This window comes from Pseudomonas sp. HR96 (assembly GCF_034059295.1).
GTDB lineage: Bacteria > Pseudomonadota > Gammaproteobacteria > Pseudomonadales > Pseudomonadaceae > Aquipseudomonas.
Window position 1 is genome coordinate 2,143,447 of record NZ_CP139141.1, and the last position, 57,671, is coordinate 2,201,117.

47 protein-coding genes and 1 pseudogene are annotated in these 57,671 nt (G+C 64.6%); 22 read left to right on the forward strand and 26 right to left on the reverse strand.

Annotated elements, in window-relative coordinates; genetic code table 11:
* Positions 1–280 precede the first annotated feature (280 nt).
* Complete coding sequence (locus SFA35_RS09990; RefSeq protein ID WP_320577786.1) at positions 281–6,175, forward strand: autotransporter domain-containing protein; 5,895 nt, start codon at positions 281–283, stop codon at positions 6,173–6,175.
* 153 nt (positions 6,176–6,328) lie between these two features.
* Here SFA35_RS09990 and SFA35_RS09995 read toward each other — a convergent pair whose 3' ends face one another.
* The gene (locus tag SFA35_RS09995; protein WP_320577788.1) at positions 6,329–6,820 is read right to left on the reverse strand and encodes an RES family NAD+ phosphorylase; all 492 of its coding nucleotides are present in this window, start codon (positions 6,818–6,820) and stop codon (positions 6,329–6,331) included.
* Positions 6,817–7,203: an antitoxin Xre/MbcA/ParS toxin-binding domain-containing protein gene (locus SFA35_RS10000; RefSeq protein ID WP_320577790.1), complete on the reverse strand. Its 387-nt coding sequence runs from the start codon at positions 7,201–7,203 to the stop codon at positions 6,817–6,819. Before SFA35_RS10000 ends, SFA35_RS09995 begins: the two co-directional genes overlap by 4 nt.
* Positions 7,204–7,822: 619 nt before the next feature.
* On the opposite strand from SFA35_RS10000, the gene SFA35_RS10005 reads away from it, so the two are divergent.
* Complete coding sequence (locus tag SFA35_RS10005) at positions 7,823–8,926, forward strand: HPP family protein (RefSeq protein ID WP_320577792.1); 1,104 nt, start codon at positions 7,823–7,825, stop codon at positions 8,924–8,926.
* 2 nt (positions 8,927–8,928) lie between these two features.
* Here SFA35_RS10005 and nirD read toward each other — a convergent pair whose 3' ends face one another.
* Together nirD and nirB are read right to left on the reverse strand one after the other, a co-directional pair.
* Positions 8,929–9,303 (reverse strand): nitrite reductase small subunit NirD, encoded by a 375-nt coding sequence (gene nirD / locus SFA35_RS10010; RefSeq protein WP_320577794.1) that lies wholly within the window; start codon positions 9,301–9,303, stop codon positions 8,929–8,931.
* Positions 9,300–11,879, reverse strand: coding sequence for a nitrite reductase large subunit NirB (gene nirB / locus SFA35_RS10015; RefSeq protein WP_320578957.1), 2,580 nt, complete (start codon positions 11,877–11,879; stop codon positions 9,300–9,302). The genes nirD and nirB overlap by 4 nt, the downstream gene beginning before the upstream one ends.
* A 551-nt stretch (positions 11,880–12,430) precedes the next feature.
* Here nirB and SFA35_RS10020 point away from each other — a divergent pair.
* From SFA35_RS10020 to SFA35_RS10040, 5 genes are all read left to right on the forward strand, one after another.
* On the forward strand, positions 12,431–16,513 hold the full coding sequence (locus SFA35_RS10020) for a bifunctional nitrate reductase/sulfite reductase flavoprotein subunit alpha (RefSeq protein WP_320577795.1): 4,083 nt from the start codon (positions 12,431–12,433) through the stop codon (positions 16,511–16,513).
* A gap of 55 nt (positions 16,514–16,568) precedes the next feature.
* A complete protein-coding gene (locus SFA35_RS10025) occupies positions 16,569–17,774 on the forward strand; it encodes a CmpA/NrtA family ABC transporter substrate-binding protein (RefSeq protein ID WP_320577796.1) in 1,206 nt (401 codons plus the stop codon).
* Positions 17,775–17,786: 12 nt separating this feature from the next.
* A complete protein-coding gene (locus SFA35_RS10030) occupies positions 17,787–18,362 on the forward strand; it encodes an ANTAR domain-containing response regulator (RefSeq protein WP_320577797.1) in 576 nt (191 codons plus the stop codon).
* A gap of 312 nt (positions 18,363–18,674) precedes the next feature.
* Positions 18,675–19,886, forward strand: coding sequence for a nitrate/nitrite transporter (locus SFA35_RS10035; protein ID WP_320577799.1), 1,212 nt, complete (start codon positions 18,675–18,677; stop codon positions 19,884–19,886).
* A 29-nt stretch (positions 19,887–19,915) separates the two neighbouring features.
* Entirely contained in the window at positions 19,916–20,257 is a 342-nt protein-coding gene (locus SFA35_RS10040) for a hypothetical protein (protein WP_320577801.1), read from the forward strand.
* Positions 20,258–20,272: 15 nt separating this feature from the next.
* Here the strand turns inward: SFA35_RS10040 and SFA35_RS10045 are convergent, their stop codons facing one another.
* A complete protein-coding gene (locus tag SFA35_RS10045) occupies positions 20,273–20,620 on the reverse strand; it encodes a hypothetical protein (RefSeq protein ID WP_320577803.1) in 348 nt (115 codons plus the stop codon).
* Between the two features lie 200 nt (positions 20,621–20,820).
* On the reverse strand, positions 20,821–21,792 hold the full coding sequence (locus tag SFA35_RS10050) for a hypothetical protein (RefSeq protein WP_320577805.1): 972 nt from the start codon (positions 21,790–21,792) through the stop codon (positions 20,821–20,823).
* Between the two features lie 479 nt (positions 21,793–22,271).
* On the opposite strand from SFA35_RS10050, the gene SFA35_RS10055 reads away from it, so the two are divergent.
* Positions 22,272–22,505 (forward strand): hypothetical protein, encoded by a 234-nt coding sequence (locus SFA35_RS10055; protein ID WP_320577807.1) that lies wholly within the window; start codon positions 22,272–22,274, stop codon positions 22,503–22,505.
* Positions 22,506–22,547: 42 nt separating this feature from the next.
* Here SFA35_RS10055 and SFA35_RS10060 read toward each other — a convergent pair whose 3' ends face one another.
* On the reverse strand, positions 22,548–24,308 hold the full coding sequence (locus SFA35_RS10060; RefSeq protein ID WP_320577809.1) for a tannase/feruloyl esterase family alpha/beta hydrolase: 1,761 nt from the start codon (positions 24,306–24,308) through the stop codon (positions 22,548–22,550).
* 220 nt (positions 24,309–24,528) lie between these two features.
* Here SFA35_RS10060 and SFA35_RS10065 point away from each other — a divergent pair, with 220 nt between their 5' ends.
* On the forward strand, positions 24,529–24,708 hold the full coding sequence (locus tag SFA35_RS10065) for a hypothetical protein (protein ID WP_320577811.1): 180 nt from the start codon (positions 24,529–24,531) through the stop codon (positions 24,706–24,708).
* A gap of 21 nt (positions 24,709–24,729) precedes the next feature.
* Here the strand turns inward: SFA35_RS10065 and SFA35_RS10070 are convergent, their stop codons facing one another.
* Entirely contained in the window at positions 24,730–25,638 is a 909-nt protein-coding gene (locus tag SFA35_RS10070; RefSeq protein WP_320577812.1) for a LysR family transcriptional regulator, read from the reverse strand.
* Positions 25,639–25,721: 83 nt separating this feature from the next.
* On the opposite strand from SFA35_RS10070, the gene SFA35_RS10075 reads away from it, so the two are divergent.
* Entirely contained in the window at positions 25,722–26,243 is a 522-nt protein-coding gene (locus SFA35_RS10075; RefSeq protein ID WP_320577814.1) for an SRPBCC domain-containing protein, read from the forward strand.
* A gap of 29 nt (positions 26,244–26,272) precedes the next feature.
* On the opposite strand, the gene SFA35_RS10080 is transcribed toward SFA35_RS10075, so the two are convergent.
* Both SFA35_RS10080 and SFA35_RS10085 read right to left on the reverse strand, forming a co-directional pair.
* Positions 26,273–28,672 (reverse strand): DUF3772 domain-containing protein, encoded by a 2,400-nt coding sequence (locus tag SFA35_RS10080; RefSeq protein WP_320577817.1) that lies wholly within the window; start codon positions 28,670–28,672, stop codon positions 26,273–26,275.
* A 195-nt stretch (positions 28,673–28,867) separates the two neighbouring features.
* The gene (locus tag SFA35_RS10085) at positions 28,868–29,320 is read right to left on the reverse strand and encodes a hypothetical protein (protein ID WP_320577819.1); all 453 of its coding nucleotides are present in this window, start codon (positions 29,318–29,320) and stop codon (positions 28,868–28,870) included.
* A 151-nt stretch (positions 29,321–29,471) separates the two neighbouring features.
* Here SFA35_RS10085 and SFA35_RS10090 point away from each other — a divergent pair, with 151 nt between their 5' ends.
* On the forward strand, positions 29,472–29,900 hold the full coding sequence (locus SFA35_RS10090) for a TOBE domain-containing protein (protein ID WP_320577822.1): 429 nt from the start codon (positions 29,472–29,474) through the stop codon (positions 29,898–29,900).
* A 111-nt stretch (positions 29,901–30,011) separates the two neighbouring features.
* Positions 30,012–30,242, forward strand: coding sequence for a hypothetical protein (locus SFA35_RS10095; protein ID WP_320577824.1), 231 nt, complete (start codon positions 30,012–30,014; stop codon positions 30,240–30,242).
* On the opposite strand, the gene SFA35_RS10100 is transcribed toward SFA35_RS10095, so the two are convergent.
* Both SFA35_RS10100 and SFA35_RS10105 read right to left on the reverse strand, forming a co-directional pair.
* The gene (locus tag SFA35_RS10100) at positions 30,233–31,132 is read right to left on the reverse strand and encodes a LysR substrate-binding domain-containing protein (protein WP_320577826.1); all 900 of its coding nucleotides are present in this window, start codon (positions 31,130–31,132) and stop codon (positions 30,233–30,235) included. The two genes, SFA35_RS10095 and SFA35_RS10100, sit on opposite strands and share 10 nt — an antisense overlap.
* A 20-nt stretch (positions 31,133–31,152) precedes the next feature.
* Positions 31,153–31,647: a pyridoxamine 5'-phosphate oxidase family protein gene (locus tag SFA35_RS10105; protein WP_320577828.1), complete on the reverse strand. Its 495-nt coding sequence runs from the start codon at positions 31,645–31,647 to the stop codon at positions 31,153–31,155.
* Positions 31,648–31,789: 142 nt separating this feature from the next.
* Here SFA35_RS10105 and SFA35_RS10110 point away from each other — a divergent pair, with 142 nt between their 5' ends.
* The 3 genes from SFA35_RS10110 (at position 31,790) to SFA35_RS10120 (ending at position 34,458) form a co-directional block, all read left to right on the forward strand.
* Positions 31,790–32,395 (forward strand): TetR/AcrR family transcriptional regulator, encoded by a 606-nt coding sequence (locus SFA35_RS10110; protein ID WP_320577831.1) that lies wholly within the window; start codon positions 31,790–31,792, stop codon positions 32,393–32,395.
* A 174-nt stretch (positions 32,396–32,569) separates the two neighbouring features.
* Positions 32,570–33,253 (forward strand): type 1 glutamine amidotransferase domain-containing protein, encoded by a 684-nt coding sequence (locus tag SFA35_RS10115; protein ID WP_320577833.1) that lies wholly within the window; start codon positions 32,570–32,572, stop codon positions 33,251–33,253.
* A 65-nt stretch (positions 33,254–33,318) separates the two neighbouring features.
* Positions 33,319–34,458 (forward strand): alkene reductase, encoded by a 1,140-nt coding sequence (locus SFA35_RS10120; protein ID WP_320577835.1) that lies wholly within the window; start codon positions 33,319–33,321, stop codon positions 34,456–34,458.
* Positions 34,459–34,546: 88 nt separating this feature from the next.
* Here the strand turns inward: SFA35_RS10120 and SFA35_RS10125 are convergent, their stop codons facing one another.
* Complete coding sequence (locus SFA35_RS10125) at positions 34,547–35,509, reverse strand: LysR family transcriptional regulator (RefSeq protein ID WP_320577837.1); 963 nt, start codon at positions 35,507–35,509, stop codon at positions 34,547–34,549.
* A gap of 106 nt (positions 35,510–35,615) precedes the next feature.
* On the opposite strand from SFA35_RS10125, the gene SFA35_RS10130 reads away from it, so the two are divergent.
* Complete coding sequence (locus SFA35_RS10130; protein ID WP_320577839.1) at positions 35,616–36,599, forward strand: aldo/keto reductase; 984 nt, start codon at positions 35,616–35,618, stop codon at positions 36,597–36,599.
* A 201-nt stretch (positions 36,600–36,800) separates the two neighbouring features.
* Here the strand turns inward: SFA35_RS10130 and SFA35_RS10135 are convergent, their stop codons facing one another.
* A complete protein-coding gene (locus tag SFA35_RS10135; protein ID WP_320577841.1) occupies positions 36,801–37,451 on the reverse strand; it encodes a transcriptional regulator in 651 nt (216 codons plus the stop codon).
* An 84-nt stretch (positions 37,452–37,535) separates the two neighbouring features.
* Positions 37,536–39,584: an acyltransferase family protein gene (locus SFA35_RS10140; RefSeq protein WP_320577843.1), complete on the reverse strand. Its 2,049-nt coding sequence runs from the start codon at positions 39,582–39,584 to the stop codon at positions 37,536–37,538.
* 636 nt (positions 39,585–40,220) lie between these two features.
* On the opposite strand from SFA35_RS10140, the gene SFA35_RS10145 reads away from it, so the two are divergent.
* Positions 40,221–40,754 carry a hypothetical protein gene (locus SFA35_RS10145; RefSeq protein ID WP_320577844.1) on the forward strand — a complete coding sequence of 178 codons (534 nt, stop codon included), beginning with the start codon at positions 40,221–40,223 and terminating at the stop codon, positions 40,752–40,754.
* A gap of 222 nt (positions 40,755–40,976) precedes the next feature.
* Positions 40,977–41,198: a hypothetical protein gene (locus SFA35_RS10150; RefSeq protein WP_320577845.1), complete on the forward strand. Its 222-nt coding sequence runs from the start codon at positions 40,977–40,979 to the stop codon at positions 41,196–41,198.
* 88 nt (positions 41,199–41,286) lie between these two features.
* On the opposite strand, the gene SFA35_RS10155 is transcribed toward SFA35_RS10150, so the two are convergent.
* The 6 genes from SFA35_RS10155 to SFA35_RS10180 form a co-directional block, all read right to left on the reverse strand.
* Complete coding sequence (locus tag SFA35_RS10155) at positions 41,287–42,120, reverse strand: ABC transporter ATP-binding protein (RefSeq protein WP_320577847.1); 834 nt, start codon at positions 42,118–42,120, stop codon at positions 41,287–41,289.
* Complete coding sequence (locus tag SFA35_RS10160; protein ID WP_320577849.1) at positions 42,108–42,911, reverse strand: ABC transporter permease; 804 nt, start codon at positions 42,909–42,911, stop codon at positions 42,108–42,110. The genes SFA35_RS10155 and SFA35_RS10160 overlap by 13 nt, the downstream gene beginning before the upstream one ends.
* 8 nt (positions 42,912–42,919) lie before the next feature.
* A complete protein-coding gene (locus tag SFA35_RS10165; protein WP_320577851.1) occupies positions 42,920–43,906 on the reverse strand; it encodes an ABC transporter substrate-binding protein in 987 nt (328 codons plus the stop codon).
* Between the two features lie 305 nt (positions 43,907–44,211).
* Complete coding sequence (locus SFA35_RS10170) at positions 44,212–45,816, reverse strand: GMC family oxidoreductase (RefSeq protein WP_320577853.1); 1,605 nt, start codon at positions 45,814–45,816, stop codon at positions 44,212–44,214.
* On the reverse strand, positions 45,813–47,213 hold the full coding sequence (locus SFA35_RS10175) for a purine-cytosine permease family protein (RefSeq protein ID WP_320577855.1): 1,401 nt from the start codon (positions 47,211–47,213) through the stop codon (positions 45,813–45,815). The genes SFA35_RS10170 and SFA35_RS10175 overlap by 4 nt, the downstream gene beginning before the upstream one ends.
* A 164-nt stretch (positions 47,214–47,377) precedes the next feature.
* Positions 47,378–48,868 (reverse strand): aldehyde dehydrogenase, encoded by a 1,491-nt coding sequence (locus tag SFA35_RS10180; protein WP_320577857.1) that lies wholly within the window; start codon positions 48,866–48,868, stop codon positions 47,378–47,380.
* A gap of 282 nt (positions 48,869–49,150) precedes the next feature.
* On the opposite strand from SFA35_RS10180, the gene SFA35_RS10185 reads away from it, so the two are divergent.
* A complete protein-coding gene (locus SFA35_RS10185; RefSeq protein ID WP_320577859.1) occupies positions 49,151–50,083 on the forward strand; it encodes a LysR substrate-binding domain-containing protein in 933 nt (310 codons plus the stop codon).
* A 26-nt stretch (positions 50,084–50,109) separates the two neighbouring features.
* On the opposite strand, the gene SFA35_RS10190 is transcribed toward SFA35_RS10185, so the two are convergent.
* Together SFA35_RS10190 and SFA35_RS10195 are read right to left on the reverse strand one after the other, a co-directional pair.
* Entirely contained in the window at positions 50,110–50,787 is a 678-nt protein-coding gene (locus tag SFA35_RS10190; protein ID WP_320577864.1) for a DUF1028 domain-containing protein, read from the reverse strand.
* A 236-nt stretch (positions 50,788–51,023) separates the two neighbouring features.
* The gene (locus SFA35_RS10195; RefSeq protein WP_320577866.1) at positions 51,024–52,397 is read right to left on the reverse strand and encodes an aspartate aminotransferase family protein; all 1,374 of its coding nucleotides are present in this window, start codon (positions 52,395–52,397) and stop codon (positions 51,024–51,026) included.
* Positions 52,398–52,677: 280 nt separating this feature from the next.
* Between SFA35_RS10195 and SFA35_RS10200 the strand changes: the two genes are divergently transcribed.
* Together SFA35_RS10200 and SFA35_RS10205 are read left to right on the forward strand one after the other, a co-directional pair.
* The gene (locus tag SFA35_RS10200; RefSeq protein ID WP_320577868.1) at positions 52,678–53,997 is read left to right on the forward strand and encodes an NAD(P)/FAD-dependent oxidoreductase; all 1,320 of its coding nucleotides are present in this window, start codon (positions 52,678–52,680) and stop codon (positions 53,995–53,997) included.
* A 56-nt stretch (positions 53,998–54,053) separates the two neighbouring features.
* Entirely contained in the window at positions 54,054–54,500 is a 447-nt protein-coding gene (locus SFA35_RS10205; RefSeq protein WP_320577870.1) for a RidA family protein, read from the forward strand.
* Between the two features lie 98 nt (positions 54,501–54,598).
* Here SFA35_RS10205 and SFA35_RS10210 read toward each other — a convergent pair whose 3' ends face one another.
* Positions 54,599–55,486: a serine hydrolase domain-containing protein gene (locus SFA35_RS10210; RefSeq protein WP_320577872.1), complete on the reverse strand. Its 888-nt coding sequence runs from the start codon at positions 55,484–55,486 to the stop codon at positions 54,599–54,601.
* Between the two features lie 62 nt (positions 55,487–55,548).
* Between SFA35_RS10210 and SFA35_RS10215 the strand changes: the two are divergent.
* A pseudogene (locus tag SFA35_RS10215) lies at positions 55,549–55,740 on the forward strand (PLP-dependent aminotransferase family protein); the annotation flags it as partial.
* Between the two features lie 74 nt (positions 55,741–55,814).
* Here the strand turns inward: SFA35_RS10215 and SFA35_RS10220 are convergent.
* Together SFA35_RS10220 and SFA35_RS10225 are read right to left on the reverse strand one after the other, a co-directional pair.
* Entirely contained in the window at positions 55,815–56,060 is a 246-nt protein-coding gene (locus tag SFA35_RS10220; RefSeq protein WP_320577874.1) for a hypothetical protein, read from the reverse strand.
* 78 nt (positions 56,061–56,138) lie between these two features.
* Positions 56,139–57,494: a PBS lyase gene (locus SFA35_RS10225; protein ID WP_320577876.1), complete on the reverse strand. Its 1,356-nt coding sequence runs from the start codon at positions 57,492–57,494 to the stop codon at positions 56,139–56,141.
* Positions 57,495–57,671: the final 177 nt, after the last annotated feature.

Here is a 57,671-nt window from a genome sequence, read left to right on the forward strand (position 1 = left end):
GAAACCCCTGCGCACCGCGTCGGGCAAACTAGTATGACGACAATTTGGCGGAATTAGCGGTGTCGTTCAAATCATGCCAGTGCATTGTCGTTTACCTCACCAGTCCTTGGATCCACAATCCATAGCGAAATCGAATAAGCCAAAAAAACGTCGAAAACCCAAATGTGAAAATTTCGAAAAAATAATCCGCCGGTACATTGACGATCCGTCGTTGTGCAGCTAGAAATGTGTCTACTCCAGCACATCTGGCGACAATCGCTCTTGCACAGGACTCAATTCAATGAACAAGGTTCACCGGGTGATATGGAGCAGCGTGCGCTGCGCTTTTGTGGTCACGGACGAGCATGGCAAGGCACACGGCAAACCTTCTTCCACTCGCAGAGCCTTGGCGACCGCCGCTGCCCTGGGGCTTGGCAGCCTGGTGGGGGTCCCTTATGCCCTTGCCGAAGGCATCGTCCTGGACCATACCAGCACCGCCGGCAACGTGGTCAATTCCGGGCCGCTGCTGGCCACCAACGGCATCACCATCAACAGCTCGACAGTTGGCGGCTCGGTGCTCAACCCCGGCAATATTGTCAGTGATCTGGATGCAATCACCGCCAGCAACAGCTTGATCGCTGGCGACATCAAGCTTCAGGGCAGCACATCCGGTGGCGCCGACGCCCTGAGCTTGTCGGGCACCACTGTCGGTGGCTCGATCAACAATACCGGGACCCTGTGGGGCCAGACCAACGGTATCCATCTGGACACCAGTGCGCTGGGTGGCGACATCACCAACAGCAATCAACTGCTCGAAGGCGCCACGGCGATCAACGTCACCGACAGCAGCCTGGGTTCGATCATCAACACCGGCAGGCTCAACGGGCTGGGCGTGGGTTCTACTGGTGTGCTGGTGCAGGGATCGACCCTGCGCGGCAACCTCGACAACCAGAACGCCATTACCGCGTTCTACGGACTGCACGTCACCGATGGCTCGACCGTCGACGGCTCGATCATCAACAAGGGCAACATCGTCGGCCAGTGGTACGCCGTGGCGGTGGATGGCAGCCATGTGCTCGTTGACGTTGTGTTGTCGGGCAGTGCGTCCGGCGGCGCCGACGCCGTGACCCTGACCAACAGCGCGGTCGACGGCTCGGTGAACAACACCGGCACGGTCTGGGGGCGCGATGTCGGGGTGCTGGTGTCCGGCACGCAGATCGCCGGCAGCCTGAGCAACAGCAACCTCATCTATGGCGGTGACGAGGGGCTGGTGGTGCAGAACAGCACCCTGGGCAACCTCAGCAACAGCGGCGTATTGAACGGCGGCCGCTACGCTTTGCAGGTCAGCGGCAGCACCATCACGGGCGTGCTGAACAATGCCGGCACGCTGTCGGCCAGTACCGCTGGCATCGACTTGGCAAACAGCCAGGTGGGCGGTATTACCAACAGCGGCGTGCTGGGAGGCAAGTTTGGCTTGCAGCTCGACAACACTGTGGTCACCGGGCAGGTACTCAACAGCGGCAGCGGCGTGGCCAATGGCATCGCGCTCAACGCCAGCACGGTAGAAGGCGGGCTGACCAACAGCGGCGCACTGTACGGCACGACCAACCCTGACGGCTTCGGGCACGTGCGCAGTGAAAACGCTTTGAGCGTCAACGACAGTACGATCATCGGCAATCTGGTCAACAGTGGGGAGGCCAGTACGTCCCGCGCCTATGCACTGTCCCTGGGCAGTAGCACGGTGTCGGGCGACCTGATCAACAGCGGATCGCTGTCGGGTGCGGTGGGGATCAATGTGCAGCAATCGCTGGTGGCGGGGAATCTGACCAACTCGGGCGTCATTGACGCGTCGTACGGCCAGTACGCCATATGGCTGGAGGGCGGCACCGTCGGCGGCGCCCTGGTCAACAGCGGCACCGTCACCGGTAACCGCGACATCTATCTGAACAGCTCGTACGTGGGCAATGGGCTGACCAACACCGGCCTTGTAGGCGGGCGCATTCAGCTCGACGGCTCGACCTTGGCAGGCGGCGGCTTGAGCAACAGCGGTGTGGTCGGCCAGGGCATCAGCGTCACTGACAGCACACTGGCTGGTATCCACAACGACGGCACGGTCTACGGTCAAACCAACCTGCAGCTCACTGGCAGCCAAGTCAACGGCGACATCGTCAACAACGGCGACATGCAGGGGTCCACCAGCTTCCTGCTCGACCACTCCACGGTCACCGGCCAGCTGCTCAACACCGCCCAGGGTTCGGTCAATGCCGCCTTCCAGTTGCTCACCAGCAGCGTCGCCGGCGGCGTGACCAATAGCGGCACCCTCGAGGGCGTTTCCGAGAACCTCATCAACAACAGCACCCTGGGCGGTTTTGCCAACACGGGCACCATGGGCGGTGGGTTGTACAACCTGGAGATCAACAACAGCACGATCAACGGCGACCTCGACAACAGCGGCACCATCCACCGCGTAGGCCTGCTGGGATTGAGTGTCACCGGCAGCTTGATCACCGGGCAATTCAACAACAGCGGCTACGTCGACGGCGTGGCGCTCAATTCCAGCACCGTGGGCGGCGGGCTGGTCAACAGCGGGACCATCAACGGCGTCTTCTACTCCAATGGCCAGGCCCAGGTGTACCGCCAGAGCGCATTGGAAATCGCCAACAGCACGCTGGGCGGGGACATCGTCAATACCGGCACCCTCAGCTCGTCCCGTGGCGGCTATGGGTTGTCGTTGGTGGGCAGCACCGTCAACGGCGACCTCTACAACAGTGGCTCGGTCAGCGGCTCGGTCGGGCTGAATGTGCAGCAGTCGCTGGTGACCGGTGACCTGATCAACGCCGGCGCCATCAGCTCGGATGGCTTCTACGGCGTCTGGCTCAACGGCAGCACCATCGGCGGTGCGCTGATCAACAGCGGGACCCTGGCCAGCGGCAATGCCATTTACGTGGATGCCTCGCGCATCGCCAACGGCGTGACCAACAGCGGAACCGTTGGCGCCAGCCTGCTGCTGCACAGTTCGACCCTGGCCAGTGGCGGCCTGACCAACAGTGGTGTGATCGCCGACGGCCTTGGCCTGACCAACGTCAGCGACTTTGGCGACATCGTCAACTCGGGCCAGATAGGCAGCGCCACGTCGGTGCGTGGAATGGTGCTGGACGCCAGCCTGATCAGTGGCAATGTGCTGAACAGCGGCACGCTGTCAGGTCCGGTCGATGCCCTGAGCATCAGCAGCTCGGCGGTCACCGGGAACGTGCAAAACGCCGGCACCATCGCCGCCCCCGCCACCGGCATCAGCGTCAACGGCGTGTCCATCGGCGGCAGCCTGGTCAACAGCGGCACCATCACCGGTGCCACCGGCATCAGCATCGTCAACGCCGCCAACCAGATGGGCTCGCGGGGGCAGACCACCTTGGCCGGCTACCTTGCCAACCTGAATGACGGCGTCATTGCCGCCACCACCACGGGCATCGCCACCAGCGGAACCCTCATCGAGGGCAGCGTGATCAACGATGGCCTGATCACCAGCAGCGGCGGCTCGGCAGTCTCCCTGACCCGCACCGAGATCGATGGCAACCTGCTCAACTTCGGCACCTTGAGTGGCACGACCACCACCTTGAGCCTTAACACCAGCAACATCCTGGGCCAGCTGGTGAACGTGGGCGTGATCGGCGGCAACAATAACGGTGTTGACGTGAGCTACTCCACCTTGGCGCAAGGACTGGTCAACACAGGCACGGTCACCGCCGACATTGCGCTGCACAGCAGCACCATCACCAGCGGTGGTATCGAAAACAGCGGCGTCATCGGCCGGCAGCTGTACATGATCGATGGCGTGATCAACGGCAACATCAACAACTCGGGCAGCATCGGCACAAACACCACCGCGGCACTGGAACTGTACGATTCGACCCTCAACGGCAACCTGCTCAACAGCGGCTCCGTCAGCGGGCTGTTCAATGCGTTGTATGTGTTCCGCTCCAACATCAACGGCGATATCGACAATACCGGCGTCATCGCCGCCAACACCAATGCGGTGGTGATTACCCAGGCGAAGATTGCCGGCAATCTGATCAACAGCGGGGTGTTGACGGGCAATGGCGATGGGCTGACTCTGTCCGGCACGTCCATCGCCGGTCAGCTGCTCAACAGCGGCAGCATCACCAGCGGCGACGCGCCGTTGGCGATCTACACTTCGACCATCGCCGGCGGCCTGGTCAACAGCGCCACGGGCGTGTTCAGCGGGCCTGAAGGTGTGAACATCAGTGGCAGCACTCTGGGCGGTATCGACAATGGCGGCTTGATCACGGCCGGCAACGCCGGCAACCCCTACACCCCCCAGCTGAACCCGGCGGCGCTGTCGATCAGCGGCAGCCTGATCAGCGGTGACCTGAACAACAGCGGTACGCTCTACAGCGGCTTCGGCAGCGGCCTGTCGTTGAAGAACACCACGGTCAGCGGCAGCGTTGACAACAGTGGCGTGATCAGCGGCAGCACCAACGGGGTCGTGGCCACCGGCAGCTCGGTGGGTGTTTTGGTCAACAGCGGCACCCTCAGCGGTGGCCAATACGCCGTGCTGTCCAACGACGCCAGCCTGTCGCAAATCGATATCGCGGGCAACAATACCGCGGTGTTCAGCGGTGAAGTGCATGCGCCTTCGGCCACCGTCGACCTGCTCAGCGGCGCGACCTACACCTTGAACAACGGCAACCTGTTCACGGTCGCCAGCTTCGACAACCAAGGCACCCTGCGCCTGGCTTCGGACGCCACGGCTACCATCGCTGGCAACTACGTGCAAGGCAGCGCTGCCACCCTGACCACCGAGGCGGTGGACGCCACGCACTTCGGCAAACTGGTGGTCACTGGCACGGCCACCTTGCCGGATCAGGCCAAATTCGACGTCGATGTGGTCAATAGCGGCCAGTCCTTCCAGGGCGCCACCCTGGCCAACGTGCTGAGTGCCGGTACCCTGAACTCCAATGGCACTTACGCGGTGACCAGCAATTCGGCCCTCTATAACTTCAGCGGCGTGAAAGACGGCAACAGCGTCGATCTGGTGGCCGCGCCCAAGTCCGCCACTGCCGTGACCCAGGCGGTGTCCGGGATCGGCACCGCCAACCTTAGCGCCGCCCGTGCGCTGGACAGCGCCATTGCCACCAACAGCAGCCTGACGCCGTTCTTTGTCGGCGCCACCAGCGGCAGCAACGTGGCCAGTGCCATATCGCAGACCTTGCCGTCCAACGCGGTGGCCGCCACCCAGGTCAGTCAGTCAACGCTGTCGACCATTGCCGATGTGGTGCAATCGCGGATCGACGCCAACACCGGTCTGGCATCGGGTGATGGTTTCTACGGCGACAAGAACCTGTGGATGAAGCCGTTCGGTTCGTGGATCAACCAGAGCCAGCATGGCAACACCCCGGGCTATGACGCTTCGGTCTACGGCATGGCCTTCGGTGTGGATGCGCCGGTCAACGAACTGCTGCGCCTGGGCGTGTCGTTCTCCTACGCCAACGCCGACACCAACAGCAAAGCCGATGTTTCCGCGCAAAGCGCCAAGGTCGATCTGTATCAACTGATGGGCTACGGCAGCTACACCCTTGCCCCCAACACCGAGTTGAGCTTCCACGCCGGTGTCGGGCAGAACCGCAACGACGGCAAGCGGGACCTCGATCTGAACGGCATCAGTGGCCAGGCCAAATCCAACTACGACAGCCGCAGCGTCACGGCCGGTGTTGCCTTGGCCAAGGCCTACGTCATCAGCCCGGCCACGCGTTTCATCCCGTCGGTACGCGCCGATTACACCTGGATGAAGGACGACAGCTACCACGAAAGCGGCAGCGCGGCGATCAATCCATTGCTGCTCGACGTGGACAAGCATCAGACCGACCAGCTGATTCTGGGGCTGGATGGCAAGGTGGTGCATGAGGTGATTCCGGGCACCCAGTTGACCGCGAATTTGGGCGTGGGCTACGACGTCATTCACGACGACTCGATGCTGACCTCCAGCTATGCCGGCGCGCCGGGCAATACCTTCAACACCGTCGGCCAGAGTTCCAGCCCATGGCTGGCACGAGGCGGTGTGGGGGTGACCACCAGGATCGCGCAAAACGGCACTGAGCTGTCGGTGAACTACGACGCCGAAGCGCGCACGGACTTTACCAATCAGACTCTGTCGCTGAAGTTGAAGCTGCCGTTCTGATCGGTCGGCTCTCGCGGGCAAGCGGTGCCCCTAGATTCGCACGCGCGTCGTAGGAGCCGCCCTTGGTCGCGAGGGCCGTTACCCGGTCAAACTGGAGCACCATCTGTGGACATTAGCTGAACCACACAGCTGGTGCAGACAGCGCCTGTGACGTCAAGGTTTGATCGGCCGGGTGTCCAAGCCGAATCGCTCCTGGCTGACAAGTCGATACTTGCCTTGGGCCAAGTCGAGGCTGATCAGCAGATTCCATGAATGTTGCGTCACCGCCGATTGAATCAGTACGAACGGATGCGTAGCCAACAAGTCGTCAGCAAACTTCTGCTGGTTGGGTGAGGCAGCGGCGCTGGTAAGCCACACCGGATTAGGAACGTCCTCGCGCTGCACGACCTTGATAAGGCTCTGATCCAGCACTTCGAAGCATGTGAGAACATGGGGGACGGTATCGAGCACGTCAAAGCCTGAATGCACCGCCACCTCAAGGATGGCGGTTGACGGATCGGCGGATGCGTACACCACATTGCGGCCGATCGAGTTCCACCGACCCCCTAGCTTGTAGGCTCCAATCCCGCTGTCCCAGGTGTCTTTGTAATGCTCGCGGTCGAGGCGCCAAGCGCGCCAGGAGGGTGACCAGGGCAGTGGATTCATTGATAGACACCCAGCTCCATGCGCTCCAGGTAATCCTCGACAGCCTGAAACCCTACCGCGTTTTCGATCAGATCAAGCGGCACCCCGCCTTCAAGAAATTTGCAGGGCTTGGCCAGCCAGTCTTCAGCCGATTTCTGGCTTCCGAACACGGTGGTTGCGTGTTCAAGCACCTTGGCGTATTGAAATGCTACGGCGCTCTGCTGTGAGGTCAGTTGCGTCGGCTGCTTGCTGCTACCTTGGCGCTGGATTGTTTGGACCGACTTGCCCACAATTTTGCTCAACACCTTCTGGTTCGAGTACAGGACAGAACTCGAAAGCATATCCTGCACGTCTTTCAGGTCGAAGCCATCTTTCGTCATCATATAGATGCGGATAGCGCTCATGTCCCCGGCTTCGCCGCCAATCAGGTTAGCGCCACATGTCACCCCTGGATAGGCTTGCGGGACCAGGCGGCTCCGCGGCCAGAAGTCCAGAGCACAGGGGTAAATGGAAGATCGGTTGCGCTTTTCCCCGCCCTGAACCGCGCCTTCTGAAGCGCTCTACACTTGCGCATTTCCATTGAACGACTGTTTGAGTTTTGGCTCTGATGCTCGCAACTACTGTTGGATCATCTTGATCAGGGCGAGCAATGAAGACTGTATGGATTGTGATGCTGGGCTTGTTGAGCGTTTATGCAATGGCTGCGCGGGGGCCTCATGCTCCTGCCGCTTCGCGGTGTGACGCCCTGGCCAGGGAGGTCCTGGACCGGCAGCTGCAACCGCTGCGCTATGACCGAGAATATGATTATTCACCTCATAAAAGGTGCATCAGCTTTGGGCACGCTGAACCATGACCATCCCGGTCGCCAGCCTCGCTCGTACTTGACCGTCCCGCCGTCCCTCGACGGCGCGCCCGGTGAAGAAAACACGCTGTCTTGGTCTGATGCCCGCTTCACTCCTCGTGGGCGAGCCTGGGGTATTTTTCGGGTAGACTCGCGCCCGACTTCAAGATTGCGCTTATCTCATGCCTATTTTGCCTCCTGTAACCTCGGCGCTTCGCCGCGCGCTGACACGGCTGAAGGCCTTCTGGCCCACGCCGGTCGCTATCAGTACTCAAGAGAAAGGCCGCGCAACGCTCGGAGCGGCGCTGGGCCTGTTGCTGGTAGCGCTCGCGGCCGGGTTGCTGCTCGAGGGCTCGGTGGCCTCCGAGCACGGCGCGCTCGCGCTGATGCTGGTCGCCCCCATCGGCGCCAGTGCGGTGCTGGTGTTCGCAGTGCCGTCCAGTCCTCTCGCTCAGCCTTGGGCGGTGGTGGCCGGCAATACCTTGTCCACCTTGGTGGGTGTGGCCTGTGTGGCCTGGGTACCCAACGCGACCTTGGCCGGCGCTGTCGCGGTGGGGGCGGCGATTGCGGTGATGTTGCTCGGCCGCTGCCTGCATCCCCCGGGCGGCGCCGCAGCGTTGCTCACCGTGCTCGCCGGCAACAGTCGCTGGCAGTTCGCGTTGAATCCTGTGCTGGTGGACTCGCTGCTGCTGGTTGCCGCTGGCCTGATCTACAACAACCTGACTGGCCGCCCCTGGCCGCATCTGCAGCCTGCCAAGGCGCAGGAGCCGGCGCGCTTCACCACGCAGGATCTGGACGCGGCGCTGGCTCATTACAACCAGGTGCTGGACGTCAGCCGGGATGATCTGCAGTCGCTGCTGGAGCACGCCGAAGGCTTTGCCTATCAGCGCAAACTGGGCGGGCTGCGGTGCGCCGACGTAATGAGCACCACCCCGGTGGTCGCCCGCCAGGAGATGGCGCTGCGCGAGGCCTGGGCGCTGCTGCGCTCGCACAAGGTCAAGGCGCTGCCGGTGGTGGACCGCCAGCAACACCTGGTGGGCATCGTGACGGTGGCGGACTTCATCGGTTCCACGGGGCTGGATGCCCTGGCCGACAAGGTCGTTGCCAGCATCATGACCCGCACCGTGCGCGTGGCCAGCGCCGACCGGTTGCTGATCGATCTGGTGCCGGTGTTCGCGGACCACGGCCACCGGCACATCCCGATCATCGAAGCCGACCGCCGCGTGGTCGGCATGATCACTCAGTCCGACCTCATCCGAGCCCTGTACCGGGCGGTGCGCAGCTGAGCTCAACCGAGCCCTGCGAGCTCCACGCTGTCGCCGCGAATGCGCGCCGGCCAGACCTGCAGGCGCTGCTCGGCCGACTCCAGGCAGGTGCCGTCTTGCAGGCAGAAATGCTGTTTGTACAGGGGCGAGGCCACTACGCGCCTGCCGTTCAGGCTACCAAGCAGGCCGCGGCCGATGACGTTTGCGCCGGATTGCGGGTCGCAGTTGTCGAGGGCGAACACCTGCTCGCCGTCAGACCCCTGGGGCACGTAGAACAGCGCGATCTGGCGGCCCTGCAGCCACGCCACCACGCCGGAGTTGGCCACCAGATCGGCACGGTTGCACACCACTTGCCAGGTCTGCTCGAGGGGCGTTGCAAGGGGTGATGATGGGCTCATGACAGCACCTCCATGATGTTGACGACCTCGGCGGCGACCAGAGGGATTTCATCGGCCCGCGCGGGGCGACGCTGACCGCGTTCGCGGACGAAGCGCAGGTCTGGGTCGGCGCCCTGGGCGTTGACGAAGGTGCGAAAGCGCTTGAGCTTCTCGGGATCTTTGAGAGCGTTGGCCCATTCGCATTCGTAGCGGTCGACCACCTGCTGCATCTGCGCCTCCAGTTCTGCGGCCAGGCCCAGGCTGTCGTCGATGATCACGCCCTTGAGGTAGTCCAGGCCGCCTTCCAGGCTTTCACGCCACACCGAGGTGCGCTGCAGCTTGTCGGCCGTGCGGATGTATAGCATGAGGAAACGGTCGATGTAGCGGATCAGCGTTTCGTCGTCCAGGTCGGTGGCGAACAGTTCGGCGTGCCGCGGGCGCATGCCGCCGTTGCCGCTGATGTAGAGGTTCCAGCCGTTTTCGGTGGCGATCACGCCAACGTCCTTGCTCTGCGCCTCGGCGCACTCGCGGGTGCAGCCCGAGACCGCAAACTTGAGCTTGTGCGGCGAGCGCAGGCCCTTGTAGCGGTCCTCGATGCGCAGGGCCATCTGCACGCTGTCCTGCACCCCGTAGCGGCACCAGGTGCTGCCCACGCAACTCTTCACCGTGCGAGTGGACTTGCCGTAGGCGTGGCCGGTCTCGAAACCGGCGGCGATCAGCTCGCCCCAGATGTCGGGCAGCTCATGCAGCTGCGCGCCGAACAGATCGATGCGCTGGCCGCCGGTGATCTTGGTGTAGAGGTCGAACTTCTTCGCCACCGCGCCGATGGCCAGCAGGCCGTCGGGGGTGATCTCGCCGCCAGGGATGCGCGGCACCACCGAGTAGGTGCCGTTCTTTTGCATGTTGGCCATGAAGGTGTCGTTGGTGTCCTGCAACGGCACCAGCCAAGGCTCTTGAATCGGGCGGTTCCAGCACGAGGCGAGGATCGAAGCCACCGCCGGCTTGCAGATGTCGCAGCCCAGTTCGCCACAGCCGTGGCCTGCGAGCAGCGCCTCGAAGGTTTCGATGCCCTCCACCCGCACGATGGAATACAGGGCCTGGCGGGTGTAGGGGAAGTGCTCGCACAGGCTGGTGTCCACGGCCACGCCACGGGCCGTGAGTTCATGCTCGAACACCTGCTTGAGCAGGCTGGCGCAGCCGCCGCAACCGGTCGCCGCGCGGGTCTGTGCCTTGAGCCCGGCCAGGTCGCCGCAGCCGGCGTCGATGGCGCAGCAGATGGCACCTTTGCTGACGTTGTGGCAGGAGCATACCGTGGCCGTGGCGGGCAGGGCGTCGACGCCCAGCGCCGGCGCTGCCCCAGTGGCCGGGAGGATCAGGCTCGACGGGTCCTGCGGCAGGGCGATGCCGTTCTGGATGTATTGCAGCAGGGTGTCGTAGTAGCGGTTGTCGCCCACCAGTACCGCGCCGATGGCGCGCTTGCCGTCGGCCGAGACCACCAGGCGCCGGTAGCTGGAGGTGGCTTCGTCGATGTAGCGATAGCTGCGCGCGCCGGCTTGGGCCGCGTGGGCATCGCCGATCGAGCCGACGTCGACGCCGAGCAATTTGAGCTTGGTCGACATGTCGGCGCCGACAAAGGGCTGCGCGGTCTGGCCGGACAATTGCGCGGCGACGCAACGGGCCATTTCGTAGCCGGGGGCGACCAGGCCGAATATCGCGCCGTTCCAGGCCGCGCATTCACCAATGGCATAGATGGCCGGGTCGCTGCTGCGGCAATGGCTGTCGATGGCGACGCCGCCACGTGCGCCCAACTCCAGGCCGCACTGGCGGGCCAGTGCATCCTGGGGGCGAATGCCCGCCGAGAACACCACCAGGTCGGTCTCCAGCGACTGCCCGTCGGCAAAGCACATGCGGTAGCGATAGTCGCTGCCGGCGGTGATCGACTGGGTCGCGCACGACAGATGCACGCCCACCCCCAGGGCTTCGATGCGGGCCTTGAGCGCCACCCCGCCGAGGTCGTCCAGTTGCACCGGCATCAGCCGCGGGGCGAATTCCACCACATGGGCTTCCAGGCCCAGGCTTTTCAGGGCATTGGCCGCTTCCAGGCCGAGCAGGCCGCCGCCCACCACCACGCCGCGGCGCGCGCCTTGCGCCGCCAGGCGAATGTTGTCCAGGTCGGCGAGGGTGCGGTAGACCAGGCGCGAATGCCCACCAGCTCCCTCGATCGGCGGCACGAACGGATAGGAACCGGTGGCCAGCACCAGCTGCGCGTAGTCGAGGCGGCCGCTGGCGGTGACCACCTGCTGGCGGGCGCGGTCGATCTCCAGCACCGCTTCGCCCAGGTGCAGGGTCACGCCGCCTTGCTGATAGAGCGCGGCATCGCCCAGGGCGAGGGACTCGGCGTCGCGGCCGGTGAAGTACTCGGAAAGATGCACGCGGTCGTAGGCGCGCAGCGGCTCCTCGCTGAACACGTGAATCCGCTGGCGGGCCAGGGCGCCGTTCGCCATCATCGCCAGCAATTGCTCTACGCAGTGGTGGCCGACCATGCCGTTGCCGATGACCACGAGGTTGGTAAGGTCACTCACGTCGAGGCTGTTCATTTCTTGGCTGTTCATCGTTGCACCCATCGAAGCCGATCCGGTTTTTTCAAGGCAAAAAAAAACGCCTGGAACCAAAAGGTTCCAGGCGCCTTTGCCTGTTCTTGCCGCGGGGCCCGCAAGCCGTCCGCAGTCGTGCGTGCCCAGGCCTTGAGGCCAAACGATCGGCGTTGATCGCGCGGGCTTCCCGCACGCTGCTGCGCGGCGAGATGACAAAACCCATGCAGCGGTTATGCCAGAACCGGCAACGGCCACAGAGCCGGGCGCGGCGGGAGCTAGCAGCGGTTACCACCTGGCAGGCGAGGATCTGCAATGGTGCACATACACTCTTGTTGCACTATCGCAAGGCATCCGGCGGGCTTGCGGCGCCGCAGGCCCTGCGGCCCGGCGGCACCTGCCGGGTTGGCCCAGCCATTGCAGCGCCATGGCAAAGGCCGTCAACGACGATGGCCATCCATCAGGCAACACCCACGACAAAGGCGCCGTGCCGCTCCCGTTGAAAAACGGTCGAGCTGCCGGCGCTTTTTGCGTTTTTTGCAAGAGAGAGAAGGGCGATGGCGCAGGCCTCAGGTTCAAGCACCCCCACAGCTGTTCCCACCGCAGTGCGCAGCGTATGCCCGTATTGCGGCGTCGGCTGCGGCATTGTCATGCAGGTGGAGAACAATCTGATCGTCAAGGTCAGCGGCGACAAGCAGCACCCCAGCAACGCCGGGCGTCTGTGCACCAAGGGCAGCACCTGCGGCCAGGCGGTGGCCAACAGCGGGCGCATGGAGCATGCGTTCGTGCGCCAGCAGCGCAGCCATGAACCGGTGCGCATGGGCATCGAGGCGGCCATCCAGGCCACCGCCGTGCGCCTGCGCTCGATCGTCGACGAGCACGGTGGCGATGCCGTGGCCTTGTATGTCAGCGGGCAGATGTCGCTGGAGGCCCAGTATTTGGCGAACAAGCTGGCCAAGGGGTTCATTCGCAGCCGCCATATCGAGTCCAACTCACGACTGTGCATGGCCAGCGCCAGCAGCGGCTACAAGTTGTCGCTGGGCGCCGATGGGCCGCCGGGCGCCTACGACGATTTCGACCACAGCGATGTGTTTCTGGTGATCGGCGCGAACATGGCCGACTGTCATCCCATTCTGTTCCTGCGTCTGCTCGACCGGCTGAAGGTCGGTGCTCGGCTGATCGTCGTCGACCCGCGGCGCACGGCCACCGCCGACAAGGCGGACCTGTTTCTGCAGATCGCCCCCGGCAGCGACCTGGCGCTGCTCAACGGCCTGCTGCACCTGCTGGTGAGCAACGGCCATACCGATGCGGACTTCATCGCACGGTTCACCGAAGGCTGGGAGGTCATGGAAGACTTCCTGCAGGCGTACACCCCCGAGTTCGTCGCCCAGGTCACCGGCCTTAGCGAGACGGCGATTCGCCAGGCCGCGCAGTGGATCGGCGAAGCCGGCAACTGGATGAGTTGCTGGACCATGGGCCTCAACCAGAGCGTGCAGGGCACCTGGCACACCAATGCGCTGTGCAACCTGCACCTGGCCACGGGGGCGATCTGCCGCACCGGCAGCGGGCCGTTTTCCCTGACCGGCCAGCCCAACGCCATGGGTGGCCGCGAGATGGGCTACATGGGACCCGGCCTGCCAGGGCAACGTTCGGCGCTGGTCCCTCAGGACCGCGCCTTCATCGAGCAGCTGTGGGGCGTGGCGCCTGGCACCCTGCGCGCCGAAGCCGGCAGCGGTACCGTGGCGATGTTTCAGGCCATGGCGGCGGGGGAGATCAAGGCCTGCTGGATCATCTGCACCAACCCGGTCGCCAGCGTGCCCAATCGCCAGCAGGTCATCGACGGCCTGCGCCGCGCCGAGCTGGTCATCACCCAGGACGCCTACCTGGACACCGAGACCAATCGCTTTGCCGACATCCTGCTGCCCGGTGCGCTGTGGGCCGAAGCCGAGGGGGTCATGGTCAACTCCGAGCGCAACCTGACCCTCACCCAGCAGGCGGTGCAGCCACCCGGCGAGGCCATGGCCGACTGGCAGATCATTGCCCGCGTCGCCGGTGCCATGGGCTACGGCGAAGCCTTCGATTACGCCGACGCATCCCAGGTGTTCGAGGAAATCAAGGGCGCCTGCAACCCGGCCACCGGTTACGACCTGCGCGGCGTCAGCCATCAGCGCTTGCGCCAGCAGCCGTTGCAATGGCCCTGTGCGAGCGAGCAGGCGCCGCCGCGCAACCCGATCCGCTATCGCTGCGCCGCCGCGGCGATGGCGTCCCCCTCCATCGTCTTCGCCACGCCCAGCGGCAAGGCGCAGTTCTTCGCAAGGCCGCACCTGCCGCCGGCGGAGTTGCCCGACGAGCAGTTTCCAATGGTGCTCAACACCGGCCGCCTGCAACACCAATGGCACACCCTGACCAAGACCGGCAAGGTCGCGGCTCTGAACAAACTCAACCCCGGCCCCTTCGTCGAGGTCCATCCCAGTGACGCTGCCAGGCTCGGCATCACGGCTGGCAGCCCGGTACAGATCCGCTCGCGGCGCGGCACTGCCGAGCTGCCGGCAGTCATCAGCGACCGGGTGCGCCCCGGCACCTGTTTTGCGCCGTTCCACTGGAACGACGTGTTTGGCGAACGGTTGGCGATCAATGCGGTGACGGCCGATGCTGTCGATCCGATTTCCCTGCAACCGGCGTTCAAGTATTGCGCCGTCGAGCTGCAAGCCAAGGCTGGGGCGCCCGTCGCCCAGGCCTCCATCCAGGAGCCAGCCAGCGTGCCGATCGATGCCCTTGCCCGCCTGCTCGACCTGCAAGGCGCTACGCCACCGAGCCTGAGCGCCGACGAGCAACAGTACATGCGTGGCTACCTGCTGGGCCTGCGCAGCCGCGAGCGGGTCGGGCAGGGCGTGCCGACGATACCCGCCAGCGCACCCTTCGGCGTGCAGCAGAGGCTGCTGCTCAACGGTGTGCTGGCGGGGCTATTTTCCAGCGCCAGCGATGCTGGTGCGCAACAGCAGGCTGCAACGCTGCCCGATGCCCAGGCGCCGCAGCTGCTGGTGCTGTGGGCCTCGCAGACCGGCAACAGTGAGGTGCTGGCCGCCGCCTGCGCAGAGCGCCTGGGCAAGGCAGGCCGACCCGCGCAGGTGCAGGCCATGGCCGAGTCCAGCCTGGAACAACTGCGCAGCGCTGCCGGTGTGCTGCTGGTGACCAGCACCTTTGGTGATGGCGACCCCCCGGACAACGCCGAGCCGTTCTGGCAACTGCTGCAGGATGCGCCGCCCCAGGCGCTGGCGGCCAGCCGCTTCAGCGTGTTGGCGCTGGGGGATTCCAGCTACCAGCAGTTCTGCGGCTTTGGCCGCAAGCTGGACGAACGGCTGGCGGCGCTTGGGGCCGAGCGGATACAGCCACGGCTGGAGTGCGAACCGCAATATCAGGAGCTTGCCGAGCAATGGCTCGGGCAACTGTGCGCCAAGCTCGCGCCCGGCGCACCGATTCAGGCCGGCACGGCATCCTCCCCGGGGGCGGCGAACAGCGCCAACCCCTACACCCGCCAGCAACCGCTGCACGCACGGCTGTTGCACAACCGTGTGCTCAACGGCAAAGGTGCGCAGAAGGAAACCCGGCATCTGGTGTTCGACCTGGCCGGCCATGACTTTCCCTATCAGGCCGGCGATGCACTCGGCGTCTGGCCGAGCAATGACGCGGCGCTGGTCGAAGAATTGTTGAGCCTCATCGGCCACCCGGGCGACACGGCGGTGCAACTGCCGGGCCACGGGCCGATGCCCTTGCGCCAGGCGCTGAGCGAGCATCTGGAGATCGCCCGCATTCATCCGGACCTGCTGCGCCGGGTCGCCCATCACAGCGCCAACGCGCGCTTGAGCGAACGCCTGGACGACGAACCCGCGGCCCTGCAGGCCTGGCTGTGGGGCCGGCAGCTGCCGGACCTGTTGCGCGAGTATCCCCTGCAGCTCGAGGCGGCGCGCTGGGTGGAGATGCTCAAGCCGTTGCAGCCGCGCCTGTACTCGATCAGCTCGAGCCCCGCGCTCACCCCCGATGAGGTCCACCTGACGGTCGCGACGGTCCGCTATCAGCACCAGGCACAGGCCAGGGGCGGGGTGTGCTCGACCTTTCTGGCCGACCGCGCCGAGGCTCAAGGCGCGCGGATTTTCCTGCAGAAATCGGCGCATTTCCGCCCGCCCCAGGATCCGGCAACGCCCTTGATCATGGTCGGCCCGGGCACCGGTATCGCGCCGTTTCGGGCGTTTCTGCAAGAGCGCCAGGCCCGTGCTGCCCAGGGCCCCAACTGGCTGTTCTTCGGCGAGCAGCGTGCCCGCTGCGACTACTACTACCGCGAGGAATTGCGCGACTGGCAACGCAGCGGCCTGCTGCAGCGTCTGGACACGGCGTTCTCGCGGGATCAGTCCGACAAGATCTACGTGCAGCAGCGCATGCTCGAAGCCGGCGCCGAGCTCTGGCAGTGGCTGGAGCAGGGCGCGTGTCTGTGTGTGTGCGGCGATGCCGCGCGCATGGCCAAGGACGTCGACGCGGCGTTGAAGCAGATCGTCCAGCGCCATGGCAAGATGAGCAGCGGTGCTGCGGCGCTCTACGTCAGCAGCATGAGCAAGGAGCGTCGCTACCTGCGTGATGTGTATTGAGCAGGTGGCCGTCGGCGCAGGTTTTTTTCAGGCAACACAGGCAGGACGAATCGGCATGAGCGACAACAGCGATACCCTTGCGCAGCTGCATGCCCTGGCATGGGTGGCCGGCAGCGACGGCCCGGAAAAGCCCGAATTGAATATCGGCTTCATGCCGCTGAGCGACTGCGCCTCGGTGGTGGTGGCCGCGACCCAGGGTTTTGCGCAACCCTATGGGTTGAGCCTGAACCTGCGCCGGCAGACCTCCTGGGCGGGGCTCAACGACAAGCTCCTGAGTGGCGAACTGGACGCCGCCCACGCCCTGTACGGCATGGTCTATGCCATCGAACTGGGCATCGGTGGGGCGCCGGCCACGCCCATGGCGGTGCTCATGGGCCTCAACCAGAACGGCCAGAGCATCAACCTGTCGCAGCCGCTCAAGGCGGCAGGCGTCACGGACGGCAGCGCGCTGCGCCAGCACGTGCTGGCCAATGCCCGCAAGCTCGACTTTGCCCAGACCTTTCCCACCGGCACCCACGCCATGTGGCTGTACTACTGGCTGGCGAGCCTGGGCATCCACCCGCTGCAGGACGTCAACAGCGTGGTCATTCCGCCGCCACAGATGCTCGCCCACCTGCAGTCCGGGCGCATCGACGGGTTCTGCGTTGGCGAGCCGTGGTGCGCCGATGCCGTCGCCCATGCCCAGGGCTTCACTGTGGCGACCAGCCAAAGCATCTGGCCCGACCACCCGGAAAAGGTCCTGGCCTGCACTCGCGAGTTTGTCGAAGCCTACCCCAACACCGCCCGCGCCCTGGTCATGGCGGTGCTCGAAGCCAGCCGCTTCATCGATGCCAGCACGGAAAACCGCCGCAGCACCGCGCAGTTGCTCAGCGCCAGCGATTACCTCGACCTGCCGGCCAGCCGCATCGAGCCGCGCCTGCTCGGCCACTACGAGGACGGCCTGGGCAACCAGTGGCAGGACGCGCACCCGTTGCGCTTTCATGGCGATGGCGCGGCCAATTTCCCGTACCTGTCCGACGGCATGTGGTTTCTCACCCAGTTCCGGCGCTGGGGGCTGCTGCGCGACGATCCGGATTACCTGGCGGTGGCCAGCCGGGTCCAGCAGATCGACCTGTACCGCCAGGCGGCCGGCAGCCTGGAGATCGCCGCGCCCGCCGGTGCGTTGCGCTGCTCAAAGTTCGCTGATGGCCGCGTCTGGGACGGCAGCGATCCGCTGAGTTATGCACGCAGCTTCGCCGTGCATGCCCGTCATGACCAGTAACCGGAGGCCCGCATGCTGCGCATCCTGCTGATCAACGACACCTCGAAAAAGGTCGGCCGCCTGCGCGCTGCCCTCAGCGAAGCCGGCTTCGAGGTCATCGACGAATCGGGCTTGACCATCGACCTGCCGGCCCGGGTCGAGGCGGTGCGGCCCGACGTGGTGCTGATCGACACCGAGTCACCCGGGCGCGACGTGATGGAGCATGTAGTGATGATGACGCGCGATCGCCCGCGGCCCATCGTGATGTTCACCGACGAGCATGACCCCGGCGTGATGCGCCAGGCGATCAAGTCGGGCGTCAGCGCCTACATCGTCGAAGGTATCAATGCGCAACGGCTGCAACCGATCATGGACGTGGCCATGGCCCGTTTCGAGTCCGACCAGGTGTTGCGTTCGCAGCTGCACGCCCGTGAGCAGCAACTGGCCGAACGCAAGCGCGTGGAGTTGGCCAAGGGCATGCTGATGAAAATGAAGCAGTGCAGCGAGGAGGAGGCCTACACGCTGATGCGCCGTCAGGCCATGAGCCGGCAGCAGAAGTTGATCCAGGTGGCCGAGCAGATCATCGCCATGAACGACATGCTCGGCTGACCTGCACCAGCGTGCGGCACCCGGGCTTTGCCCGTGCCACGCCGCAGGGCAGAACGCCACGGCCTGCTCGACCGCGCGCCGCGCGCCAGAGCCTGCGCCGCCACTTGGCACACAAACTGCTGTATCCCGCTCAACGGTAACCAACGGCGGTTGCCCCACCACGACAAAGACGTCGCTCTTCTCTGCCCGCACGCGGGCAGGGGAGGCGGCGTCTTTGCGTTTCTGGCCTCGAAGACGAGGCGGTGGAGTGGCCGTCGGCGGTCACTCACCTGCACACACGACCTTCACAGTTTTTTGCAGATGAGGTGCTGGATGAACAACAATTTCTGGAAAGCCGGGCACATACCAACATTGTTTGCCGCGTTTCTGTATTTCGACCTGAGCTTCATGGTCTGGTACCTGCTGGGGCCGCTGGCCGTACAGATCGCCGCCGATCTGCAGCTGACCACCGAGCAGCGCGGCCTGATGGTGGCCACGCCGATCCTCGCCGGGGCGGTGCTGCGCCTGTTGATGGGCGTGCTGGCCGATCGGTTGTCGCCGAAAACCGCTGGCATCATCGGCCAGGTGATCGTCATCGCGGCGCTGCTGGCGGCCTGGCAGCTGGGTATCCACAGCTATGCCCAGGCGCTGGGGCTGGGCGTGTGCCTGGGCATGGCCGGCGCGTCCTTTGCCGTGGCCTTGCCGCTGGCCTCGCAGTGGTACCCCGCCGAGCATCAGGGCAAGGCCCTGGGCATCGCTGGCGCGGGCAATTCCGGCACCGTGCTGGCGGCCCTCGCCGCGCCGTTGCTGGCGGCCGCCTTTGGCTGGACCAACGTCTTCGGCCTGGCGCTAATTCCGCTGGTGCTGACCCTGGCGATCTTCAGCCTGCTGGCCAGGAATGCGCCGGGCCGCAGCCCGGCCAAGTCGGTGGCCGACTACCTCAAGGCCCTGAAAGACCGCGACAGCTGGTGGTTCATGTTCTTCTACAGCGTCACCTTCGGTGGTTTCATCGGCCTGGCGAGCGCCTTGCCTGGGTACTTCCATGACCAGTATGGGCTCAGCCCGGTCACCGCAGGCTATTACACCGCGGCCTGCGTCTTCGGTGGCAGCCTCATGCGCCCGCTGGGCGGCGCGCTGGCCGACCGCTTCGGCGGCATCCGCACCTTGTCGGGCATGTATGCGCTGGCGGCCATCTGCATTGGCGCCGTGGGCTTTCACCTGGCCAGCTCGATGGCAGCGCTGGCCCTGTTCGTCAGCGCCATGCTCGGCCTGGGCGCCGGCAACGGCGCGGTTTTTCAGCTGGTGCCGCAGCGCTTCGCCAAGGAGATTGGCGTCATGACCGGCCTGGTCGGCATGGCCGGAGGGATTGGCGGCTTCCTGCTGGCGGCGGGGCTTGGCGCAATCAAGCAAGGCACCGGTGATTATCAGCTGGGCCTGTGGTTGTTCGCCGTGCTGGGTGTGGTCGCCTGGTTCGGCTTGCAGAGCGTCAAGCGTCGCTGGCGCACCACCTGGGGTTCGGTGACCTTGACGGCGGCGCGGGTCTGATTGCCGGCACCGTTGCAGGTTTTGCGGGGATGGACACTGTCGCCAGTACTGGCGACAGACCGGCGGTCATGCCGATAGGTCGTAAGCCCAAAGAGGGTGTCGAAGGTGTGACGGGACTGGCTTACGGAACCGCACCGAGGTACCTCTTTATGGATAAAGGCCCTGAATTCCGCTCCCGCGCCCTGCAACTGGTATTGGATGTGGACGCCTCGACGATCATTGTGATGCACCTTGTCCGCGCCCATCAGATGGCAGGGCAGAAGTGGTGCACAGCCATCGCCCATCAGGATGACTGCATCGACAAGTGGCAGTCATACATCACCGGTCTGAATCGCCACCACACAAACCGTCAGCCACCGCGTATCGATTGAATGCCGTCGCCCGCGTCAGCCTCTGGCGGCATGCCCCAGGTGAGAAAACCTGGAGCCAAGGCGGTTTTCCAATTCGGCAATGCGCGCCTGACAGCTCGCCAATTGCCGGGCAAGGGCGTCGTAATCGTCGGCCAGGACCACCCACGGCCTGACCCCTGCCCTGGAAGCACTTTCGATCCCGGCGGCGCTTTCCTGCAGTTGCCAGCGCAGTGCTTCCCGGGGCGGGCGCTCAGGGGTGCGATCGCCCTGGGCCTCGCGGATCCGCCGGATGCCCTCCCGGCACTCCAGCTGCGAGATTTCCCCACGCTCCAGGCGCGCCTGCCATTCGACGATGGCGGCCCTGGCCAGGGTTTCGAGGTTCATGGTTGCTCCTTGAGGCCAGCGCGGCCTGGCGACGTGTGGATCTTGTGGGTACCGATGGCGACTGCACAGGCCCGCCTCAGCGGCGCGCACGCTTATATTGCTGAATGGACGGGGCAGAAATCGAGTACTGGATCCAGGCTGAGCAAAATTTCATGAATCGAATCAGCCTCGCCGTGGTCACGGCCCCTGCAGCGCCCGGATCAGCGACATAAGGGCCCTTCACAGTGCAACGAATTGAAATCGTAGACCGCCGAATGTCCCCGTTGCCCGGTCGGTAGCGGGACGCCCCTGGGCACGTAGAACGTGACCGCATGGCCGCCATACAAGCCGGCCGGGAAGGTGAAGGCTTTGAGCACCACATAGGCCCCGGATACGCTCGGCAAGGGGCGCGCCGCGGCGCCACCGGCCACCGGCGGAACGTCGCGTTCAGCGGGTGTGGCCGCCGCCCTGGCGTCGACCCAGGCTTGAACGTCGTCGCGGGTGGCCGCGCGCAGCGAGCCATTGCGCACGGCTTCGTCGATCCCGGCCTGGCCCGCCAAAGGCCCTTGTTTGTCGCGAAGGGAGTCAGGGGTGACGGCCGAAGAGGTCACCAGCCGGGGATTGGGGCCCAAGGGCGAACCAATCAGGATCTTGCCGGATTTATCGCCCGGATAGACCATCGACACCGGCTGGCCGAACAGGCGTCGCGACAAAGGGTTCAAGCCCACGGTGGAATCCCTGCTCACGTAGGAATAACCGCAGGGTCCCTTGTTTTCGTAGCTGCTGTTGAGCACGGGCACCGTCGAGTCAAGCCCGGCCAGCACTTGCCGGTTATAGCCGGAAACATAGACGGCGACGATCCGGGTGCCCGGCGTCCAGCCGATATTCCACACGGTGGGGTCATAGGCGCCGAGAATCAGGGCCACGGGTTTGTCCGGGCTGTTGACCGCGATGTCGAATTGCGTGGCCTGATTGCCACTCTGATCGATCTGAAACCCCACCTCGCGTCCTGAATAGCCGCCAGCGGCGTAAACCACCAGATCGGCCGGGGCGGTGAAATTTTCAAAACCACAGATCGGCGCAGCGCTGACCTGAGCGGGCGGCGGATCCACCTCGAACTTGAACGGTTTCAGGTCGTCGGCGCAGGCAGCGCCGGCGATCATCATCAATGCTGCAGCCATCCTTGCTTTCATGCCTGTTCCCTGAGCCTGTGCCAATGGCGCACACATTAATGCAGCGTGGTGAAAATCACTAGCCACGCTCGCCTGATGGGCGGCTGGCTGCATCGGCCTTGCTCTAGCGAGTGGGCAGCCGTGCGGTGGTCCCCACGGCCTGCGTGCCCCCCCGCAGCTGTAGTACCACAGCCGATGCATTTTGCGCTGAGCTGCGCCGTGGGACTCTGCCGGCGCCAACGATCGTTGGCTCCACGGCGGCGCAAAGGCATCCAGCTGGGTGGCAACTGCTGTTGGCTCAGGATGGTTCGGACCGGACCTTGAACCGCACCTGAGTCCTGCATGACTGGCTGATCCGGCTCGCAGGGTGCCTGCTGCATGGACACAGGCCTGGATCAGCCGTCACTGCAAATGAATAGGCCCCTCATCGGCAATCGCTGGCTATCCACCGGCAAACGGCGCATTCATGTCATCCGGCATTTCGCTGGGAAAGGAAAATCATGCCTCGTGATTTCACCGCCCCATCCGAAATGGCCTGCCCCAAATGCGCCGCCATTCCATTCGATACCCATGACCTCAATATCGACAAGATCAGCGACCTGGTCGAACTCATTGGCCACAGTTGTGTGCGCTGCGGCTATGAGGTGGTCGAAGAAGACGTCGAGGTCGCCATCGTCGCCGCACTGGAGCGCCTGCTGCTCAGGCGAGCCGGTGCAATCAAGGTGTCCGACTGATTGCCTGGCGCAGCGGCGTTGTGCGCCGCTGCGCCAACTCGCTCAGAGCTTGAACGGGTAAGGTGAGAAAAAGTCGCTGCCCAGCCACTGCGGCACGCTGCCCTGGCTTTGCAATTGGGCCGGGCGGTAGGCGTCGGCTTTGCGGGGATCGCCCTGGCCGCTGTACACCGCCGTATAGGGGTAGGGGTAGAGGGGGCGCGAGCGGCCGGCATTGGCGGCATCTGCCGGGCTGACCGGCAGGCTGCCGAGGCCCGGCGGCGGACCCTTTCGGTTTGGCGCGGCTTGGCCTGGCTCATCAGGACGGCTCAGCGGCGCGCCGAAGCCGCGGCCGCCGGGCGGTGGTGCGTCCACCTGGGTGGCGATGATCGCTTGGGGCGCCTGCCCCTGTTCCACCCAGGCCAGCATTGGCGTCAGCAGGTCCATCTGGCTGGGGCCTTCGCCGCCTGCGCAGTGGTGCACGCCGGGCAACAGGTACAACCGTTCGAACGCCTGGGTGGCCGCCTGGCCCATCTGGCGCTGCACCGCCTCGTGGTAGGCAATGCTGTTGATCGGCGAGATATGCGGGTCGGCCCAGCCGTGCCAGATGATCAGCTTGCCGCCGGCAGCCGCGAAGCGCGACAGGTCCGGGTTGGTGGCATCGTAGAGTGCATGCAACGGGCGCAGGCGATCGAACGTGGCCTGGTCGAACGCCAGGTCCGCGAGCTTGAAACCGGCCGCCGGGTTGTGCTCGAACACCACGCTTTGCAAGGCCTGCAACGCAATCATCGAACTGAACACCGGTTGGTCCCGGTTGGCCGGCACGAACACGCCGGCCCAGGCCAGCTCCGAGCCGGGCAGCAGGCCGCTGATGATCAGCCGCTTGCCGCTCACCGGGTCCACGGGGCCGCTGTAGAACCGTGTGACTGCGGTGACCTCCTGTTGACTGAGGCATTGCTCGCCGGCTTGGCCGTCGGCGCACTGCAGCACGGCCGGGTCGAAGTGGCAGGCGCGCGGGTCGCTGAGCAGGCGGTCAACCTGGCCGTCTGCCGCGTCGCAGGCCTTGAGCACGGCTTCATGCAGCAGCGGCAAGCGCGCGGCGGTGACGATCGCCTTGCCGTCGGCCGCCGTGTTGGAGCGCGCCAACCAGGCGTGATAGAGCGCATTCTGGGTCTGGAAGTTGAGCGCCGCCGCACCGGCGATGACCCCGTTGAAGTCCTCGGGATACCGCTGCGCCTCCATCAGTGCCTCGCGGCCACCGTCCGAACAGCCGCTGAAGTAGGCGTAGCGCTGCGCCTGACCGTAATAGGCCTGGATCACCCGCTTGGCCACCGCCGCAGTCAGGTGAACCGCGCGGTAGGCGAAATCGCTGCGCTTGCGCGGGTCCTCGCCGAATTCGGCGCCGTTGCCGTGATGGCCCATGTCGGTGGACGCCTGGACGAACCCTCCTGATGCCAGTGGAGCGCAGCCTGCGGCGGCCCCCACTTGCTCGGACACCCGCCCGCACAGGCCGCCGCAGCCGATCTGCAGATAGCGCTGGGTCCAGCTGTGGGTGGGCAGCAGGATCTGGAAACCGATCGTGGGTGCCAAATTGCCCCTGACTTCGCAGACGGCGGTGCCTTGATGGTCGATCTCGCGGGCCGAGTCGATGCGGCTGCCGGCGCCGCCCATGTCATCGAGCGTTATCGACGCGAGGTCTGCACATTGGCTGACTGGCGCCACGCTCGCCAGTTGTGCCGGCGCTGCGGACAGGGGCGCCTGTGCGGCGAGGGTGGGCAGGGTGACCGCGAGCAGTGTCCATACGCAGCCCAGTAATCCGGCTTTCATGGTGTTTTTTCCAATCCTGATAAGAAGGCGAGCCATCTGGCTCGGCGCAAGGTTATCAAGCGAGCGGCCGCCGGCTGATGGGAAGTCGGTGACTCATGGGTATCGGCCCTGACATATTGCGGCGGCGGCCGATAAAAATAGATGGGAGGTAGTGGCACTATGCTATGTATCTGCGGTCAAATGCGTTACAGACAACAAGAAGAGCACCCCAGGGGCCATCATGACACCAGCGCAGCAAGCCGATCTGCAATTCATCAGCGCGGAAATCTCCCGCCTCTCCCGTGAAATCCTCTCCCTGCGTGGCGCCTGCGCCGACCGCCGCGTATTCGTTGGCCTGGTGCTGGCCCGTGATGAGCTCATCCACCGGCTGATGGCGAGCGAGGGCGGCCCGGCCGACTGATCGGCGCCGGCGACCGGCAGCTTATCGCACGGCTCGACAGGCCTGCGTCAACAAGGCTCGCACCCATTGCTGGCCAGGGTCGCGGTGGGTGCGCTCGTGCCACACCAGGGTCTTGCGAAAGCCAGGTATCTCCAGGGGCGGTTCGAGCATGACCAGACCTGGCTGGCGCAGCGCCAGCCGGCGCGGCACCACGGCGATCAGGTCGCTGGCCAGGAGGATCTCCGGCACCACCAGAAAGCTGCTGACCGAGGTGACCACTCGCCGACTCCGGCCGATCCGCGCCAAGGCCGCGTCGGTCACCCCCTTGAAAGCCGCCCCCGAAGACGAAACCAGCACATGGTCCAGGGCACAGAACCGGTCCAGCGACAGGCTGCCAGCGGCGGCATCTGGGTGATCGGCGCGCAGCACGCACACGTAACGCTCATCGAACAGGTCGCTGGCACGCAGCCCCGGTGCAGTGGTCTCAGGGGTGAGCAGGGCCATGTCGACGTCACCGCGGTCCAGCTGGCCGTGCAGTTCCCGATGGTCGACCGGTTGCACCGCCACCCGGATGTTCGGCGCGCGCAGGCGCAGGCTGCCCAACCAGGGCACCACCACCGCCCGCAAAGCGTAATCGGTGGACGCGATGACCAGAGTCATGCTCGCGGTAGCCGGATCAAAGGCTGCGGGCCGCAACATTGTCTCGATCTCGCCCAGCAGCCGCTTGACCGGCTCCGCCAGCTGCTCGGCCCGCGCCGTCGGCACCATGCCGCGCTGGGCGCGGACGAACAGCGGGTCGTCGAAGCTGTCACGCAGCCGCATGAGCATGCCACTGACGGCTGGCTGGGTCAGCGCCAGGCGCTGCGCCGCGCGGGTCACGCTGCGTTCGTCGAGCAGGGCGTCAAAGGCCTTGAGCAGGTTGAGGTCGAGGTTTCTGATATCAGGATTCATGATGCTTCGCATAAAGAACGGCGATTGGCGTTATTTCAAGCTAGCACTTAGCCTTTGCAGCGTCCATTCAGTCGAGGCAATCCATGAACGCAATCCACTGGCCGCAAGGCTTCGAACCCGGGTACACGGATAATTTCGTTTCCAATGAGGTGATAGTCGCCGGCCTGACAGCAGCCCAGGTCTGGCCGTTGTTGAGCTTCGCGCACAAGTGGCCCAGCTACTACGGCAACAGTGCCAACGTGGGCTTTCACGATGGCAAAGGCCCGGAGCTGGCCGACGGCGTGCGCTTTCATTTCGAGACCTTCGGGTTTCCAGTTCAGGCGCAGTGCAACGAATGCGTGGCCCCGGCAGCCGGTGAACCGGCGCGCATCGCCTGGCATGGCTGGGCGGGCGAGGGTGACACGCGGCTGGACGTGCACCACGCCTGGCTGATCGAAGACCTGCCGGGTGGGCGCGTGCGCATCCTCACCCAGGAGACCCAGAAGGGTAGACCGGCACAAGAGTTGGCTCGCACCAGGCCCAACCCGATGCTCAACGGGCATCAGGATTGGCTTGACGGCCTGGTTCAGGCGGCGCGGGCCAACGGCTTGTCAGCCCCTCTATAGGGGGGCGGTTGGCCGGCGCTGGCGCCGAATCACTCCGGCGTGGCCTTCGCTTGACCGTCGTTGATCAGCAGCATGCTCTGCGGTGCGGACAGCTTCACGCCCAGCTCGCGCAGACGGTCCAGCACGGTGAACAACAGGTCGCTGCGCGCGTTGCCGACCAGGCGCGGGCTGTTCACGTAGCCGCTGACGCTGATGATCAGGCCGCTGCTGGTCAGGTCCTTGAACGTCACCGAAGGCGCCGGGTTGTCGAGCACCGCTTCGTGCTCGCTGAACGCCTTGAGCAGCAGGTCGCGGATGGCCATGACGTCGGTGTCCAAAGGCAGGGTCAGGGAAATGCCGACCACGCCCAGGGCGTTGCCCATGGTCACGTTGCGCACGTTCTGGGTGATGAACTGCGAATTGGGCACGATGACGGTGGAGCGGTCACCCATCTGGATTTCCGTGGCGCGCACATTGATCCGCCGGATATCCCCTTCGACCCCGGCCAGGCTGACCCAGTCGCCCACCTTGACCGGCCGCTCGGTGAGCAGGATCAGGCCGGAAATGAAATTCTGCACGATGGCCTGCAGGCCGAAGCCGATGCCCACCGACAGGGCGCTCACCACCCAGGTCAGGTTGGTCAGGCTGATGTTCAGGGTGGACATGACCACGGCGGCCAGCACCACGAAGCCGATGTAGCCCACCAGCGTCACCAGCGAGGCGCGCATGCCGGCGTCCAGGTTGGTCTCCGGCAGCAGCCGCTCGCCCAGCCATTCCTTGAGTACCCGCAGGCAGAACAGGCCGCCGGCGAGCAGCACCAGTGCCAGCAGGATGTCGCCAGGCACCAGGTTGAGCTTGCCCAGCGGTTGATCGTTCAGGCTGATCTGGGTGAAGCGCTCGAGCAGCTCGCCGGGGCTCGAGCCGGACGGCACGAACGCCAGCAGGATGGCGCTGAGCAGCAGCAGGGTCCGGCCCACCCCGGCCAGCAGCGTGCTCGCCTGGGCCTGGTGGCGCTCGGTCAGGCCCAGCGCCGCGCCCAGTGCGATCCCGCCCGGTTGCCGGGGCGACAGCAGGGTCTCGCAGATATCGCCGAAGCAGGCGATCACCAGGTACGCGGTCGCCGCCACCACGCTGATCCACAGCAGCTTGACGGCGAGGAAATAGGCCAGGGTCAGGTACCCGCCCAGCAACGCCAGCAGGCTGAAGCCGACCCAGGTGGCGATGATGAACGGCAACAGGCGGGCGAAGCCGGACGGCCGCTGCAGGCCCAGGCGCCGGCGGGTGCGGCGGTAGCGCCAGAGGGCGAGCAGGAAGGCCAGGGAGATGGCCAGCGCCGTCAGGCCGTTGACCGCCACGGTCAACGCCAGGGTGCTGGCGATGACACTGTTGATGCGCTCCTGGGTGCCGATGATCAGCAGCGCCAGGGCCAGCGCGGCGGGAAAACGACCCAGCGCGGCGGCGATCTCGTCGGCCAGCGGCGTCAGGCGCCAGGATGGATAGGCCACCAGGCACAAGGCGCGGCCCAGGCCGACAATGAAGGCGCAGAACACCACCAGGGTCTGCAGCTGGTCGAGCAGGTTGAGCAGGTCGTCGCTCAAGTCGGCGTCGCCGACCACCGCCCAGCGCAGCAGGGAAGTGGACACGACGATGATGACAATGGTCAGCAGGCCGATGGCCAACGCCAGCGCGCTGCGGCGCAGGCGCCCCTCCGGCAGCCAGCGCACCATCGCCCAGATCAGCAGACGCTCCAGCAGGCGCCGGCCCACCGCCCACAGCAGCAGGGCGCCGACCACGATCGCACCGAACACCAGGCGCTTGCCGGGGGCCAGGGCGGCGGCGAACACGTCCTTCACTTCGCTGAACAGGCCATGCATGCGGCCCAGGTCGTCGTCGGTCGGGCGAATCAGGTTGGACCAGAACAGCGAGCTCAAGGGGCTGGCCGAGCGCGAGCTGATCTGCGAGTCGAACAGGCTGCGGCGCAGGCTGAAGATTTGCGTGGCCAGGTTGCGCGCCGATTGGCTGAGGGTGTTGGTCTCGGTCTGATCCTTGACCAGGCTGTTTTTCTGCGCGGTCAGCGCCTTGCGTTGGGTGGTGAAGTTCGCCGCTTCGTCCGGCTGGGGGGGGCCAAGAATACTCAGCTGTTCGTTGAGGTGCTGCAGGTCCAGCGCCTGCGTGGCCGAGAGCGCATCGGCCTGCTTCTGGATCTGCAGGGCGCCCTGGCGTAGGTTGGCCAGCAGGTCGTCGTTGGCCTTGACCGAAACCTTCTGGCGGATCTGGTCGAGTTGATCGCTGAGCTCGTCGAGGCTGGGACCCTGGGGCGCAGTCGTCTGCTCGGCGGTGGCGGGGGCTGGCGAGTCCTGCGCGGCCTGCGCCGCCACGGGCACAGCGGCGCACAGCGCCAGCCAGGCCAGTAGCCCGATGATGAATGAGGAGCGCAACTGGCGCGGCATGGCGGTTCTCCGATTGACGACTGGCGCCAGATTGACCCTGGGATCACTCGGAAATTCCCGCCATGGGGCGGTAGTGCGGTAAATGTAAAGGTGGCGTGACCTTGGGGGGTGGTCGGTCCGGCGCTCCGCAAGCAGGTTTGATCTTCAGGTGTCAACAGCTTGCGGTTGTGCCCCCCGCGCTGCGCCTGTCAGCGCTCAGCCATTGCAGGCCCTCTGCCCGCCGCCGGTGACGGCGGCATGGGCGTCCTTGCCGACTACCGAATCCAGGGTGTAGTCCAGCTTGATCGCCTGGATCTGCACCACCTCGATACAGGTGACGCGGCTGTCCCGGATCGAGGTCACTTTCTCCAGCGGGCCGATGCTCTGGCCGCGCAGGATAGGGCCCAGCACTTCGATCACTTCGTCGTTGCCGCTGAGTTTCTGTCCCTTGGCATCGAAGGCAGCGATGGTGACGCGAACGGTCTTCAGCGGCTCGCGGTACTCGCTCTTGACCGTGATCGATACCTCCACCTGGGAGTTGGCCGGGCTGACCGAGGACGTCAGGTGCGGGATGGTGACGGGAAATCCGCCGCTCGACGTGCTGTCCTGCGAGGTGCTCGAGCAGGCAGCGAGGGAGCAGCATAAGAGCAGGGTTGCGACCGTTTTCATGGGATTCCTTCCAGACGGTAAATTTTTACAAAGGGTAGCAGGCTTACCGGTAGTAGCCCGCCGATCGAAAAAACCGCTTCAGCGCTGGGCTGTCATTTACACAACGGCTTAATGGATCCTAGCAACAATCTTCAATAACAAAGGATCCGGCATGAAAGTCAGCGCTCGTAACGTTTTCAAAGGTACCGTCAGCCAGGTCACGCCCGGCGCCGTCAATGCCGAAGTCGAATTGAGCTTCGGTGGCGGCGAGAAGCTGGTCGCCGTGGTGACCATGGCCAGCCTGCAGAGCCTGGGCCTGGCCGTGGGCAAAGAAGCGGTGGCGCTGGTCAAGGCGCCTTGGGTGATGTTGATGACCGATGCCGAGGGCTACCGGTTGTCCGCGCGCAACTGCCTGGAAGGCAAGGTGCTGCGCGTCACCGACGGTGCGGTGAACTGTGAAGTGGTCGTGCAGCTGCCCAGCGGCGCCGAAGTCTTCGCCATCGTCACCCGCGACGCCGTGCAGGAGCTGGGTCTGGCTGCAGGCGTCAAGGCAACCGCAGTGATCAAGGCCTCGCACATCATTCTCGGGGTGGCTTCCTGAGTTCTGTTCGCGCATTGATCGGCTCGCGCCGATAAATTCTGAACCCGCTCGCTTCAGTCCATGCCCAACGCTCTACAGGCGCCCGATGACTGGAGCCCAAGCGGAGCGAACATGCTGATTGCCACCGAAGAACTGCAAAGAATTGCCCTCGTCGCGCTTATCCAACAGCTGCAGGCGATGAACGTCGACCTGTCGACTGCCGCCGAGGGCGCCAAGCTGCGCATCCTCGGCAGCCCGCAGCTGTGCATGCTGCCGGCCGAATTCCGGGTGCGCTGCGCTTCGGCGGTCGACACCATGATCGCCGAGGCCGCGCAGCCCCCCGTCTCAGCCGATCAGCTTTGATAATTCGGCGAATAGCTATGGCGCAGAACGGCCCTGAAGGCGTCGAACGCGGCCGTCGAATAGCCGGCTCGCCACACCAGCCAGGTGGGGTAGGGGATCGAGTCGCCCAGTTCGACGCTGGCCAGTTCTGCACTCAGTTGCAGCACGCTCTGTGGAATCACACTGAAACTTTGCCCGGCCGCCACGCACGCCAGCATGGCGTGGTAGGAGCCGACTTCATGCACGTCCAGCGCATTGCCTGAACCCTGCGCCGCCAGCCACTGGCCGGCCAGCTGCCGGTAACTGCACCCGGCCTGGAAGGCCGCCAGCGACATGCGCCCGGCCTGCCCGAGCAGATCGCCCGGCGTGCAGCCCTTGGGCAACACCACGCGCAGCACTTCGGCATAGGCGCGCTCGCCTGCGAAAGCATAGCTTTGCAGGATATCCTCGGGCTCGTCGTCGCCTTCGTACGGCATGGCCAGCAGCGCACAGTCGATCTCGCCACGATCGAGCAGGTCGATCAGGCGCTGCGACGGGCCGGTGGTGACCCGCAAGATGACGCCCGGTGAAGCTTGATGGAACTGGCTCAACGGCACAGGCAGGCGGCTGGCTGCTGTGCTTTCCATCGAGCCCAGGCGCAAGGTGCCCTGGGGCGTGGCCGGGTGCATCGCCTGCTGCGCTTCGTTGGCCAACGCCAGTAGGCGATGGGCGTACTGGAGAAAGACCTGCCCCTGATCGGTCAGGCGCAGTTTCTTGTTGTCGCGGTTGAACAGTGCGACCCCCAATTGCCCCTCGAGGCTCTGAATGCGCGTAGTCACATTCGACTGCACACGCCCCAGCTGCGCTGCCGCTCGGGTGATGCTGAGCTCGGCGGCGACGGTCTTGAAGATTTCCAGCGTGACGATGTCCATGACAAGCCTCAAGCAGGGGGTCAGCCACGTGACCGGTTGATGTCATCGAGCGGCACCTCGACGCGCATTTTCAGCGTGCCGGGTTCCAGCTCGCGCTCGGAGAGGCTGTTGAGCCAGGCGGTTGTCGGCGTTGCGCGGTAGAAGCGCTTGATGCCGCCCGCAAGAAACATCGACAGGTCGACCTGCTCGTCCGGGTACAGCAGTTCGGCGGCCTTGGCCGCTTCGGCCGGGTCGGGCACTTCCCGGGCTTCGCAGCGCAGGTAAAGGCACATCTTGTTGTTGGTGCCGCGCGCGCGGGTCGAGTCATAGAAGGTCAGGAAGGCCTGGCCGTTGGCGCACAGGTTTTTCGAATGCACCGCATTGACCCAGGACGACCAATAGAAATTCAGCCCGGCGTCGGGCAAAGCAGTGGCCGGGGTGTTCCAGGGGCCGTCCTCACCGCTGGTGGCGATGTTCGCATAGATGCAGGCGCTCAGGATTTCGGCGGCCCGTTGGCCCAGATCTATCTCTTTCATGATGACCTCTATAATCTTTCTATGGGAATGTAATTACAGAAACGTTCTCATAAAGAGATTATCACTTCACCCGCAGGATGCAACCATGGCGTCGCTCGAGGGCGACTAGACTGATCGTCTAGCAAGCATTACCATGGCCGCCATGAGCACTCCAAAGACCCGTGAAACCTCAGATGTCCGCCAGGGAATCCTTGACGTAGGCCAGCGCATCATGGCCGCCAAGGGGTATTCCGCCGTGGGCCTGAACGAAATCCTGGCCACGGCGGGGGTGCCCAAAGGCTCGTTCTATCACTACTTCGAATCCAAGGACGCCTTTGGCGAGGCGCTGCTGGAGAGCTATTTTACGGTCTACCTGGCCGAGCTCGATGAAGTGCTCGCCCTGCCGGGGCTGAACATGGCGCAGCGTCTGACCCGCTACTGGCAGATCTGGCAGGACACCCAGTCGTTCCAGGACTGCCAGGGCAAATGCCTGGCGGTGAAACTCGGGGTGGAAGTGGCCGACCTCTCCGAGGCCATGCGCGCGGTGCTCAAGCGCGGCACGGCTGGCGTCATCGAGCGCCTTGCCCAGGCGATCGAGACCGGCCAGGAGGAAGGTTCGCTGACGGTGCGCGACACGCCCCATGCGGTGGCTCAAAGTCTTTACCAGCTGTGGTTGGGCGCCAGCGTCATGGTCAAGATCAGCAAGACCACGCAACCCTTCACGACCGCGATGGCCACCACCCGGCAGGTGCTCGACCTGGCTGACTGACCTTTCTTGCACCACACTGCAAATGCACTGAAAAAAAACCCGAAGAAAACACTAGACGACTGGTCTAATTGAATTTAAGGTAGCACCAGATCCAGCGCACTTTCGGGTCGCCTTGCAAATAGACGACTGGTCTAATCCAAGCAAGCACTCTCACTCTGGCACAGGAAAAGCATAATGAAAGTTCTCATGGTACTGACCTCCCACGACACCCTGGGCAACACCGGCCGCAAGACCGGCTTCTGGCTCGAAGAGCTCGCCGCGCCTTACTACGCCTTCCTCGATGCCCAGGCCGAGATCGTTCTCGCCTCGCCCAAGGGCGGCCAGCCGCCGCTCGATCCGAAGAGCAACGAGCCGTCCTTCCAGACCGACCTGACCCGCCGTTTCGAAGCCGACGCCGCCGCCAACGCCGCGCTTGCCAGCACCGTGCGCCTGGACAGCGTGTCCCCAGCCGACTTCGATGCCGTGTTCTACCCGGGTGGCCACGGTCCGCTGTGGGATCTGGCCGAAGACCCGGTCTCGATTCGGCTGATCGAAGGCTTCATCGCCGCAGACAAACCGGCCGCCCTGGTCTGCCACGCTCCCGGCGTGCTGCGCCATGTGAAGAAGGCTGACGGCACGCCGCTGGTGCAGGGCAAGCAGGTCGCCGGCTTCACCAACTCCGAGGAAGAGGCGGTAGGCCTCACCGACGTGGTGCCGTTCCTTGTCGAGGACATGCTCAAGGCCAACGGTGGCCTGTATTCCAAGGGGCCGGACTGGGCTTCCTACGTGGTCCGCGACGGCCTGCTGATCACCGGGCAGAACCCCGGTTCGTCCAGCGAAGCGGCGCAGCTGCTGATCAGCCAGCTGCAGCAAGGCTGAAGTTGCCCGCCGGCGGGAGAGGTCACGGCGTCTCCCGCCCCCCGACGTTTCAAGGAAATCCAATCATGCAGCACCGCTCTCTGTTCGAGCCCACTTCGCTGGGCGCCATCACCCTGAAGAATCGCATCGTCATGCCACCGCTGACCCGTCAGCGCAGCGGCCAGCCGGGCGACGTGGCCACGCCGCTGATGGCCAGCTACTACCAGCAGCGCGCCAGCGCCGGGCTGATCATCAGCGAAGGCACGCAGATCGAACCGCGCGGCCAGGGCTATGCCTGGACGCCGGGCATCTACAACCAGCGCCAGATCGACGGCTGGCGCACGGTGACCGACGCCGTGCACGCTGCCGGCGGGGTGATCTTCGCCCAGCTGTGGCATGTCGGCCGTGTGTCGCATCACGCGCTGCAACCGGACCAGGCCGCGCCGGTGGCGCCGTCGCCGATTGCCGCAGACAAAGCCAAGGCGTTCATTGAAACTGCGCCCGGCAGCGGCACCTTGGTGCAGCCGTCGATGCCGCGTCAGTTGAGCGTCGAAGAGATCAAGGCGCTGGTCGAGCTGTACGCCCAGGCCGCCCGCAATGCCCTGAGCGCCGGCTTTGATGGCGTCGAGATCCATGCGGCCAATGGCTATCTGGTCAACCAGTTCATTTCCACCCACGCCAACCAGCGCACCGACGAATACGGTGGCTCGCTGGCCAACCGCCTGCGTTTTCTGCGCGAAGTGGTGCAGGCGATGAGCGCCGTGGTCGGCCCGCAGCGGGTGGGGGTGCGCTTCTCGCCATTGTTCAGCAGCACCGATGAAGATCGTGTGTACATCGGCTTCGTCGAAGAAGACCCGCACCAGACCTACATCGAGGCGATCCGGGTGCTGGAAGAGCAGGGCATCGGCTACCTGTCCATCGCCGAGGCCGACTGGGCCAACGCACCCGACCTGCCCGAGGCATTTCGTCGCGAGGTGCGCGACACCTTCAGTGGCCGCATCCTCTACGCCGGGCTGTACACCGCAGAACGCGCCGCGCGGCTGGTCGAGTCCGGGCTGGCCGACCTGGTGGCGTTCGGCAGACCCTTCGTCGCCAACCCCGACCTGCCGCAGCGCATCGCCCAGGGCTGGCCGCTCAATCCGTTGAACGCTGAAGGCTTGTATGGCGGCGGGGTGCAGGGGTTCACCGATTACCCGCGCTATTCACCGGCCTCGCAGGTCGGCTGAAGGCTGGGGAGAAGCGGTGCGTCGGGGCAAGCGTAGCTTTCCTGGCCGCGCGGTGATGGTTACCGGCGGCTGAGCGACTCGCCTGCTGTCAGGCGCCGTGGCTCCCGGACGAGGGAGGTTCGGTAGCCGCGTTGCCTGGCTGCACGAGCCCCTCTTGATCTCGTGCCCATTGCCTTACAGCTTCGGCAAACATCCTCAAGGCCATGGGCGGGTGCCGGTTGGCAGGATAATAGAAGCATGCGCCCGGATAGTACGGGCCCCAATCCGGTAACAGATGAACCAAACGCCCCTCACGAAGGTGATCATCGACCTGGTGCACTGGCAGCCATGCGATACCGATTCCGGCCAGGGCTGCCTCCTCCATCAAGTTGATATTGTCCATGGTCATCGGCCCGTCGACATCGATGCTGGCCGTTCTCCCTGAGTGGCCAAAATCCCAACGGAACAAGGTACCGCTCGCGAAACGAAACCGGATACAGCGATGGGCTTTGAGGTCGTGGGGCGCTAGGGGTGCCGGGTGCCGACCAAGGTATCCAGGAGAGGCCACGGCTGCAAAGCGAATGTCAGGGCCGAAACGGACAGCGACCATGTCGCGCGGAACGTCATCGAACAGACGGATGCCCGCATCGAACCCATCGGCGACGATATCGACCAGGCGGCTGTCGGCGATGCATTCAATGTGTATTTGCGGGTTGTCCTGGAGGAACTTGGGCATCACGTGACGGATCAGCGGTTTGAACGATGACTCCGACGCGCTGAGCCTGATCGTGCCCGAGGGCGTATTGCGCTCGGAGGTCACATCGTTGACGGCGCACTCCAGGTCACCGAGCAAGGGCTGGACACGATTGAACAGCTGCTCTCCGGCTTCGGTCAGCGCTACGGAGCGTGTGGTGCGGTTGAACAATCGCAGCTCAAGACGCGCTTCGAGTCCACGCATTGAATGACTGAGCGCAGAAGGCGATACGCCCAGCGTTCTCGCCGCGCCGGTGAAGCTGCGCTGTTCGGCAATGGCTACGAACGCCGTGAGCTCTGGAAGGCCAGCACGGATCATTGATGAATTCCTCTCATCTAGCCGTGAAACGCCAGGCAGATTGTTGAAGTGAGCACAGGAATTTAAAGTGTAACTGTCAATTACCACTCTGCGAAGGTGACGAGAAATGCTGAAACGACAACTGGGCAAAAGCGCTTTGCAAGTGTCCTCGATGGGTCTGGGTTGCATGGGCCTGAGCTTTGCTTATGGCCCCGCCCTGGAAAAGAAAGCCGCCATCACCCTGCTCCGGGATGCCTTCGACAAAGGTGTCAATTTCTTCGACAGCGCTGAGGCCTATGGCCCCTACACCAACGAAGAATTGCTCGGCGAAGCATTGGCTCCCATCCGTGACCAGGTGATCATCGCCACAAAATTCGGCTTCAAAAATGCTGTGCCAAACGAAGGTCTGGACAGTCGGCCCGAAACTATCAAAGCAGTGGTCGAAGCCTCCCTCAAGAGATTGAAAACCGACCGTATCGAGCTGCTCTATCAACACCGCGTCGACCCCCAGGTGCCGATCGAAGAAGTGGTAGGCACAGTCAAGCAGCTGGTCGAAGAAGGGAAAGTCTTGCATTTTGGGATGTCAGAAGCGGGCCCTGATGCGATTCGACGTGCACATGCGGTGCTTCCGGTCGCAGCCCTGCAGAGCGAATATTCCTTGTGGTGGCGCGAACCCGAGGAGCAGATTCTTCCCTTGCTGGAAGAATTGGGTATCGGCTTCGTCCCCTTCAGCCCGCTGGGTAAAGGCTTTCTAACCGGCGCCATCGATGCCGACACGAAATTCGCTGCTGACGATTTCCGTAATATGGTGCCTCGCTTCACTGAAGAAAATCGCAAGGCCAATGCACAGCTGGTCGAAGTGCTGGGGCAAATTGCCGAGGGCAAAGACGCTACCCGAGCTCAAGTCGCTATCGCCTGGCTGTTGGCACAGAAGCCTTGGATCGTACCTATCCCGGGTACTACCAAGCTGAATCGACTAGAGGAAAACATTGGGGCTGCAAACGTCGTGCTCAGCAGCAACGATCTGGCAGCCATTGCACAAGCACTTGAGCAAATCAAGGTGGTGGGTGACCGCTATCCGGCCCATCTGCAACAGAACGTCAATCGCTAACGCAACCTTCCCTTGTGCCGCCGGCCAGGAAAATCAGAGGCTACAGGCTTTGGCCCCGACCCACTGAGCCAACCATCTTCCACCTTTGTCCACGTCGCTACCACGTCGAAGTATATCGGTTGTTCAACCCGCTGAGGTGTGGTGCGGCTGCAGTGGTGAGGGTGCAACGGGGCTGCTGCGCACGCTCGCTGCAAGCGCTGCTCAAGCCTCTTCGCGCAGCTCGCGCACGTACTTGTAGACCGTCGCCCGGCCCATGCTCAGAACGTTGGCGACATAGTCTGCCGAGCTGCGCCCGTCGAATGCGCCTTCGGCAAACAGCGCCCGCACCAGCGTGCGCTTGTGTTGCCTGGACAGGGTGCTCAGCGACAGCTGCTGTGTGCCGAGCCAGCTGTGCAGAAAGGTGTTGATGCGTTCCTGCCAGTCATCGCGAAACAGCGCCTCGGGCTGCGGCAGGATGCGCCCCGGCTGGAAGAAACCGACCAGCGCATCGCGCGCCGCTTCGAGCAGGGCAAAGTTGAGGTTGATGCAGAGGATGGCCACGGCCTGGCCTTGCTCGTCCTTGAGGACGGTGGATATCGAGCGGATCTTCTGGCCGTTCCAGTTCAGTTTTTCATAAGGGCCGAAATTGGGGCCGATGGGCTGGGCAAACCGGGTGTCAGGGTTGTCTTCCGACTCCAGTGCCCCGGCCAGCTCCTGCAGCGACGAGTCATCGCCCAGCTGGCGCTTGGAGATGTTGTTGGCGATGTGGGCCACGGTCTGCGTCTCAAGGTCATGCAGGATCACCTCGGCATGGGGGAAAAACAGGGTCGCAATGCCGTCCGCGATGTTCTTGTAATTGTCGAATCGAGCCATGCAGGGACCAAGCACCGTGTTGCAGCAAAAGGGAAGGGGCCGAATATAGCAGCTCGGCCCCAGGCCTTCGACCTTGTGCCGGGCCTACCGCTTGACCAATTCCGGTGCGTTGACCATGGCCCACTGCTCGAACTGCTCGGCCACCTTGCCGCTGGCGTACTCCGAGTAGTGCTGGTACTGATCGCGGAAGATCGGCATGCCGTCCACGGTCATGGAGCACCGGTGCGCATCGCACAGCGCGGCGTTCTGGTCGAAGAACTGCACGTCAGGGTCGCGGGCCAGGAGGTAATCCATGGTGGGCTTGAACTCGGCCAGCAGGTCGTCGTGCTGTTTGGCGCTGACCACGCAGGCCGGGCTCGGCTCGACCCCGGCAAACCGCGAGAAGCACTCCTTGATATCGGCGTCGAAGCGCAGGTGCGGAACGAACACGATGACCTTGAAATGGTTGGCCAACAGCGCCGCCACCCGCTTGTCGATGCTCGCCCGATAGCTCTCGTCGCCCTTGAGCGACAGCCCGTCGATGATCACGTACTTGAGGCTGACATTATGCTTGACGATGTCGAAGACAAAATCCTCCTGCTCCTTGGCCCTGGCGCCCATGCACGGTGACACGCCTTCGTCGTCCAGCGCAGTGGTGCGGTCGGCCGAACCCACCGCGCAGTTGCCCACCGACAGGTAGGTCTGCTCGGCCAGCTGCTGGTTCTTCACCAGGCCGGGGTAGAGGTGGTTGGCGTAGCTGTTGCCGTACAGCAGCACGGTGGGCGGCTGGTCGTTGTTGGTCATGCAGAACCACCAGCTGTCCTTGTTGGGCCCCTTGTACGGGTAGCGCGCCTGGCACACCGGGTTGTTGGTGAACTGCCAGACCGGCCCGACGAATTGCGCGAAGGCTTCGCTGGAGCCGGCCATGATTGCGCGCTGCTTGAAACCGTTGACGAAGGTGCTGGCGCCGACCAGCCCCACGACCAGCAGCGCGAGATACAGCGAAGCGGCCGACAGCTTGACGCGCTTGCGGCGGATCGGCGTTTCGACGAAGCGATAGGTCAGCCAGGCCAATACCCCGGCCAGCAGCACCATGGCCAGGCGGATTCCGCGCGAAGGCAGCTGGCCTTCGAGGATGTGCGCGAAGGTCAGCAGCGGCCAGTGCCAGAGGTACAGCGGGAAGCTGATCAGGCCAAGCCAGACCACCACGCGGTTGCCCAGTACGGCGCGGTTGAGCCAGCTGCCGTTGCTCGCCATGATGATCAGCAGCGTGCCGAGCACCGGCAGCAGCGCCCAGGCGCCGGGGAATGCCGAGTTGCTGGTGACGCTGGCGAAGGCTACTACCAGCAACAGCAGGCCCGTGCCGGCCACGCCGTTGCGCAGGTAGCGCTCGTGCAGCGGCCGCTGCTCGACATAGGCCTTGAGCTGGCGCTTGCAGCGGTGCAGCCAGGCGGCGCTGCTGTCCACCGGTTGCGCCCAGTAGGCCAGGAAGGCGCCGCTGAGCAGTTCCCACATGCGGGTCTGCGGCATGTAGAAGGTGAACGACGGATCGCGGTGCACCATCGCCATGTTCAGGCCGAACGAGAGCAGCCACAGCGCTGCGATGGCCATCAATACACTGAAGCCGCGCTTGCAGATGACCCAGGCGATCAACGGCCAGACCAGGTAGAACTGCTCTTCGATGCCCAGCGACCACAGGTGCAGCAGCGGCTTGACCTCGGCCGTGGTGTCGAAGTAACCGCTTTCGTCCCACAGGAAAAAGTTCGAGGCAAACAGTGCGCCGCCCAGGATGTGTTTGCCCAGTTCCTTGAACTCGTCGGCAAACAACACGAACCAACCCGCCACGAAGCAGCAGAGCAGCACGATGCACAGGGCCGGGAAAATCCGCAGGGCGCGTTTCTTGTAGAACTCGGCAAAACTGAACTGATCGGTTTCCAGGCTTTTGAAAACAATGCTGGAGATCAGGAAGCCGGAAATCACAAAAAAAATATCGACGCCGATGAAGCCACCGCGCAGCGACGACGGGAAGGCGTGGAAGCACACCACCGCCAGCACAGCCACGGCGCGCAGGCCGTCGATGTCGGGGCGGTAGGCGGGATGGTACAGAGCGGTTTCGCGCGCCTTGTCGGTAACGGCTGTGGTGATTGTGGTCATGTTGGCTGCCCCTGCGCGAATGAGGCGGCCAGGACGGCGAGGCAATCATCAGGAAGAGCGAGGACGGGTAGAGTCATGCAGATGCGGTGGGGCTGAGGTGCGGGCATCACGAGTATTTGCGGCGCTGAACATCGCTTCATGGAAGGCCTCCTGCTTCGTCTGAACGGCTTGGGTTCGTCGGGCTGTTGTGGGTGTCCGGATACTCACGCGCGCAGCAGTGCCCGTTCCGGTTCGGGCACGGCATGGGTCAGGGCAAGTCGTGGAAACGCCTTGCAGAAGTGCAAGGCGACAGCTCGGCAGGAGCGCAATGGGGGTGGCGGCCATCGACATCGCAATGATGGGGGTCGCGGTGCCTTGGCGTCCGGCAGGCGTTGCAGGCGGACGGCGGAGCACTCTGGTGCGGGGTGGCGGACGGCTCAGATGAGAATCTGGCAGCCACCCATAACTCGCAGGATCCAACTTAGCCAGCATGATGGCACTTTTCGAGAAAGTTCTGACGAGCGGTAAAACTTTTTCATGACGCGCTTGTCGTGCCAATTTTTTGATGGCGGTTCGCTATTGCCGGCCTTGGGCATCGACCACTATTCTCCGTTCACATGTGCCCTGGTCGAGAGGGCGAGCACAAGGAGCCGTGGCGTGAGCGATCTACAGCAGGTGGTGGAGTCTGCCTTATCCAGGCTCGTGGGCCAGCCGCTGACCGGCGCTGCCCGCGCAGTGGACATGCTGACGCTGCAGCTCGGCACGCTGGGCCAGCGCCGCACGCCCCTGGGGCGCCTGGTTGAGGCGGGCCAGTGGGCGTTGCATGTTCAATGTGCCTGGAGAGTCAGCACGGCAGCGGGTTTCTACGTCGGCCGCGAGGATTACTGGCACCCCGCGGGTGCATCGGCTTCGAATAGGTCACCAGGCGACTGGACTCCCGACCTGGGCAATCGCTGGGATGAACGGATGTCCGCCTGGATCGACGCCCGCTCAGCCTGCGCTGCGAGCATTGCATCGGTTGGCAGTGACAGCTGCGGCGGGCTGCGTCTGCGTTTCGACGACGGCTACGTGCTTGAGGTGTTCCCGGGTGGGGGTGAAGGTGAGCAGTGGCGCTTGATTACCTGGGGCAGTGGTGACGGCCAGGGCCAAGACGAGTACTTCGTCATAGCTGGCGGCAGGGTTGAAACCTGAGGCCGGGTCGTTTCCGCAATCGTCGGGCCGAGCACCTGTTACATGACCTTTCGTCGTCAAATAGCAATATGCCATATCTCTCTCCGGAACCGCTTAGGTTTGCTGACGTCATAAAAACGTCGCCGATCAGGATCTGATTATTTCATTCCCTCATGAGGCGCACCACGCCGAGCCTAGGGACCAGGGCTCATTCGTCACCCCATTCGATTCGCAGGTCCACCCATGAAACTGGTCATCGCCTTCTCCGCAACTCTTCTGTGCCTCCTCGGCGGCTGTACCACCGGCTCCATAGGCGTCGGCAGCATCTTTCACACCGCCTCAGGCCAGCGTCTGACGGCCGTGACCTCGCCGACCTTTGCCGATGGCCATTACCAGTTCATCGACGCCAGCGGCCAGCAGCAGTCGCTGTATCTGTCCCAGGTCACCAGCGTTTCCCAGCGGTAAGGGCAGAGGGTTCAGCGCTGGCGCGTCAGTTGCATTGCCTCGATGATGGCGCCGCCTGGTGCGCGGGATGGTGGGGAAGGGGGAGCACTCAGTGCGCTTCGGGGCCGTCGTGAAGCTGATGAAAGATGTCGCGTTTCATGCGGATAAACTCCGGGTCCATGACCATGTCCAGGTGGCGTGGCCGGTTTATGGGCACGTCGAGCACTTGCTTGATCCGCCCCGGCCGGGCACCCATCACGAAGATCCGATCGCCGAGCAGGATGGCCTCGTCGATGTCATGGGTGACAAAGAGCACGGTCTTCTTGCTGTGCTCCCAGACCCTGAGCAGCAACTGCTGCATCTGCAGGCGCGTCTGGCTGTCCAGGGCCCCGAACGGCTCGTCCATGAGCAGAATCTGCGGGTCATTGGCCAGCGCCCGGGCGATCGCCACCCGCTGCATCATGCCGCCGGACAACTGTTTGGAGTAGTTGTCGGCGAAGCGCTGCAGGCCCACTTCGTTCAGGTAGTATTCGACGATGTCCTTGCGCTCTGCGGCCGGCATGCCGCGCCGCTTGAGGCCGAACTCGATGTTCTGGCGCACTGTCAGCCAGGGAAACAGGGTGTAGCCCTGAAACACCATGCCGCGGTCGGCGCCGGGCCCGTCGACCTGTTGGCCACCGACGAAAATCTCCCCCGAGGTGGGTTCGTTCAAGCCGGCGGTCAGGTACAGCAGGCTCGATTTGCCGCAGCCCGAAGGCCCGACCAGCACCGCGAACTGCTGGTCGGGCACCTCGAAGGAGACCTTGTCCAGCGCGGTGAAGGTATCCCCCGACGGCGTACGGTAATGCAGGCTGACCTCAGCCACCTTGAGCCGTGGTTCGGCTTGCGCCTGGGCCGCAAGGCCCGGCAGGGTACGCGGCGAAGTAGCGGTTACTGAGCCCATGCGGCCACCTTCAAGCGAAGAAAACGGAACAGTTGATCGGTGATCAGCCCCAGCAGGCCGATCACCGCGATGGCCAGGAAGATCACGTCCACCTGAAAGCCACGCATGGCCTTGAGGCTCAGGTAGCCCAGGCCACTGGAGGCCGCCACCAGCTCGGCCACCACCAGGTAGGTCCAGGCCCACCCCATGGTCACTCGCAGGGTGTCCAGCACCCCGGGCAGCGAGGCCGGGGCGATGACGTGCAGCACGGCATCGGCACGGTTCGAGCCCAGGGTGTAGGAGGCATTGATCAGGTCCTTGGAGACCCCTTTGGAGACGTCGGCGATCATCACCAGCTGCTGGAAGAACACGCCGAAGATGATGATCGACACCCGTTGCTCCAGGCCGATGCCGATCCACAGGATGAACAGCGGCACGAAGGAGGTCACCGGCAGGTAGCGGATGAAGTTGACCAGCGGCTCCAGAAACGCCTGTACAACCCGGAAGCTGCCCATCAACAGACCCACCGGCACGGCGACCAGCGAGGAGATCACAAAGCCCATCATGACCACCTCGACGCTGGCCCACACGTGGGTCCCCAGGGTGCCGTCGCGGGCCAGGCGGGCGGCCGCGGCGAACACCGCGCCAGGGGTCGGCAGGAACATCGCCGGCACCACTTCGCCGTAGGACAGCACCGCCCACAGCCCGATCAGCAGGACCCAGGCCAGGCTGCTGGCACTCCAGATGACCGGCATCGGGATGCTCGCCTTGGGGGTCAGGCAACGGTTCAGCCACGAATTGCGCTTGGACATGGGCGTTCCTATTTCGGGCTGATGAAGCGGTTGTCGATCAGGTCACCGTAGCTGACGTTGTAGGGCTTGCCCTGCAGCTCGGTGGCGGTCTCGTTGGCCAGCTTGATCACCGCCGCAGCGTCGCCCTGGCTGCCGTTGCTGCCCAGCAGCTTCTCGCTCATGGCCTGGTCGTAGAAGCGCACGCCCTTGGCCGCCGATTCCAGCTCGCCGGCATCGGCCAGGTAGCCGCCCACGCCCTTGGCCATGATCGCGTAGGCCTCCTTCGGATGCTCCTTGGTGTACTGCACGGCTTTGTACAGGCCGGCCACCAGGGCCTTGACGTCGTCCGGCTGCTTGTCGACCACGTCGCAGCTAAGGGCGACCACGTCGACGATCACGCCCGGGGTGCTGCTGCTGTCGACCAGCACCTTGCCGGTTTTCTTCTCGCGCACGGTGCTCAGGTGCGGCTCCCAGGTCACGGCGGCCGGGACGCGGCCGGCGATGAAGGCGGTGGCGGCGTCGTCGGCGGTCATGTTCTGGATGGTCAGGTCGCTCATCTTCATGCCGGCGTTCTTGAGCAGGTAGTTGAGCCAGAATTGCGACACCGAGCCTTCGTTGACGGCCACCGCCTTGCCCTTGAGGTCCTGCAGGCTGTTGACGTCCTTGCCCACCAGCACGCCGTCGCCGCCGTAGCTTTCATCCAGGGCCGCCACGGCCTTGAAGCAGAACTGCGGGCGGTACTTGAGGATCTCGTCCAGGGTCGAGGCCGAGCCCGAGAGCTTGCCGGAGGCCTGGGCGGCCATGTACATCGAGGCTTCCTCGATGGTCGGCAGTTCGACGCTCAGGCCTTTTTCCTTGAAGTAGCCCAGGTCCCGGGCCAGGTACAGGGTGCCGTAGCCGACCCAGGTGGTATGACCGATCGAAAGCGTGCCCGCCTGGGCAGCGCTGGCAATGCCGGTTGCCAGGGCGGTGAAGGCCAGCGGACGGATGCAGCGCGAGACGAATGACTTGACCATGAAGCACTCCCGGAATGATGGTGTTTTTTTAGTTCGTGCGATTCGGGGGCAGGAAGGCGAGACGCCAGGGCAACGACGGATTGGTCTCTGTGTGGACCTTGTGCCTCGGACGGGCGAGGCTGATGTTGGCGCAAGTGGTGCAGAAGGAAAATTAGTAAATATGTGGTCGTTGACGAGGAAAAAACTGGGCTCGACAGCCGTTTCAGCGACGCCTGCGCGAGCCTGCGCCGGGCCGATCGGCCATGGCGCAGGAACCGCAGCGAGCGCTCTTCGCCCGCTTCCTCATTGACGACGGCCAGCCCAGGCTAGACAGCGCCCGGTGGTGTGCGGCGCAGGATCAGGTCGGCGGCTTTTTCGCCGATCATGATGCAGGGCGCGTTGGTGTTGCCGCTGATCAGGGTCGGCATGATCGAGGCATCGACCACCCGCAGGCCTTCGATGCCGTGCACCTTGAGTTCGGGGCTGACCACGCTCATGGCATCGCTGCCCATCTTGCAGGTGCCCACGGGGTGAAAGACCGTGGCAGCGTAGTCGCGCACATACGCCAGCCATTGCTCGTCGGTCTGCACCGCTTTGCCCGGCAGCATCTCCTCGCCGCGAATGCTATCGAACTCGGCCGAGGCCAGCACACGCCGGGCCAGCTTCAGCCCTTCCACCAGCACCTTGGCGTCCTCGGGGTCGGACAGGAAGTTGAAGTCGATGAGCAGTTGCCGGTCGCGGCCGATGCGCACCTCGCCGATACTTCCGGGCCGCAGCACGCAGGTGTGCACCGCGTACCCATGGCCCCATTCGAACAGCCGCCCGCGGTGGCTGCGGTAGCCGGGCACGAAGTGGAACTGCACGTCCGGCAAGCCGTCGCTCAGCGCGGTTCGGGCAAAGCCGCCGGCCTCGACGTAGTTGGTGGTCAGCCAGCCCATCCGGGCCCTCAGGTAGCGCCAGGGCGAAGTGACGATGCTCGGCAGCGCGCCGGCCGAGAAGCCGAGGGTCAGCGGGCTTTTCGAGCGCACGGTGATCAAGCCGTCCAGATGGTCCTGCAGGTTCTTGCCGACCCCCGGCAGGTCATGCCGGACCTCGATGCCGGCGGCCTGCAGGTCCTGCGCCGGGCCGATGCCGGACGCCAGCAGCAACTGCGGGCTGCCCAGGGAGCCGGCGCAGAGGATGACTTCGCGGTTGGCCTGCAAGACCTGCCGGGTGCCCGCCATCTGCACGTTGACGCCGGTGGCGACACCCCCGTCGACCACCACCGAGTGCACCGTGCAGTCGGTGATCACCTTGAGGTTGGGCCGGCTCAGCACCGGCGCGACGAACGCCCGGTAGCTGGACAGGCGCCGGGCATTCTTCTGCGTCAGGTTGTAGATGCCGCAGCCCTCGAGCTGCTCACCGTTGAAATCGTCGTTGCGGCGGATACCGACCTTCTGCGCCGCGCTGACGAACAGCCGCGACACCGGGTTGGGATCGCGCGCCGCCTCCACGTTCAGCTCGCCGCCCGTGCCATGCCGGCCAGGGTCCTGGCCGAGGCGGTTGTTCTCCGACTTCTTGAAGTAGGGCAGCACGCTGTTCCAGTCCCAGCCGGGGCAACCCGCTTGTGCCCAGCGGTCGTAGTCGCTGGCGTGGCCGCGGATGTAGATCATGCTGTTCATCGAGCTGGAGCCGCCCAGGGCCTTGCCCCGGGGCGTATGCAGGCTGCGCCCGCCGAGATGCTGCTGCGGCGCGCTGAAGAAATTCCAGCTGTAGGTCTTGCTCTTGTACAAGGTGATGGTGCCCGCCGGCGTCTGGATGCGCTGGCTGTTGTCGTTGCCGCCGGCTTCGATCAGGCACACCTTGACGGCCGGGTCGGCGCTCAGGCGGTTGGCCAGGACGCAGCCGGACGAGCCAGCCCCGACGATCACGTAGTCGAATGGCGTGTTCATGCGCTTTTCCCCATGACGTTCAGTGCCTGCACGCGATTGCGCCGCCGGCTGGCCAGGTAGTACACCGGCGAGATCACCGCCAGGCCGACCATCCAGGAGATGTCCGCGCCGCCCATGGCCCGCGCGATGACCCCGGTGTATAGCTCGGTGGCCATGAAAGGCACCTGAACCAGGATGCCCAGCAGGTAGCAACCGACGGCGGTCCAGTTGACGTAGCCGTAGATGCCGCCGTCGCGACGAAAGAACGAAGCGACGTCGTAGCTGCCATGGGCGACCAGGTAATAGTCGACCAGGTTGATCGCGGTCCAGGGCACCAGCACATACAGCAGCAACAGAATGAAGTTGGTGTAGTTGGCCATGAAATCATCCTGGCCCAGCAGCGCCAGGGTCAGGGCGATCGAGAACAGCAGCAGGGCGGTGATGGCGCGCGACAGGGCGCCGGCCGACCATTTAGGCACCAGGGTCTGGCCGACGGTGATCGCCGAGAGCGTGCCGCAGTACAGGTTCATGGCGTTGGTGGCGGCGATGCCGATGGAGAACACCGCGACCACCAGGGTGGCCAGGCTGCCGGTCAGCGCGATCAGGCCGGCGGTGATATCGCCCTCGACGCACAGGCCGACGATCACGCCCAGCGCCATCGGCAGGATCGAGCCCAGGCAGCATCCCCAGTAGCTCGACCAGAAGGCCGCGCCGCCGCCGGTATTGGCCGGCATGTAGCGCGAGTAGTCGGACACGTAGGGGGCGTACGCCAGTTGCCACAGCGCGGCGATGGACAGGGTGCCGAGAAAGCCGGTCAGGTTGAGTTCGTTGCGCTGCATGAAGTCGGCCGGCAGGCCGTGCACGCCAACGATCCAGATGAAGCACAGCAGCAGCGTCGCTCCCGATACATAGGACATGATCCGCGTGTAGGCGTGGATCAGGCGGTAGCCGAACACCGTGGCCACCACACTGATCAGGCCCACCAGGATGATCCCCTGGTTGGTCGAGAGCAGCGGGTAGCGGCTGTGCAGCGACTGCCCGCCCAGCACCAGGTTGGAGGCGAAGAAGCCCAGGTACATGATCACCACCAGCGCCACCACCAGCAGCGAGCCATACGAGCCGAATTGGCCACGGGTCTGCACCATCTGCGGTACGCCCAGCTGCGGGCCTTGCGCCGAGTGCAGGGCCATGAAGATGCCACCGACCAGGTTGCCGAGGATCAAGGCGGTCATGGCCGCCAGGAACGGCAGCTTGAACACGGTCACCGCGAGCGCGCCGGTGACCACGGTCAGCAGCATGATGTTGGAGCCGAACCAGATGGTGAACAGATCGCGCGCCCGTCCATGCCGTTGATCATGGGCGATGGGCTGGATGGTACTGAGTTCCAGGGTGGCGGGTGTGGAGTCGTTGCTCTGCATGGAAAGTGCACTCTGTTGGCACCCGGGTGCATGCCCGGGATCAATGACTGGCTGGCAGGTAATACAGAAAACAGCTGCGCTGCCGGGACGGTTTGCGGGGACCGACTTTCTTGTTGTTCGCCGCGCCTGGCAGCGGCCAGGCGCGGCGGATGCAGCACACCTGCTCAGCGCAGCTGAAACCAGGTGGTCTTCAATTGCGTGTACTTGTCGAAGGAATGCAGCGACAGGTCGCGGCCGAAGCCCGACTGCTTGCCGCCGCCGAAGGGCACGCAGACGTCCAGGGCGTCCACGGTGTTGACCGAAACGGTGCCCGCGTTCAGGCGGCTGGCGACCCGGTGGGCACGGTTCAGGTCGTCACTCCACAGCGAGGCGGCGAGACCGTAGATATGGTCGTTGGCCATCTGCACCGCCTGATCCTCGTCGTCGAACGGGGTGATCGCCAGCACCGGCCCGAACACCTCCTCACGGGACAGGCGCATGTCATGGCCGACGCCGGTGAACAGGGTCGGTTGAATGAAGTTGCTCGAGCCGTTGATCACCACCTGCTCGCCGCCGGCCACCAGGCGGGCCCCCGAGCTTGCGGCCTCATCGATGTACGCCATGACCCGGGCGGTTTGCCGGGCATCGACGATGGCGCCCATCCGGCTGGCCGGGTCGAGGGGATCGCCGGGCTGCCAGTGGCGAGCCTTGTCTTGCAGGCGCTCGACGAACTCATCGTGAATCGAGCGCTCCACCAGCAGGCGCGAGTTCGCCGAGCACACCTCGCCCTGATTGAAGAAGATACCGAACGCGGCTTTTTCGGCGGCCAGGTCCAGGTCCTGGCAGTCGGCGAACACCAGGTTCGGGCTCTTGCCGCCGCACTCCAGCCACACCTGCTTGAGGTTCGATTGCGCCGAGTAGTTCATGAAGCACTTGCCCACCTCGGTGGAGCCGGTGAACGCCAGGGCGTCGACATCCGGGTGCAGTCCCAGGGCGCGCCCGGCCTGCTCACCGAGCCCGGTCACGACGTTGAAAACACCCGCCGGAATGCCGGCCTCGGCGGCCAGCTCGGCCAGGCGCAGGGCTGAAAAAGGCGATTGCTCGGCAGGCTTGAGGATCACGCTGTTGCCGGCCGCCAGGGCCGGCGCCAGTTTCCACGCGGCCATGTCCAGCGGGAAGTTCCACGGCACCACGGCCGCGATCACGCCCAGGGGCACGCGGGTGATGGTGGCAAGCGTGCCGGGGCCGGTGGGCGCCACCTGATCGTAGAGTTTGTCGAGGCTTTCGGCGTACCAGGCGAACACGTGCGCGGCGCCGGGCACGTCGATGCTGTAGGCGTCCATCACCGGCTTGCCCATGCTCAGCGAATCCAGCAGCGCCAGTTCCTCGCGGTGGGCCAGGATCAGCTCGCTCAGGCGCAGCAGGATGGCCTTGCGTTCGCGCGGCTGCATGCGTGCCCACGGCCCGCTTTCATAGCTCTTGCGTGCCACCCGTACGGCCGCGTCGACGTCCGCCTCGGCGCAGGCGCTGACGTCGGCCAGCAGCGCGTTGGTGGCCGGGTTGATCACCGCGAAGGTGGCACCGCTCAGGGCCGTGCAGGGGCGGCCATCGATCCAGGCGGCCTGACTCAGGGTTTGCTGGCTGGCCAACCGTTGCCATGCGTTGAAGTCTGTCACTGCACGCTCTCCGCTCGCTGCTCAATGGGCTGTTCGACTGACGATGGGGCCGATAGTGGAGCAACTGGGCGGAGTGAGAAACCAGTAAAAATGTGGTCCTTATCGATAAAAAACCTCGCCAGAAGCGCACTGTTCTGGTGCGCCCAAGGCCATGTTTTTTAAGGTCAACGCTTAGGAAATTGCTCCTTTGCGAACCCCGCGCAAACTTGCAGAATGCACGGCTGGATTGAACTGGAGCGCGCTGGCGCGTGGTTTGCGCGACGGCGCCATATCGAGGGCGACATGGCTGTCTACAATCTGCGGCAACTCAAGTATTTCGTGACCACGGTGGAATGTGGCAGCGTCGCCGAAGCGTCGCGCAAGCTCTATATCGCCCAGCCTTCGGTGTCCACGGCGATCAAGCATCTGGAAGAAAGCTTCGCGGTGCAGCTGTTCATCCGTCATCACGCCCAGGGTGTTTCGCTGACCCCCAGCGGCGCGCGCTTCTATCGCAAGGCTCAGGAGCTGCTGCGGGTCGCCCATGAGTTCGAGCAGAACGCCTTGGCCGACAACGATGTGGTGGCGGGGCAGATCGATATCGGCTGCTTCGAAACCGTCGCGCCGCTCTATCTGCCGCAGCTGATCGCCGGCTTTCGTGACCGCTGGCCCGGCGTCGAGGTGCGCATTCGCGACGGCGAGCAGCAGGAACTGGTGCAGGCATTGACGTCGGGCAGCATCGACCTGGCGATCCTCTACGAGCACGATCTGGACAGCACCATCGTCACCGCGCCCCTGATGCCGCCCCAGCAGCCTTATGCACTGCTGCCCGAGGGGCATCGCTTCGCCAGCCAGGCCAAGGTGTCCTTGACCGACCTGGTGCTCGAGCCGATGGTGCTGCTCGACGTGCAGCCCAGCCGGACCTATTTCGTGAGCATCTTCGAAGAGCTGGGCCTGAACCCGCACATCCTGTTCAGCTCGCCTTCGATCGAGATGGTCAGGGGCACGGTCGGTCGCGGGTTCGGCTTCGCCATCCTGGTGACGCGGCCGCATTCGCCCTATACCTACGACGGCCAGAAGGTGGTCTGCGTGCCGCTGGTCGAGCAGGTCACCGGCTCGGGCCTGGCGGCGGCCTGGCTGCGCCGCTCGCAGCTGACCAAGCCGGCGCAGCTGTTCATCGATCACTGCCGTGAGGTGCTGGCAACCCAGCCAGGGGCCAGCGAACCGATCACCCGGTGAAGCGGTATGGGGGCGCCCGGGTGCCCTCAGCGCTCATCGCCGGGCACGCCGTAGCCCGGTGCCTTGCTGGGGTCGAGCGCGCGGGTAAGGTAGTCCTGCACCTGAGGGCTGTAGTCCAGCCACAGGGCGGCGAGATTGCCGACCGGGTCCTCATCGGCCCAGTCGACCCGCAGGTCGATGATCGGCCAGGTGTGCTCGCCGACCACCACCATGGCTGCTGAATGCACCGGGCCTGCTTCCCCACCTGCGGCCATCGCCGCCTGCATGGCGGCGATCAGGCGATCGGCCAGGTGGCCCCCGCTGGTCTCGAAGGTGTGCACCAGGGCTTCGATGACTGCGGTGCCCGCCAGCATATTGCCGGCTGCCACGCACTGCTCGCCCGACAAGGCGTGGTGGCAGCCCAGGGTGTTGGCGCCGCTGAAGTGAGCGGTATTGCCCAGGTGGTCGATGGCGGTCAGCTGGCGAAACTGGCCATAGCCGTTGCGGGTCAGGGCCTTGTCCAGCGCCTCGGCAGGCGAGGCGCCCTGTTCCAGGTGATCCAGCACCTGCGGCCCCAGGGCCGGCAGGGTGATGTTCTGCGTGGCCACCGCACCCACCCCGGGGCGCAGCCAGGGGCAGCGCGCACCGACGGCAATGCTCGAGGAGCTGATGGCGATCCCCAGTTGGCCGGTTTCGGCGCAGCGACCCACGATTGAAAATGTCATGACGGCGATCCTGTCTGGTCTGAACTGGGCATCTGAAACGGCCAGGGACGGGCATTGCGCCCCGGGTTCAGAAAGGCAATGGCTGCATTCTGTCGGCCGACAGCGGCCAGCGAAACGAGGTTTTTTATGGTGCTTGCTTATCGAAAAGATTGCTTGTGGGCGGGCAGGGGAGCAGCGGTTGGTCGGCTAGCCGCCCTGGCGCAGCAACGCCAGAGCGGCTGGGCGCCGCTGGCGGCCTAAAGAAGGTTCAGCTCGCGGGCTGTCCGGTTCACCGAGCGCAGGGTCTTCTCCACCAGCTCGTCCAGTTCGGCATGGTTGGCGACCAACGCCGGCGCCATGATCATGCGGCCCAGTGTCGATCGGATGATCAGCCCTTCTTCGAAGCCGACGGTGCGGCAGTGCCAGGCAATTTCGTTCTCCTGGGCAAAGCGCTGGCGCGTGGATTTGTCCTGGGCGAACTGCAAGGCGGCCACCAGGCCGGTGCCCTGGATATCGCCAATGACGGGGTGGTCGGCGAACGCTTCGCGCAACAGCTGGTGGAAATACGGACCGGTGTCGGTCTTCACCTGGCTGACCACGCCTTCGTCACGCAACGCAAGGATGTTGGCGATCGCCACGGCCGCTGCCACCGGATGACCGGAATAGGTCAGGCCGTGGGCGAACACACCGCCCTGGTCGACCAGCACCTCGGCCATCTTGCGGCTGAGGATCAAGCCCCCCATGGGGATGTAGCCACTGGTCAGGCCCTTGGCAATCGACAGGGTGTCGGGCTCGAAACCGAAGTGCTGGTGGGCGAACCACTCCCCGGTGCGGCCGAACCCGCCAATCACCTCGTCGGCGCACAGCAGCACGTCGTACTGGCGGCAGATACGCTGGATCTGCGCCCAGTAGCTGGCCGGCGGGAAAATCATGCCGCCGGCGCCCTGGAACGGCTCGGCGACAAAGGCCGCCACCTGGTCGGCACCCAACTCGAGGATCTTGGCCTCGAGTTCCGCTGCCGCCTTGAGGCCGAACGCCTCTTCGCTGAGCTCGCCGCCCTGGGCGTACCAATAGGGTTCGCCGATGTGCGCGAAGCCCGGCAGCATGCCGCCCATTTCATGCATGAAGCCCATGCCCCCCAGCGCCGTGCTGCCCAGGGTCGAGCCGTGATAGCCGTTCCAGCGGCCGATCATCACGCTCTTCTCGGGCTTGCCTTGAATCTGCCAATAGCGACGCACGGTGCGGATCAGCACCTCGTTGGCTTCAGACCCCGAGTTGGTGTAGATCGCGTGGCTGTAGTGGCTGGGCAACAGGCTGAACAGCAGCTCCGACAGCTCGATGACCCGCGGGTGGGTGGTGTGGAAAAACAGGTTGTAGTAGGGCAGTTCATGCAGCTGCCGCGCGGCCGCCTCGGCCAGGTCCTTGCGGCCATAGCCCAGGTTGGTGCACCAGAGCCCGGACATGCCGTCCAGATAGCGTTTGCCGTCCGTGTCCCACAGGTGCAGGCGCTCGCCGCGTTCGATCACCAGCGCGCCCTGGGCGTTGAGGGCTTTCTGGTCGAGAAACGCATGAATGTGGTGTGCGGCGTCGAGTTGCTGGTATTCGGCGGTGGCACGTGTTGTTTTGCTCATGGCTGATCTCCGCAGGCGCCAGCGCTGTGGTAGGTGTGTCCAAAACGGCAATGAACGGGCAAAGCAGGCGCTGGGCTTGCGCGATAGTGACCAAGTGCGGGCTTTTGGAAAACCAGTAAATATGTGCTCTCAAGCGATAAAAAAGCTGGTCAGGGCGGGTGGGCGGCGGGTTTTTCGATCCCTAGTTTTTTCCTCTGCTGCGACCACAAAAATCATATTTTCGCTATCGGGCGTAACTGCACAGAATGCCTGCACTCCCGCCTTCGAGAAGGAACAGGCAATGACAGCTGCAGTCGTGGAAACAGATACCCTTGTGGTGGGCGCCGGCCAGGCCGGCGTGGCCATGAGCGAGCACCTCAGCCGACTGGGCGTTCCCCATCTGGTGCTCGAGCGCAACCGCATCGCCGAGGCCTGGCGGACCTGCCGCTGGGACTCGCTGGTGGCCAACGGGCCAGCCTGGCACGACCGTTTTCCCGGGCTGGAATTTCCCGGCCTGGACCCCGACAGCTTTGCGCCCAAGGAGCAGGTCGCCGACTACTTCGAAGCCTACGCCAGGCAGTTCAATGCGCCGATTCGCACCGGCGTCGAGGTCCGGCAGGTGGTGCGCAACGCCGGCCGGCCCGGTTTCACGGTCGACACCTCGCAAGGCCCGATCCAGGCCAGGCGTGTGGTGGTCGCCACCGGGCCTTTCCAGATTCCGGTCATCCCCGGCATTGCCCCGCAAGACCCGGCGCTGCAGCAGCTTCATTCGGCGCACTACCGCAACCCCGAGCAGCTCGCCGCCGGTGCGGTGCTGGTAGTCGGCGCGGGTTCGTCCGGCACCCAGATCGCCGATGAACTGCAGCGCGCGGGCAGAACCGTGTACCTCTCGGTGGGCCAGCACGACCGTCCACCCCGGGCCTACCGCAACCGCGACTTCTGCTGGTGGCTGGGCGTGCTCGGGCTGTGGGACGTGGCGGCCATGCAGCCGGGGCGTGAGCACGTGACCATCGCGGTCAGCGGCGCCCATGGCGGGCGCACCGTGGATTTTCGCGAGCTGGCGCAGCGCGGCCTGAAGCTGGTCGGCCTGACCCAGTCCTTCCACGACGGCGTGGTGACCTTCCGGGAAGACCTGGTGGAGAACCTGGCCAAGGGTGACGAAAACTACCTGTCGCTGCTCGATGCAGCCGACGCCTACGTGCAGCGCAATGGCCTGCAGCTGCCAGCGGACCCCCAGGCGCGGCGGGTGTTCGCCGACCCCGACTGCGTGACCCGGCCCATCCTCGAACTGAATCTGGCGCAAGCCGGCATCACCACGATCATCTGGGCCACCGGCTTTACCAGCGACTACAGCTGGCTGAAGGTCGACGCCTTCGACGCCAAGGGCAAGCCGCAGCATCAGCGCGGGGTGTCCACTGAACCGGGTATCTACTTTCTGGGGCTGCCCTGGCAGTCGCGCCGCGGGTCGTCGTTTATCTGGGGCGTGTGGCACGACGCCAAATACGTCGCCGACCAGATCGCCATCCAGCGTCAATACTCGACCTACCACGAGGCCGCTGAACGCAAGACCGATGCCGCGCTGCTCGACCCATCGTCCGCCAAGGCCGCCCTGGGCGCCTGATGTTCATGGCCGCAGCCGGCCTGCGGCACACCGTTGTCTTCGTTCAGGAGTGTTCCATGTCCAAGCCCACCCATACCCGTATTCGCATGTTCAACACCAAAGAGACCTACCCCAATCAGTCGCTGGACAACGACCTTTGCCAGGCGGTCAGGGCAGGCAACACGGTGTACGTCCGCGGCCAGATCGGCACCGATTTCGACGGCAACCTGGTCGGCCTGGGCAACCCCCAGGCCCAGGCCGAACAAGCGATGAAGAACGTCAAGCAACTGCTGGAAGAGGCCGGCTCCGACCTCTCGCACATCGTCAAGACCACCACCTACATTATCGACCCGCGCTACCGGGAGCCGGTGTATCGCGAAGTCGGCAAATGGCTCAAGGGGGTTTTCCCGATTTCCACCGGGCTGGTGATTTCCGGGCTGGGGCAGCCGGAGTGGCTGATGGAAATCGACGTGATTGCGGTGATTCCGGATGACTGGCAGGCAGCGGCGCCTGCGCAGGAATAGCGTTCAGGTCGGTCGCACCGTCGCATATCCCATCCGTACCCTAGGGGGAGGCCGCGGGCCGGCCTGTTCCCGGACGTATGACTCGAGTGTCCAGCCCGTCAGTGAGCCCGCCCAAGCCCTTGCATCAGCTGTTCGACCACACGGGCTTCCACCGCCTCCTGACGCCCGTGCGCCGCAAACACCGCGCAACAGGCCGACGCATCGCCGTCACACACGCGATAGACCGCAATGACACTGCCCGGCCCGCTGCCGGTGTGCCCGCACAGCGTATAGCCGCCGACAATCGCCCCCTGCATCACACCCAGTCCGTAGCCTGGCGCGAGCCATGGGCGCCCGGGTAGCGGCCCGCCGAGGATTCGCGCGGTCTGCATCTGCTCGAGCAGGGTTACCGGCAGCAGGTCGGTGCCGAGCAGGCGATCGAGTAACCACGCGGCCTGCGAAACCGGGCCGATCAACAAGCCGTGGTACACCCAGGCGGGGTCATAGTTTGCCGTGCCTGCCGGCTGGGCGCTTTGCATGTCGGCTCGGGTCCTGGCAAAGCGGACATTGGCCAGGCCCAGCGGCGAGAGCACCCGCTCGGCGACCGCCTGGTCCAGCGGCCGCTCGGTGAGCCGTTCGATGAGCCTGGCGACGAACAGATAGCCGACGTTCGAATAGCCCCAACCGGCTCCGGGGCTGTAGCGCAGCCGAGCCGCGTCGAGGCGCTTGAGCATGTCATCGGCCGGCCAGGCCGGCTCGTCGTTCTCGACCGCCGCGTGATAAGCCGCCAGTTCGCCGTAGTCGGCCAGACCGGCCTCATGGCGCAGCAACTGGCGCAGCGTGAACGGCTGGCCGGGTATCAGCTCGTCAAGCCGGACCCGCCCATCACGCACCAGCGTCAGGGCCGTGGCAGCCAGCACGGTTTTGCTGAAGCTCCACCAGGGCACTACCGGCTCAAGCCGATCCGGTGTGGTCGGCTGACCGTTTGACAGCAGTGAACTGAGCATGGGCGTCCTTGCACGATTGAGCGGGTCGACGGTTGGGCAGGATAGCGCATTCACCGCGCAAGGCTGACGACGCGCGGGCCGACCAGATCGCGGCAGCGTTGATCCGCGAGGGCATTCCGGTCTCGACCGCAGAACCCTTCTGCACCTCGCCCCACGTGCCCCACGCGCTGCGCCTGGCCCTGGGTTCGGTAGGTGCGGGTGAGCTCGAGCAGGCGCTGGGCCGGGTGCGTTGGTGGGTCGAGGCGCATCGGTGATGAGGCGTACCTGGTCGGTATGACCTCGACGGTCGGTTGCGAATAAAACCCTTGTTACCGTCTCCAGGTGGGGGTCAGACGCCGACCCATACCGTCTCGCCTGGATGATGCTCGCGGATGGTTTGCACGGCGTGTTGCATCGCATCGCTTTCATGGGCTGATAAAGAATAAGTGAAGCAGCTGACAGGGACGCCGGTGCTGCGTAAAGACTGCAGTTCCTGTTCGCTGAGGACGTCAGCGGCCAGCCATAACGCTGCGCCAGGGTGCGCAAGGCGCACATAGTCGTCATAACCTCGACGGTCGATTGCGAAGAAAATCATTGTCAATGTCTCCGGGTAGATGGATCACCGCTGTGCCTGGGCTTCGGGCACTCACGGAAAATGCACTGCGGATGCCGGTCATGTCGCTACGCGGGCAAACTCGGCACGGCTGACAAGCCCTGCGGATACCAGGCCGCGCAATTGCTCGATCAGCTGCGCCCGCGTGGCGCTGCCAGTGGTGGGATCGACGGCCCGATACTGCTGTTCGCACCACCGGCTGATCTGCTGCGCCCAATACGTGCCAGCCGTAGGCTCTGCAGTCATTCGTGTCAGCAGGTAGGCCACTTGTTGCCATTGTGGGCGCAGCCCCATGAGGGCCTGCCGGCGTTGGTCGGACAGCTCATGCCAGTCCTTGTCCAGTTTGGCGTCCAGCCTGGCCTGCAGCGAAGCCCAGGGTAGTGAGTTCAGCTGGTTCGCCGCTGCCAGAAAGACCGAGTCGGCAGGGTCGTCGAGCGCCGCCAGCAGCTCGGGTGAATGGCTTTCGCCGAGTTGCCTGATCACCGCCTGGCGCACGGAGGGGTACCGGGAGCGGGTGGCTGCCGTCACCCAGCGGGGCTGCAATTGGACCTCGAGTTCTGCCGCCAGCCCAAGGATACCCAGCCACTCGCGCTTCACTTCGGGAAGGACGTTTGCCTGGCGCTCGAGCAATAGCGCGTGTGGGTCGACATCCTGTGCCGGCGCGGCCCAGCGTGCCAGACGGCGGATGGACCGCGCAGAGTCCAGCAACGCCTGGCGCAACAGCGGTTGTGGCTGCTCCAGCAAGGGCAGCAGGGCACGAATGACGCAGACCCGGACCTTGGCGCCCTGGTGAGGAAGGGCTTGTTCCAGCAATTCCAGGGCTTGCCCATTCGGCAAGCGCTGGCTGGCAGCCACGGCTGCCAGGCGCACCGTCAACTCGCGATGGGCCAATGCGTCTGTGAGCAGCGCCTGCCTATCGAAGCTCTGCTCCAGCAACAACTCGAACAGGTAGCGCGCCGCGCGGCCTTGTCGGGTCAGAAAGTGTGCATGGACAGCGTCGCGAGCCTCGGGCGCCTCTAGCAGCTGGCGCACCTGCCTTAGCGTTGGGTTGTGGTCTGCCCTGTAACGCGACGCCAGCGCCATGAGCGGCTCGAGCACCAACAGCCAGGTCTGAACATGGGCGGGCGATAGATAATCATCCAGGCCCTGCCTGGCCAGATCGCGAACTTGTGGCACCCAATCGTTCAATCGCTCGATCAAGGCGGCCAAGGCACTGGGGGAGGGCTGGTCGCGCAACGTCCTGACCGCCACCTCGCGGATGAAGCCGTTGGGGTGCGTGGAAAATGCCAGCCAGTCCGGGCGCTGTTCGGCGTTGCCGAGCCAATGCATCGCCTCGTCAAGGCGTTGGGCGGCCCATGGCGTGACGGGCGCTTGATGATTGCGCAGTCGGGTCAGCCATTGCTTGATCAGTGCCACACTTGCATCCCTGGTCGTAATTTGCGTGCGCCGCGAAATATACACCAGCGCTGATCGCTGACGGTTGGCCGGCAGCGGTGCAGCCGTCATGCATTGCAGGCGACCATTACGGCTCACACCACGCCTTGGCATTGAAGAATTCCGTCGCGCGACCGACACAGGAGATAACGAGTTCTC

Coding starts and splice junctions, on each gene's coding strand:
- SFA35_RS10020 (WP_320577795.1), top strand. CDS start 12,431: ATGGCGCAGGCCTCAGGTTCAAGCACCCCCACAGCTGTTCCCACCGCA.
- nirB (WP_320578957.1), bottom strand. CDS start 11,879: ATGAACAGCCTCGACGTGAGTGACCTTACCAACCTCGTGGTCATCGGC.
- SFA35_RS10065 (WP_320577811.1), top strand. CDS start 24,529: ATGACACCAGCGCAGCAAGCCGATCTGCAATTCATCAGCGCGGAAATC.
- SFA35_RS09995 (WP_320577788.1), bottom strand. CDS start 6,820: ATGAATCCACTGCCCTGGTCACCCTCCTGGCGCGCTTGGCGCCTCGAC.
- SFA35_RS10055 (WP_320577807.1), top strand. CDS start 22,272: ATGCCTCGTGATTTCACCGCCCCATCCGAAATGGCCTGCCCCAAATGC.
- SFA35_RS10075 (WP_320577814.1), top strand. CDS start 25,722: ATGAACGCAATCCACTGGCCGCAAGGCTTCGAACCCGGGTACACGGAT.
- SFA35_RS10140 (WP_320577843.1), bottom strand. CDS start 39,584: ATGACCACAATCACCACAGCCGTTACCGACAAGGCGCGCGAAACCGCT.
- SFA35_RS10160 (WP_320577849.1), bottom strand. CDS start 42,911: ATGTCCAAGCGCAATTCGTGGCTGAACCGTTGCCTGACCCCCAAGGCG.
- SFA35_RS10105 (WP_320577828.1), bottom strand. CDS start 31,647: ATGAAAGAGATAGATCTGGGCCAACGGGCCGCCGAAATCCTGAGCGCC.
- SFA35_RS10030 (WP_320577797.1), top strand. CDS start 17,787: ATGCTGCGCATCCTGCTGATCAACGACACCTCGAAAAAGGTCGGCCGC.
- SFA35_RS10125 (WP_320577837.1), bottom strand. CDS start 35,509: ATGATCCGTGCTGGCCTTCCAGAGCTCACGGCGTTCGTAGCCATTGCC.
- SFA35_RS10100 (WP_320577826.1), bottom strand. CDS start 31,132: ATGGACATCGTCACGCTGGAAATCTTCAAGACCGTCGCCGCCGAGCTC.
- SFA35_RS10200 (WP_320577868.1), top strand. CDS start 52,678: ATGACAGCTGCAGTCGTGGAAACAGATACCCTTGTGGTGGGCGCCGGC.
- SFA35_RS10190 (WP_320577864.1), bottom strand. CDS start 50,787: ATGACATTTTCAATCGTGGGTCGCTGCGCCGAAACCGGCCAACTGGGG.
- SFA35_RS10195 (WP_320577866.1), bottom strand. CDS start 52,397: ATGAGCAAAACAACACGTGCCACCGCCGAATACCAGCAACTCGACGCC.
- SFA35_RS10130 (WP_320577839.1), top strand. CDS start 35,616: ATGCTGAAACGACAACTGGGCAAAAGCGCTTTGCAAGTGTCCTCGATG.
- SFA35_RS10120 (WP_320577835.1), top strand. CDS start 33,319: ATGCAGCACCGCTCTCTGTTCGAGCCCACTTCGCTGGGCGCCATCACC.
- SFA35_RS10205 (WP_320577870.1), top strand. CDS start 54,054: ATGTCCAAGCCCACCCATACCCGTATTCGCATGTTCAACACCAAAGAG.
- SFA35_RS10060 (WP_320577809.1), bottom strand. CDS start 24,308: ATGAAAGCCGGATTACTGGGCTGCGTATGGACACTGCTCGCGGTCACC.
- SFA35_RS10110 (WP_320577831.1), top strand. CDS start 31,790: ATGAGCACTCCAAAGACCCGTGAAACCTCAGATGTCCGCCAGGGAATC.
- SFA35_RS10220 (WP_320577874.1), bottom strand. CDS start 56,060: ATGATTTTCTTCGCAATCGACCGTCGAGGTTATGACGACTATGTGCGC.
- SFA35_RS10025 (WP_320577796.1), top strand. CDS start 16,569: ATGAGCGACAACAGCGATACCCTTGCGCAGCTGCATGCCCTGGCATGG.
- SFA35_RS10185 (WP_320577859.1), top strand. CDS start 49,151: ATGGCTGTCTACAATCTGCGGCAACTCAAGTATTTCGTGACCACGGTG.
- SFA35_RS10155 (WP_320577847.1), bottom strand. CDS start 42,120: ATGGGCTCAGTAACCGCTACTTCGCCGCGTACCCTGCCGGGCCTTGCG.
- SFA35_RS10045 (WP_320577803.1), bottom strand. CDS start 20,620: ATGAACCTCGAAACCCTGGCCAGGGCCGCCATCGTCGAATGGCAGGCG.
- SFA35_RS10090 (WP_320577822.1), top strand. CDS start 29,472: ATGAAAGTCAGCGCTCGTAACGTTTTCAAAGGTACCGTCAGCCAGGTC.
- SFA35_RS10085 (WP_320577819.1), bottom strand. CDS start 29,320: ATGAAAACGGTCGCAACCCTGCTCTTATGCTGCTCCCTCGCTGCCTGC.
- SFA35_RS10070 (WP_320577812.1), bottom strand. CDS start 25,638: ATGAATCCTGATATCAGAAACCTCGACCTCAACCTGCTCAAGGCCTTT.
- SFA35_RS10165 (WP_320577851.1), bottom strand. CDS start 43,906: ATGGTCAAGTCATTCGTCTCGCGCTGCATCCGTCCGCTGGCCTTCACC.
- SFA35_RS10150 (WP_320577845.1), top strand. CDS start 40,977: ATGAAACTGGTCATCGCCTTCTCCGCAACTCTTCTGTGCCTCCTCGGC.
- SFA35_RS10035 (WP_320577799.1), top strand. CDS start 18,675: ATGAACAACAATTTCTGGAAAGCCGGGCACATACCAACATTGTTTGCC.
- SFA35_RS10210 (WP_320577872.1), bottom strand. CDS start 55,486: ATGCTCAGTTCACTGCTGTCAAACGGTCAGCCGACCACACCGGATCGG.
- SFA35_RS10080 (WP_320577817.1), bottom strand. CDS start 28,672: ATGCCGCGCCAGTTGCGCTCCTCATTCATCATCGGGCTACTGGCCTGG.
- SFA35_RS10005 (WP_320577792.1), top strand. CDS start 7,823: ATGCCTATTTTGCCTCCTGTAACCTCGGCGCTTCGCCGCGCGCTGACA.
- SFA35_RS10115 (WP_320577833.1), top strand. CDS start 32,570: ATGAAAGTTCTCATGGTACTGACCTCCCACGACACCCTGGGCAACACC.
- SFA35_RS10000 (WP_320577790.1), bottom strand. CDS start 7,203: ATGAGCGCTATCCGCATCTATATGATGACGAAAGATGGCTTCGACCTG.
- SFA35_RS10095 (WP_320577824.1), top strand. CDS start 30,012: ATGCTGATTGCCACCGAAGAACTGCAAAGAATTGCCCTCGTCGCGCTT.
- SFA35_RS10175 (WP_320577855.1), bottom strand. CDS start 47,213: ATGCAGAGCAACGACTCCACACCCGCCACCCTGGAACTCAGTACCATC.
- SFA35_RS10040 (WP_320577801.1), top strand. CDS start 19,916: ATGGACACTGTCGCCAGTACTGGCGACAGACCGGCGGTCATGCCGATA.
- SFA35_RS10050 (WP_320577805.1), bottom strand. CDS start 21,792: ATGAAAGCAAGGATGGCTGCAGCATTGATGATGATCGCCGGCGCTGCC.
- SFA35_RS10170 (WP_320577853.1), bottom strand. CDS start 45,816: ATGAACACGCCATTCGACTACGTGATCGTCGGGGCTGGCTCGTCCGGC.
- SFA35_RS09990 (WP_320577786.1), top strand. CDS start 281: ATGAACAAGGTTCACCGGGTGATATGGAGCAGCGTGCGCTGCGCTTTT.
- SFA35_RS10135 (WP_320577841.1), bottom strand. CDS start 37,451: ATGGCTCGATTCGACAATTACAAGAACATCGCGGACGGCATTGCGACC.
- nirD (WP_320577794.1), bottom strand. CDS start 9,303: ATGAGCCCATCATCACCCCTTGCAACGCCCCTCGAGCAGACCTGGCAA.